The sequence below is a fragment of the Paracoccus sp. R86501 genome (assembly GCF_042466435.1).
In the GTDB taxonomy this organism is placed as follows: domain Bacteria; phylum Pseudomonadota; class Alphaproteobacteria; order Rhodobacterales; family Rhodobacteraceae; genus Paracoccus.
In genome coordinates this window covers 1-52,559 of record NZ_JAXHPZ010000004.1, presented here as the reverse complement: position 1 = coordinate 52,559, position 52,559 = coordinate 1, and the positions used below count along the sequence as shown (strand labels likewise).

Below are 52,559 nucleotides of genomic sequence, written 5' to 3'. Positions count from 1 at the left end.
CCCAAGAGCCATGGCCGCCCACGGGTCGATGATTTGCGGGTTCTCAGCGGCATTATCTTCATCAACCGCAATGGCTTGCGATGGTGCGATGCGCCGAGGGCATATGGGCCAGCGAAGACCCTCTATAATCGCTGGAAGCGCTGGAGCGATAACGGGGTCTTCGCCCGGATCATGATCGACGCCACGTATCTGTAGGCGCACCGCACGGCTTGCAGTCTGCGTGCGAAAAAGGGGGGCGCGGTCGCCAGATCGGTCGAACAAAAGGCGGCATGAACACGAAGCCGCATGCCGTCGCCGATGCGAAAGGCAGGCCTATCCGCTTCTTCATGTCGGCAGGACAGGTCAGCGACTATACCGGCGCGGCAGCTCTTCTGGACGGCCTCCCGCAGGCCGAGTGGTTTCTGGCAGACCGGGGCTATGACGCTAACTGGCTACGAAAAGCGTTTTAAGACAGAGGGATAAGAGCCTGCATCCCCGCTTGGAAATCGCGCAAGAAGACCGTGGAATACGATAAGCGCCGCTACAAGAGGCGCAATCGTATCGAGATCATGTTTGGTCGGTTGAAAGACTGGAGACGGGTCGCCATCCGCTACGACCGGTGTCCGGAGACATACCTCTCAGCTGTCGCTTTGGCCGCAACCGTCATGTTCTGGTTATGATAAAGAACGAGTCCTGAGCCTAGCGCGCCATAACAAAATCGAAGCCCCCGAAGGGAAGCTAACATTAGGCACTTTCGACTATATGAATTTTGCGATAGGCCAACTGCAGGAGGTGCATAGCTTTTATGAAGCTGCGCTCACCTTTCTGGACATCAAAAAGCAGTTCGCCGTAGACAGGCCTAGGGTGGCGTTGCTGGGTTTGGCCGCGACCGTGTCTAATTCTTCATCAGCAAAAAACCATCTAGCCCCATACGCCGATCTATCTAGCTTTTCGGGCCAGCAGTCGCGACGAGATTGCTGCCTTTTACGAGCTAGGCTTGACCTGCGAAGGACAGACAATGGCGCCTGATATTAGCTTGAAATACCATAACAACGATCTCGCCGCTTTCATCCGTGACCCGGCCGGGAGCAATGTGGAGGCACTATTCCAAGGGTAGTCTTTGGATGCTTAAGGTTGTGGCTCACCCATGCGGCTGCAAGGCCACAATGAGCGAACTTCACTAACAATCCATGCCCATTTTGGTATCTAAGCTGACCTTCCCCAACAGAAATGGCGTGTACACTTGATCCTGTAAGCGTAGATTCATGTGGTGCGCAGCAAGGGGCAGCTATCGAGTGTCTATGGGCACCTCAACGCTCGGTGTACGTTGCAGGACCCGATACACGGTCGGCCGGGAGACATCGAATAGCTCTGCCAGATCACTGACCGAGTAATCGCCTGTGTCATACATGCGCCGAAGCTCTGTTTGGCGTCGATCCGACAGCTTTGGCTTTTTACCCTTCAGCTTTCCCTTCGCGCGAGCAACTGCCATACCCTCCTTGGTCCGCATGCGTGTCAGGTCGGCTTCAAACTCGGCAAAGGTAGCAAGGATGTTGAAGAACATCTTTCCCATCGGGTCGGTCGGATCATGGACTGACGCACCCAAAGCAAGCTTTACCCCTCGCTTCGCCAACTCGTCCGCGATGGCACGAGCGTCCGGAACCGATCTCGCCAGCCGGTCGAGTTTCGTGACTACCAGTGTGTCACCGGTTCTGACGGCGGCCAAAGCCTGCGCCAGTCCCGGTCGGTCGCGGTTTTTCCCGGTCAAGCCGTGGTCAGTGTAGATGCGTTCCTCAGCCACGTCGAGATTGCGAAGGGCGACCTTTTGTGCCGCAAGATCCTGCTTGTCGGTTGAGCACCGGGCATAGCCAACGCGGGTTTCTGACATGGGCGCATCCTTCAAACGTGACTTAGCGAAATTGGGGCAGGGCGGCTCTCATGTGTAACGCAAAAGGCCCCGTTAGTGATAATATCATCGTACTATCTAAATGAGAATCAGTTTCGCCTTCAAACACAGGGATTGGCTCGGAGGCGATTGGGCGTCCGTTGAGCGATCCCCTTAAGGACACCCTCTGCCACAAACCTGTCAGAACCTCTCGAGTTTTTGTACAGACTTTTCGCACTGCTGAGTGGTGGACTTGCTGTGGGAAGGAAGTGAAAAAAGACCGATTTTAAGACAATGATTTTGTCAACATGCGATCGAGAGATCTGAACGACTGCCAATAGAATTTTTGTTAAAGCTACGGCCATCAAGGACTTCCTTGGACGCCATTCGCTACATTCCACACGGCTTCCATCCGCCACTCGTAAGACTACAAAACTTTGGCAGCCGGTCCCTGTGTACATGGGCGTATAGAACTAGGTCATTTTGACAAATGGTGGATCCAGAGACGGATCGATGTGACATCTACGAAGGCAAGAAAGCTCTCTGCGGTCTTGTCGTAACGGGTAGCGACCCGTCGGGCGTTTTTCAGCTTGTTGAAGCACCTTTCGACAAGGTTACGCAGTGCATAGAGCGCGTGGTTTACACCGACGCGCATTTTGCGTGATTTGCGCATCGGGATACTGAGTTAGTATGCCTCGCGCCTCCATTTTTTGTGAATACTGTCCGTGAAACCGGAAACTGGGAAGTTGACATGGACCGCTTCCACATCATCATGGAAATTCCGAAAAGCTACCGAGCTAATTTTGCGCAGACTCGTCGATGGGTTATCGACCCCTCGCTGTTAGAACTTGCTGCACACACTAACATCACAGCGGAGGTTGAGCCGATCCGTCGGGGTCGAAAAATCACCCGATTGCGTTTTACCTTCGAGAACGCCAGCCAGATGAACTTGCCACCATGAGTAAAGCTCCGCACACCCCGGTGGACACCCTTCAGCACATGTCCCCTGCACGGGCTGCACAGGTAGCAGACGTGTCACGGTGGACCATCATGAGGGCCATAAAGTCCCATGAACTACTGGCCTCGAGAGATAATCGTAATCAATGGCGGATCACACCAGACGCCCTCGAAGCTTGGAGGGCGCACACTGTGCGCACACCTTTAAATCTGCACACCCCGCACACCCAAGAAATTATCGCTGAGCTTCGAGAAAAGCTGGCCGCAGAAACCGCCCGTGCAGATGTGGCCGAAGCCATCCTCGCTCATGAGCGTAAGGCTCTGGCCACAATTGAAACCGACCGGGACAGTTGGCGAGCAATGGCTGAGAAACTGGCTGATCGTCCGCGCCGCAGCTGGTGGCCATGGTCGCGGTCGTGACCCCTGCGCTCTTATGCTTGCAGCCCCATAAGAGCACTTATCAAACGCTTAAAAACAGCGGGTCTAGGCTGGTTCTGGGACCCTAAAGCGCACCCGGATCAACCCTCGGCAGCGTTCTCGGTGATATAGGGTCTTATGCGGCAGAAAACCCCGGCCCGAAAGGTCGCGCCGGGGTTTTGTCTCAACTACTAGAAAAATGCGATCAATGCAGGGCTTCTACCTTGAGCATTAATTGTTAAGAATTCCGCCGCCGAACTGGCCCAATCCACGATCCTGAGTGCGGCCAAGATCCAAGCTTCGCGCATCGCGCATCTGTGCAGAAAGATCAGTACTGTAACTATTTCTGTCACTAGGATTGCTAAGGTCATATTGATACGAAGACCCTGAGCTACCTTGATAGCCCGAGTTCTCATTAGTGGCTGTTCCAACAAAGGGGCTGTCTATTGTAGCACCGGCGCAGTTTCCGGAAATTACAGCTCCAATGCACCCTGCATTGGCAGGCACCGCCAGCAAACAAGCCGTAGGAATGGCAGCAAAAAATTTAAGCATATCGTTCCTCGTAAATATCCTCGCAACACATATCCAATATTTTTGTGTGAAGTAAATATATTTCTGAGAATTATATTGGCGGTGCAGTCAAGGACTGTGTTTCGAAGGCATCTCGTTCCAAAGGGTTCCGCTCGCCTATAGCAGCCTCGGATCTGGTCGTGTCCCGTCTTGGAAGAAGTGATCCCTAGCCAGCGGGTTGCTTCCTGTGGCGGAAGGTCCGGATAAGGGGCCGCCGGAACTTCATATCCCGACCTATCCCACGCCTTGCAAACGCAGACGTTTCGGTGAGGCCGAAAGTGTAAAAAATATCTCATTTCTTATCAATACACTTCCTTCAGACTCTCTGCTCGGCGATGCCGCGTAACCTAGCCCACTGTCTGTCCGCATCGCTGGAAAAAAAGGGCGCCCGAAGGATGATGTTGCTTCAAGGCCAGATACGTCCAGTTCCAGGCGTTGGCGCGACCCCTATACGTCGGTGGATCCGGGAAGTGCTTGTCTGGAGAGTGACATTGGGCGATCTTCGCCTCAAACGATAAGCCACTCAAAGAATGTCGGATGGAGCCTTGGATGTTAAATATTTACGAAAACTCGTTTTATCATGCGATTTATAATAATAAAAATAGCGATCATTTAATCATAACATTGACATCTCGTACTTCAGTAAAGGAAGACATATTTTTTGGTGAGAATTTTTTCAATAAATTTCCTCATGATACGATATTTATTAGATCAATTGAAAATGACTGGTATGCAGGCAGTGAATTTAAAAAATGCCTGCAAGAAATTGAAAAAATAATTTCAAAAAAAAATTATAAAAACATTATTGCATATGGAACATCTATGGGGGGTTATGGCGCAATATGTATGACCTCTGTTATCAAGGTAACGCATTTAATTTTAGCAGCTCCCATCTGGAACATCCACGCCGACTATGAACGCCGCTGGAAAAGTGATGCCATACGCTTATCTAAACAACTTTCCTTAAGAGATCTCAATGAAACAACTGTTTATGAACCTGACATATTGACACCTAGAATAAACAATATGCCGAAAATTGCCTATCTTATTCATGATCAACATGGAGTTGATAAGCGACAGGTTGCCGAAGTAAAAAAACATATCCCGTGTCTTGAAATTTTTGTTCCATACTCTGGCCACTTTCCATTGTCATCATTAAGCCGTTCTCGTATTTTAAGCAAAACTTTAAAGAAAATAGTTGAAAATTCAATAAAATCCGAAGGGCACGACTCTCTGGAACAAATTAATTGGCTTATTCATAGCGTGAGAAAAGACAACACTAAATATCTCGCTGTTCTTCTAAGGCGACTCAGAAGAAAGCCAAAACTTTTTGATATTGCAATCCAGTATGCTTTAAACAGGCACCCGGGGGACTATTTAATATCTATTGCGCTTATGAGGTCACATTTACAAAGAAAAAGCCCCCAAAAAGCGCTTAAAATATTGAGGGAACTAGAAAAATCCAGACCAAATACAATAAAAAAACCAAAAATAGCAATGCCATTTTTAAACGAATACATTGCACAGACAGGGGGTATATATAATATTGAAGATATTGCACAAGCCATTAAGGATAAGCTTGATAGGACAATGGAAGATAATGCAAATAAAAATTTGCAACAGGTAGAGCTTTACAATTTGCTCGTTCATCATCTGAACCGACATTCCCCAAATGGCCTGCCACGCGACGGCGAGATCACCTGACGGTGCCTGTTGAGCAAGCGTTTTTTCGCCCCGAGCGGCGTCTGCGGTTGCGCATACGTCTGGAACTGGGCGGATCGTTCTGCGAACCCCCATAATCCTAATCTGAGGGCGCCATTTTTCAGCGCGTCGGGCGGACCTGTCCTGCCGCTTTCGTTTGGTTTGGTGTGGGATCGTGGTCATGCGCATGACCGGGTGCGCGCAATCGGCGAATGGCGGCCTAAAGCATCCTAGCTTCCACAACCCCCGGCTGATCCCCATCCCTCCCAAAGAGTTGCCGCATAAAACCAGTTATCACCCGGAGCACAGGCCCAGGGTTGAACAGGCAAAGGTCCGGGATGCGGCGCATCCTGGACCTTTGCCATCTGCCATCTGCCATCTGCCATCTGCCATCTGCCATCTGCCATCTGCCATCTGCCATCTGCCATCTGCCATCTGCCATCTGCCATCTGCCATCTGCCATCTGCCATCTGCCATCTGCCATCTGCCATCTGCCATCTGCCATCTGCCATCTGCCATCTGCCTGCGCCGATCCCAGGGCGCCCGTTCGGTCGGTGTTCCGCCGCGCCCCCATCCCCTGAAAAACAACCTGCGAGCCTTTTGTCACATTTCCGGCCCGTTCCGACGGTTCGCCGCCTGTATTTCCTAGGGTTCAACTGTGTCCGTCGCGGAGTGACAAACACATATTACATTTCCTGCTATCGTCATCATTCCGACCGAGGGCCCGCGCAGATCCGGCCGGATCAGGGTCCTGGCGGAACGGGGCGGATCGCAAAGGTGTCACAGGTTCAGGATCGCCGCAGAGACCTCCAATGACGCGCTGGCTGTCGCCCTCCGAAAGTGTAAAAAATTACACTTCCATTTCTTGCCAAACTTCCTCCGCAGCCGGATTGAAGGGAAAAGCAGAAGTTGTTACATGTAACGGAAATGGAGGCCGCCATGCCCAGCCCAGTTTCCGAACGTGTCCAGAAGCGCCGCGCGGCTCTGCGGGCCGCTGGACTGCGCCCGGTCCAGATCTGGGTGCCTGACACTCGACGCCCCGGCTTTGCCGCTGAGTGCCGCCGTCAGGCCGCTCTGGTGGCCGAAGCTGACCGGACCGATACCGACACACAAGATTTCATGGATGCCGCCCTGGCGGATTTGGACGACTGGAAGTGAAGCGCGGGGATCTGGTGACGATCGCCTTGCAGGGCGATTATGGAAAACCGCGACCGGCGCTTGTGATCCAGTCTGATCAGTTTCCCGGCACCGCCTCCGTTGTGGTCCTGCCGGTCACCTCGACGCTGGTAGATGCGCCCCTACTTCGCATGACGGTCGAACCCGACGCCGGAAACGGCCTACGGGCGCCATCGCAGATCATGCTGGACAAGCCAATGACCGTGAAGGCCGACAAAATCGGTCCTGCCTTTGGTTCGCTTGATGACGTGGCCATGGTTAGCGTTAGCCGCTCTCTGGCCCTGTTTCTCGGACTGGCAGGCTGAGATGCTTTGAGGACGTCGTAGAGGCCCCTTGTCGCCCTTTGCGGCGTGCGCGCGAAAAAGGGGGGCGGGGTCGCCAGATCGGTTGAACAAAAGGCGTGACCTGCCCCCTGCTGGTCCCTCATTCATAACGAGAGTCTGCAGGTTGGATCTGGGTATTCGGTTGCTCTTCCTGGCGCAAGTGCGCCGGGCGCGGAGCCCTCAAAATGCTCAAGCGCACGGCGCGCTTGCTGCGGCGTCTGGTTACCCAAGGACGAGTGCGGCCTGACCGTGTTATAGTCGTAGCGCCACAGGGCCAGCTTGCGCCGCGCGTCATCCAGGCTGTCGAAGATTTCCTCGTTCAGCAGTTCATCCCTGAGGCTACCGTTGAAGCTTTCAACGAAGGCGTTCTGCTGTGGCTTACCCGGATCGATGTAATGCCACGACACCTCGTTCTCGTCGGCCCATTTCAGGATCGCCCGACTGGTGAACTCGGTTCCATTATCGCTGACAATGCAGCCTGGCTTGCCGTAGAGCCGGATCAGGGCACTGAGTTCCCGGACGACCCGTGCGCCGGACAGGCTGGTGTCCGCGACAAGGCACAGGCATTCACGCGTGCAGTCGTCGATCACGGCGAGGATCCGGAACTTCCGCGAGGCACCGAAGCTGTCGGAGACAAAGTCCAACGACCAGCGCGCGTTGACGCCCGCAGCCGATGGCATCGGGATTCTTGTGCCACGCGCTCGCTTGCGACCGCGTCGTTTTTGCACGGACAGCCCTTCCTCGCGGTAGATCCTGTAGAGCTTCTTGTGGTTCATGATCATGCCCTTGCGTTCTAGAAGCACGCCGATCCGGCGATAACCGAACCGACGTCGCTTTCCGGCGATCTCCTGCATCTCCTTGCGGATCTCGACACTGTCCGGCGGGCGTTCTCGCCGGACTGTCTTTGGATCGACACCGACCAGCCTGCAGGCTCGGCGCTGCGAGATATCATGATCCCGTATCACCCGAAGCGCCGCGTCTCGCCGCTTGATCAATGTCGTCAGCTCTTTCCCAGCAGGTCTTTTAGGACGACGTTGTCCAGCATGGTATCGGCCAGCAGGCGCTTGAGTTTGGCGTTCTCGTCTTCGAGCGATTTCAATCTGGCCGCCTCGGACACCTCCATCCCGCCATACTGGGACTTGAACTTGTAGAACGTTGCAGGGCTGAGGCCATGCCTACGGCACACCTCTGCCGTCGGCATGCCGGCTTCCTGTTCCTTGATCATCCCGATGATCTGCGCTTCGGTGAAACGGCTCTTTCTCATGTGTCTGCTCCCTAAGAGTTGGCGCAGACTCTACATTACGGTGAGGGATTTCGCGGGGGGCAGGTCACTGGCTGTGATCAAGAATGAGTCCTGACCCTAGGCTGCCAATTTGCTTCGCATCAACGCCAGCCGGTACTTTAGCCAGAACTTTGCAAGACGCGGCAGGGTGATACTGTCACGCTGCCGTATCTCAGCGAAGAACGGAGTGTGTCGCAAGTGCTTCCAATAGAGCCAAGCATACGGATGCCATTCGTCGGACTTCCAAGGTTTCCAGCGCTCGGTGAAATGCAGAATACCCGGCAGGTGGACACTCCGTGGTTCGTTTGCCCGATAGACCTTACGACCATTTACAAATGCGCGCTGGTAGTTCCACGTGATGTCCATCGGCGTCCAGTTCTGCCATAGTACTTCGTTCAGCGCATCCTGATCGGCGAAGGGATAGGCGTCAGGGTCGGCTTTCAGTCGTTCTAGCGCCTGTCCGAGGTATCCGCTCGCGCGCTCCGCCTGCATGTCGATCAGTAGCATACCGGCGTTAAAATAGCGCCCCTCGCATGGCAGTCCGAACCGCTTTACCAGATCCTTGGCCGAGAGGTTGTGATCCTCTACCGCTGCAAAGGGCCGACCCTGTAGATTGCTCTGCCAGAGCGGCAACAGGCTTTGCGTAACTATCATATCAATATCTAGGTAGAGCACCCGGTTGATCTCTACCGGCAAAAGTTCTGACATGATTAGCCGTAGGTAGGTCGCGCGGCTGATATGCATGATTGGTGGCAGGTCCAGCGCCATATGTCCCGTTACATGGTAATCAAGAATATTTAGCCCCGGTACGGCGCTGCGGACCTGATTTAGAAGGGTGGCATCAACTCCATCAAGAATGGCATGGACCCGGACACGCTCTGCCCCTCTGTTCGCCTCTATGGACTTTAGCAGGACTGCAAAATGTGGCGCATAATTAGCATCCGTCACACAGACCAGCTCTATCATGTCGTCTTGTACCACTATCAAAAAACTCCTGAGAGAACGGGCGGTATTTCAGAAATAGCGCGACTGTGCCTTTGGTTGCCTAAAGTTTGCCATGAAATAAGCTTTCGCGATGCTGAAATGCATCTGCGCCCGCTCGGGTCGGCGGCGCAGAATAGCAAGAATACCTCGCAAAAATCTCGCGACGATCCGATCCGGCATGATCAAGCGCCGATTGACGAAATGACCGATGGCCAGCTCTTCATTAAGAAGCTTTTCCCAGCTCCAGACCGCATCGCCGTGATTGGGGTTGAGGTATTGCATTTCAGGTGTCTCGACGCGCCAGCTGCCTCGCCGGAAAGCCCTATAGTAATAGCGAGACCATTCCTGATCCTCAGCCGAGAAGACTTCTTCGCGGTAGGGCCGATCAAGAATGCGTTGTGTGGGAATCAATGCCGCGCTGTTGGAAACGCCGTTTCGGCCGTTAAAATTGCGACGATCAAGGATGTATTCAACGTCACCCGTTTGCCCCAGCTTAGGCGGAGTCCAAAAGACGATTTCAATCTCGTGAGCCTGCGCATCGCGCCAGCCGCGTTCCACCATCTGCGGCCCCAGCAGAACGTGGCTGGAGATGATCAGCGTCAAGGGCGCAGGATTTGCCGCGACGCCGACATTGATCGCGCGGGAGTAGTTGAACTCTCCCTCTGGGTAGGGAACGACAGTAAGCCCAAGGGCCACGAACTTTGCCGCGGTTTCTGCAGAGCGGGAACTGTTGACAACAAAGATGAACTCGGGTGGAGCAGTTTGTGCACGGAGGGCCGCCACGACCTGTTCCAGCAGCGGTGTGCACTGATAGGCTCGGATGACCGCACCATAGTGCGGGCGGTCCATCGTCAGAGGAGCCGTTCCTAGGAGAGGCTGCACCGTTGGCTGATCAGCCATGAGAACTTCTGTCGTTTGGCGCGGTGCTAGGGGTGAGACAGAAGTCATAAATCAGTCCATCATGGGCCCCGGCGGGCTGTGAAATTCATTCGAGGATTTGCAAAAGCCTCTGCAGCGCAGAGGTACAGTGGTTTAGTCCCTCACTGAACATGCTCTGCCATAATCCTTCGCGCGATGACAGTCAGAGAGATCTCTTTTATGTGTATACTGCGAATGATGCAGCCTGCCCCTCCAGCGTTTTGTTAGGTGAAATTGTTCTGAGGCTCACTTTTGCCAAAAAATGGTTCTCTTGCATAAATCCGCTGATAGATCGGGTTACACCTTTCCCCGGACGGAATCATCTCACGGTCGCAGTGACGGGTATGCCACGCGCGGTGTAGCCGTTCATGGCGGCGAAGCGGACTTGGACTTCCGCGTCCTGACGGTCGAAGTCCCGCGGCATCAGGCATTGGCCTAGCAGTTTCATACAGTGCATCTTCGTTTCGACGTGGCTTCGGCGGTGGTATCCGGTCCAGTTTCGCCAGATAGCGCGACCAAGGTATTTCGACGCGCGAAGCCGTGTCGTTGCGCGCGATTGCGCCTGCTGTTGTGGGGTTCTAGGGCTTTTCCCTCCTGCAAGGTGGGATGACGGCATGCGTACCGCGTTCGGCGATAGCGTCGCGGCACTTGCGCGTGTCATAGGCACCGCCGGCGGTGACGCTGCCGATCTGCTCATCGGCCGAGATCTGGCTGAGCAGATCGGGCAGAACAGGTGCGACGCCGATATCGTTTCCTGTGATTTCAACGGCTCGGACTTCCAGTGCTTGCTCATCAATTCCGAGATGGGATGCCGCAGTGCCGACCCAATCGGCCAGCGTGCTGAGATGTGGTTCGACCCCGGCCCGAGCCATGATCTTGCTCTGACGATACAACGGCAGGCCGTCCGCGTATTTGCTAACGAGGACATATGTGATGGCACCCTCGGTGGGCAGTCCACCTTCGATCAGGTGCGCGGGGGCCGGTGCGTGGGTCACGCCCTTGGCACATCGGCGGCAGGCATACTTCGGGCGCACTGTCACGATGACACGCAGCCGCTCGGTCCGGTCTTCGCCGATGCAATGCATCTTACCACAGTCCCACGGACAAAGCAGGCTGTCCGGCTCGATGACCTGCTCGAAGCGCGGCAGGCTTCCCGAGATGTCCGCGGTTGCGGCGTGCGGCTCTACGCGAATGCGTGCAAGGTCTAGCTGGACTTGCCCGGCTTTTGTGGAGAGCGTTTAGCTCACTTCCGTGGCCTTTCGCTCGAAGGCGATGGGGCTTTCGAAGCCGAGCGATGAATGTCGCCTGACGGGGTTATAGAACCCGTCGATGTATCTGGCGATGGCGTTTTCGGCCTGCTGGCGGGACTGCCATGCGACCGGCCAGATCAGCTCCGACTTGATGGTCTTGAAGAACGTTTCGACCATCGCGTTGTCGTAGCAGTTCCCGCGCCCACTCATCGAGATCAGGATGCCCCTTTTTCGGAGCAGGGCCTGATAGTTGACAGAGCAATATTGCGATCCGCGGTCGGAATGTTGAACCAGTCCCGACGCAGGGTTGCGAGCCACCAGAGCGCGTCGCAGGGCTTCTACAGCGAGATCACGCTTCAGGCGATCACTCGTGGCCCAACCGACGACGCGCCGGGAGAAGAGATCCAGCACGACCGCGAGGTAAAGCCAGCCTTCTGCCGTCCAGATGTAGGAGATGTCCGGCCCCCCACTTCTGGTCCGGGCCGTCCGCCGTGAAGTCCTGCGCGATCAGGTTGGGCGCGACAGGCCAGGAATGTTCGCTGTCTGTTGTCCGTTTGAATCGCCGTTTTTGCCGCGCGATCAACTGGTTCTCGCGCATCAGACGTGCCGTGCGGTGCCGCCCGATCTCGTGCCCTTCATCCGCGAGGTCGCGCTGCATGCGGGGACTGCCATAGGTGCCGTTCGACAGGGCGAAGGCCGTCCGGATATGGGCCAGATAGACCATGTCCTGTTGCTGGCGACGACAAGCCGGACGGTCCTGCCAAGCAAAGAAGCCGCTCTGGCTGACCCCAAAAACACGGCACATCCGGCTGATCGGGAAGCTGGCCTTCTCCGCCTTGATGAAGCCGAAGGTCATCCGTGGCGGGTTCTCTCGAACCGGTGGCGTTCACCCGCCACATCCCTCTTTCGCGAAGAAGGCCGCGGCTTTTTTTAGGATGTCGCGCTCCCGCTTCAGGACCGCATTCTCACGCCGCATCCGCTTCAATTCGGCGTGCAGATCGACAGAAGCCTCGTTCGGTGCATCGACATCACGTTCTTGGCTCAGCCATCGCGTTAAAGTCAACAGGCCAATGCCCAGATCCTCCGCGATCTTTCGTCGCGTCTGACCGCTGGTCAGTGCCAGCCGAACCGCTTCACGCCGAAACTCCGGCGTCGGTCTGTTCCTGTTTCCCATAGAACACCTCCTGGTTCATCAGTTGGTGTTCTCCACATTTTCCAGGCAAGTCCAAACCGGCTCGCCAGTTCCGACACGGTCTCCTCGCCTTTCAGCGCCTCAAGCGCCACCTTCGCCTTGAACTCAGGCGCGTGCTGCTTTCGTTTCGACATCGTCGGTCTCCCTCGTGATGAAGATCAACAGACAACAAAAGCAGAGCTTACGTCAGTGTCCAGTTTTCGGGGGGCACCTCACGCATCTCGCTTGAAATCGTCACTGCAAGTGTTACTGCCCATCATGGCCTCCTTCCTCAAAATTAGCTAAGAAGGAGGCTACAATACACGAGGCTATTCAAACCATTGCGGTTGATGGAGATGATGCCGCTCAGAACCCGCAGGTCATCAACGCACGGTCAGCCATGGTTTTTAGGGAAGTAGAGGCGAAGGCGCTCCATCTGCGTCTCAGTCAGCGAGAAAGGGCGATTAATGATAAGGCCTCCTTACGGCGACCTGATTCACGCAAAAATATGAAATCAATGCCTGAATCCCTTGCGCTGATCCACATAGAAGGACATACAATAAAAATTGTGGTACACTGATGCTTTGGTTTGATTTCGAGATGTGCTGCACCGCTAAAGCGCGTGTGCACAAAGCATTTTGGGCCCACCTAGCTTAACCCGAGAGCAAAAATAATGGCGTGAAGTTTAAAAACACCGCATCGAATTGTTTTAATTATTTAAATAGTTTAACTTGAACTTTTAAATTTTTTTTAATATGTTTACATCGAATATTTAGGCCTTGCACTTGACACCACTTCACTCTTCATGCGCTTTAACTGGCGCCACCAATCTTCCCACGCGGTATATTACTGTAACGCTGGCGCTGTGCGCTGTAGGATTGGCCGGTATCTATCTCGCCACGCACGCAATCGACCTTGAATGTATGACACGCTCCTGCGAGTTCACACAGCAGCTTTTGGACATGAATGGCGAGGGCAACCTGCCAGCCTGGTTTACGGTTGCCTGCTGGTTTTTGGCTGGGATATTAGCATATTTTATTGCACAAGTAGATGAAACCCCGCACCAGCATGCTGCTTGGTACGGGATAATGGTGCTTAGCCTCTTTTTTTCTTTTGATGAAATGACAATGTTTCATGAATCCTTTGGAAGCATACTAGGAAGCAGCATCGGCAAGATCACCGGGGTCGGCGACATTCTATTTTACAAGTGGCTCGTCTACGGCGTGATGTTTGTAGTTGTCGCTGGTCTACTGTTCCTGCCATTTCTCTATCGTTTACCCCGTTCCACGCGCTGGCGGATAATCATGGCGGGCACGATTTTCCTTATTGGTGCGCTCGGCATCGAATCTCTTGGTGCAGCATCGCAAGCTGGAATGATCGACCTAGTTCAGGGAAGGGTCTGGCCGTTCGCAATCGCGCTTGAGGAGACCCTGGAGATGTTGGGCGTGATCCTGCTTATACACGCTTTGCTTCATCATCTATCTTGGGCTACAGACCGAAAGTTACCTCTTTGACAATCATGCCGGTCAATACACGACAGCGTCTTGACTAAGTGGCTCCTCAACCAAATGCTGAATCGTAGATCTGTATTCTCAGCGGAATAAAATATTAGGAAAGCGGAAGGTTGTGCTGCCATGGAGCTATGCTATTCGTGCGGCGATTTGACTGTCAAAGCATGACAGGCAGCTTAGCGGGAGCATTGAGTTGACGCAGAAAATCGTTCGGCTGCATGTCGGGGTCCACAAAACGGCGACTACCTATCTTCAGCAGTATTTGCTACAAAACCGCGCCACGCTCGCCCAGGAAGGTCTGGCATATTGGCCAACGGAAGATATCCGCCCCCGGTTCAAGTTGGCTTGGGAACAGCAAGTGATGGATCAGTATAGCAGACGCGGGCGGCTCGGCACTTTAATTCGTGGTGATCGCGCTTTGGCCCGAATGCGCGAATGGTTTGACCTTGACCGTAACATCCTGTTATCCGAGGAAAACCTGCTTGGGGAAGGCTCAGACTTTTTCAACGGTTCGGTCTATCCCGATGCCGGGGCACGGCTGACCCGACTGGCAGAAGCCCTGCCTAAGAACCGGCCGCTGGAGGTTTGGCTTTGTCTGCGCAGCTATCCTGATTTCCTAGCTTCCATATACGGCGAGGCGGCGCGGTTCTGGAAAGTACCGGCGCCAGAAATTTTCGTCGAGCGTCATGTTAACCCGACAGGGCGCTGGCCAGAGCTTGTTGACCAAATCCGCACAGCCTTACCGCAGGCCCGTCTACATGTCTGGGCCTACGAGGATTTCCGTCGTCTTGAGCCACTCATCGTTCAGAAGATGACAGGCGTGTCGTTGGCCCGTCTGCAGCCATTGCAGCAGTCCGACGTTCGTCCAAGCGCCTCGGATAGGGCAATCCGTGCATGCGCCGCGCTGCCCGACGACATCCAAGGGGCAGAGCGCATGTTCCGGATGTTGGAGTTGGAGGAGCTCTATCCGATGCAGGACAGCTCTGACCGGTTTTCACCGTGGACGGCTGACCAACGCGAACAGATGGAAGCAGCTTGGCAGCGCGATCGAGACTGCATTGCCAAGCGCAACGATGTCATGTTTTTTCAATGATCCCGCGGGGAACGAAGCGCAATGGGTGATATACGCGCTCGCCTTTTAAAGGGAGCACTTTGGGTTGCGCTCGGTCGGTTACTGGCTAGTTCTCTCGGTCTTATCAGCACGCTGGTTCTGGCCCGGCTTCTGATGCCGGAGGATTTCGGCCTAGTGGCAATTTCCGCTGCTTTCATGGCGGTAGTGACATCAATTACAGAAATGCCAGTGTCCGAGGCCTTGGTTCAACATGACGATCCGAAAGATGACCATTTTCACACCGCCTTTTCCATTTCCGTAACCCGCGGTGTAATCATGGCGGTGCTGCTTGCAATGTCTAGCGGAGCGGTGGCGCAGTTCTATGACGATGAGCGTCTGCGCGACATCCTGTATGTAATGGCCATCGGGGTCTTTGCAGTTTCCCTCACTAATCCACGACTCGTCATGTTCCAGAGGGAACTTATTTTCCATCAAGTCTTCATCATGCAGATCAGTGAGAAGCTGATGGGCTTTATCGTTGCCATGACCGCCGCTTTAATCTTTCGCAGCTATTGGGCACTGGTGCTCGGCGCTCTCGCCTCTGAGATAACGCGGGTGCTGCTGTCTTATATCTTCTGCCCAATTCGCCCGCGTCTGACCTTTGTATACTGGCGCGATCTTCTGTCATTTTCCATTTGGCTAACCTTAGGAAGCAGTGTGCAGGCCTTGAACTGGCGAGTGGTTCCCCTGCTTTATGGGGCAATTCTGCCAACAAATATTATGGGACAATACAGTTTCGGCAATCGTCTCACAAACACAATTTTTGAGCAACTGGCGCAACCTATCCAACAAACACTCTATCCCGCTTTTTCGCGCTTCAAGACTCAGAAGGACGCATTGCGCATGGCGTATTTGCGTGCACAGGGGGTTATGTGCCTCTGGATCATACCCTGCGCAATCGGGTTCGCGGCGATTGCGCCCACTCTCGTGACACAGGTGGTTGGCGAAAAATGGCTGCAGGCCGTTCCGGTAATGCAGATCCTGGCAGTCACCGCCGCGCTGCAAGCGTCCGTCGCAGTTCAACCGATTGCGATGGCAACGGGCAACACACAGCGCCTTTTTTATCGTGATATTCGCGCGACACTTGTTCGTTGGCCGCTGATCCTGATAGGAATTTGGCTAGGTTCGCCGCAGGGCCCCTACGCTATGCTGATAGGGTCGATGCTAGGTGCATTCGTGGGCGCCATCGTAAACGTGATCTGGAATATGACCTTAGTGCGCGACGTCGGCGATCTGCGCATCAGGGCACAGTTCCAACTGCTACTGCGACCTGCCCTTGCCTCTATGATCATGACAAGCGTGATCTGGCTGCTAGAGACAATGTTGCCGCCGACGAACGATGCTTGGGGCATATGGATTCGCTTGCTGCAGCTATGTGTGGCAGGGGGACTGAGTTATGTGATCACAATTGCAGTGCTGTGGCGACTAGCTGGGCGCCCCAAGGCGGCCGAGGCCGATGCAATTCAAATGATCGGTGGCGGTGTCAGAAAATTACGCGATCGAATTGGTGCTTGAATGTTTAGATCGCATAGTGGCTTAAGCTTGAAAATTAAAAAATCTTAACGGATTATGTTATTATTTATATAATGATTATGGCAGAGTAATAAAATGAACGACTTGATAGTTCCAAGAATTATTTGGCAGCTTTGGTTGCAGGGCTGGGACAAAGCTCCTCCTGTCGCAAAGGCTAGCCAGCAAAGCTGGATGCGGAACAATCCCAATTGGAAACTTTGTGCGCTTGATCGGGCCGGTTTGCAAGCCGCCCTGCCGCCCGATGTTTGGGCCCGAATCAATGCTAGTACGGCACCTGCCGAAGCCTTCAGCGATATCGTGCGGCTTGAACTTTTGGCCCATCATGGCGGTGTTTGGGCCGATGCAACAACTCTTTGTGCTCGACCACTAGATGACTGGATTGATCGCGCTGCAACGCCTGGATTTTTTGCGCTGGCAAGCCCCGGTGGCGGCAGACCCTTGGCCAGCTGGTTTTTGGCAGCAAAACAAAACGATTACATTATACATAAGTGGCGGCAAGCTATGGAGAAATACTGGCAGGGGCGTAATACGCCTGACGATTATTATTGGGTCCATAATCTTTTTGGTCAGCTTCTGAAATCAAATTCAAAATTTTCCGCACATTGGAACCAGGCTGAGAGAGTATCGGCGCAGCACATTTTCCATTTTGGTAGTGAGGCACAGCTGCTCAAAAACTCAGCCCCCGACGATTTGGCTTGGCAGCTAGCCAATCCGCCAGCGCCGGTCTTGAAGCTAACACATAAATTTCAACGACCCCCAAAGCAGGGATCATTGTTTGAGGCGTTGATCGAATGGGGACTAACAGGCGAAATATCTCAGAAACCTGCGTCTTCCCATTCATGGTCATTGTCGCGATGGTTTAGGAAAAAATGATATCGTATTGATTTTTTAGGCCTGAGAATGGAATCGCCAACAAATGAAAATTTTTTAGAACTCTGTTGCACAAATCGCGTGAGATATTCATCTTGTGAATTCAGTATGGCAGCTAGGCTTAATAAGAAAATCGACACACTCAACCTACAAGGTCAAGAACTAGTTAGGCTCAGGACTCGTTCTTTATCACAACCAGAACATGACGGTTGCGGCCAATGCGACAGCTGAGAGGTATGTCTCCGGACACCTGTCGTAGCGGGTGGCGACACGCCTCCAGTCTTTCAACCGACCAAACATGATCTCGATGCGATTGCGCCTCTTGTAGCGGCGCTTATCGTATTCCACGGTCTTCTTGCGCGATTTCCGGCCAGAAATGCAGGCTTTTACCCCTCTGTCTTGCAACGCTTTTCGCAGCCAGTCAGCATCATGGCCCCGCTCCGCCAGGAACCTGTCGGCTTTCGGAAGTCTGCCCAGAGGAGCTGCCGCGCCGGTATAGTCGCTGACCTGTCCTGCCGACATGAAAAGGTGAATGGATCGGCCTTTCGCATCAGTGACGGCATGCAGCTTCGTGTTCATACCGCCTTTCGTCCGTCCGATCTGGCGATCACGCCCCCCCTTTTTTCGCACGCAGGCTGCAAGCCGTGCGATGCGCCTTCAGATACGTGGCGTCGATCATGATCGTCTTCGGATCAGCACCCTCGGCAGCCAGGCCGACCATGATCCGCGCGAAGACCCCGTTATCGCTCCAACGCTTCCATGTATTGACCCACTGAAAATCTGCTCATGCTACAAAGGAGAAGGTAGCAATGAGTATGACGATGGACGACAGCATCAAACGTTGGACTGCCAAGCGTAAGACAGCCCTTGTGATCGAGATCATTCAGGGCAAGACAACGGTGGCGGAAGCGAGCCGATCCTTCGATCTGGCACCCTCGGAAATCGAGGGTTGGGTCGAGGATGCCAAGCGTGGCATGGAGAATTCCCTGCAGGCCAATCCACTCGACATTCATGCCCAATACGACAAGCTGGACTTGCCTGGAAAATGTGGAGAACACCAACTGATGAACCAGGAGGTGTTCTATGGGAAACAGGAACAGACCGACGCCGGAGTTTCGGCGTGAAGCGGTTCGGCTGGCACTGACCAGCGGTCAGACGCGACGAAAGATCGCGGAGGATCTGGGCATTGGCCTGTCGACTTTAACGCGATGGCTGAGCCAAGAACGTGATGTCGATGCACCGAACGAGGCTTCTGTCGATCTGCACGCCGAATTGAAGCGGATGCGGCGTGAGAATGCGGTCCTGAAGCGGGAGCGCGACATCCTAAAAAAAGCCGCGGCCTTCTTCGCGAAAGAGGGATGTGGCGGGTGAACGCCACCGGTTCGAGAGAACCCGCCACGGATGACCTTCGGCTTCATCAAGGCGGAGAAGGCCAGCTTCCCGATCAGCCGGATGTGCCGTGTTTTTGGGGTCAGCCAGAGCGGCTTCTTTGCTTGGCAGGACCGTCCGGCTTGTCGTCGCCAGCAACAGGACATGGTCTATCTGGCCCATATCCGGACGGCCTTCGCCCTGTCGAACGGCACCTATGGCAGTCCCCGCATGCAGCGCGACCTCGCGGATGAAGGGCACGAGATCGGGCGGCACCGCACGGCACGTCTGATGCGCGAGAACCAGTTGATCGCGCGGCAAAAACGGCGATTCAAACGGACAACAGACAGCGAACATTCCTGGCCTGTCGCGCCCAACCTGATCGCGCAGGACTTCACGGCGGACGGCCCGGACCAGAAGTGGGGGGCCGGACATCTCCTACATCTGGACGGCAGAAGGCTGGCTTTACCTCGCGGTCGTGCTGGATCTCTTCTCCCGGCGCGTCGTCGGTTGGGCCACGAGTGATCGCCTGAAGCGTGATCTCGCTGTAGAAGCCCTGCGACGCGCTCTGGTGGCTCGCAACCCTGCGTCGGGACTGGTTCAACATTCCGACCGCGGATCGCAATATTGCTCTGTCAACTATCAGGCCCTGCTCCGAAAAAGGGGCATCCTGATCTCGATGAGTGGGCGCGGGAACTGCTACGACAACGCGATGGTCGAAACGTTCTTCAAGACCATCAAGTCGGAGCTGATCTGGCCGGTCGCATGGCAGTCCCGCCAGCAGGCCGAAAACGCCATCGCCAGATACATCGACGGGTTCTATAACCCCGTCAGGCGACATTCATCGCTCGGCTTCGAAAGCCCCATCGCCTTCGAGCGAAAGGCCACGGAAGTGAGCTAAACGCTCTCCACAAAAGCCGGGCAAGTCCAGATCCTGTCCAAGGAAGGGGGAGCACCTCAGTCCTCGAGAGCCGTAGGATCGGCATCCACTAGCTTCTGCATTAGATGGACGGGCGCCTTTATGACCATGCCGGAGTTGAGGCTCACTCCTAGCTAGTTCTAAGGGGCGTCGTATTCTGCACTGACTGCGTATCCACTTTGGCGCAAGTCCTCCCCGCGCTGGATTGCAGCTTGAAATTCCTGTTCAGAAACGTCCATGAATGTCGCTCCATGCTAGGCAAAGGGTTGCAAGATGGGCGGCTAGGTCCTTTTGCACGCGCGTCACGGCGCGCAGCGAGAACCGTAAATTTCCCAAAGAGGTTCCAGCCTTATTATAGCCCGCCAAGGATCAACCGGAGGAAGACGCAGTGCACAAAAATAACGTGAGTATTAACAAGTACTTATACAAAAAATGATTGCCAATTTATGCGAGGACAGGGACAGGTGGCGACGGCAGGCAACAAGCCTGCTAATGGACTCGCAAAACCGAATTTTTTTAGAGTTGGCCCTGAGACTTTGGCAGGCTCAAATGTACTTATCGGGCAGTTACGTAGAGCAGCAAAGGATTCATTAACAGATGACCTTGGAGAACCGCCTTGATTACCTTGATTTCGCTAAAGGGATATCCATTGCCTTGGTCGTTGTGTTTCACACGACTATGGCAATGGACCGCCAGAATATGGCAGATGCGCATTACTGGCTGCTCAATAACTTCATGTCGCCGATCCGGATGCCAATGTTCTTCTTTATCTCGGGATTCTTGATGAAGAAATTAGCCCGAAGCGCAAGTTCTGACGCTTTCTATAGGAAAGTAGCGGGGCTTATTTACCTATTCGTGCTGTGGTCCGTCATTCACCTGCTGTGGGAAACTGTGTCGCCGCTAACGTCGGTACCGGCAGTCAGCAAGTGGGTCGTATTCCTTTACAAACCCAGTAGCGTTCTATGGTTCATCTGGGCGCTCGCGATCTATTTTTGCATCGCCCGCGCCGGAGAGACGGTGCGCAGGGACGCAATTTTCGTTGTGGCGCTGATGCTATCACTAGCAACATATATGGGGCTAATCGAGTTCGCCAATTATGCCCACAACAACTTTCTAAAGTTCCTGCCCATGTTCCTGTTCGGTGCATGGTATGCAAAACCGCTGATCAACTCTGACACCCTGCGCTCCCCGGCGACGTTCCCGCTGTCATTGCTGGCCTTCAGCATGGCCTTCGCAGTCATCTACAAAGGCAGCTTTGCCCCGCCAGTGGTGGGGACGATGGCCTTCTTGATGGCATTTCTGGGCATTATCGTCGGACTGGCAATGTCAATTTTCTTGTGCAGCTTTGACCTTACCCGACGCGTTCCTGTGTATCTGGGGCGGAACACATTTGGCATCTATGTTGCTCACTCGCCAATCGTAGCCGTGCTTGCTGCACTTCTGGCAAATGCTACCCAGGGAGAAATGGCTATCTCAATGCTGGGCGTGCCTCTTATAACTGTCGCCGCCATCTTGCTGTCTTTAGGGTTGAAGATCGTCGTCGAAAGGGTGGGCGGGTGGTGGCTCTACCACTTCCCACTTGCCTTCACTAGGAACCGCGCCCTTTCCGCATCGTGATTTTGCGAATGGCAACGCCCCGCCAGCCAGCGCCGCTGACCTAGGTCGGTGCCTTCGCTTGCAACGAACGCTCTCTATGATCCGCTCGGCTTTAACTTAGACGGAGGAGGGATAAGATCCAATAAGTCTTACTGCGTGTGAGATTTCAGAGCCATTTTTTGGTTATTTGAACCCATCGGCTATGTTGGGGGATTATTGGCGGCAAGATAGCAAAGAACTCTTTTTTACGCCCATCCTTCCGCCCTGCAATCTCTTGGATGATCTCCGCCCGGCCGCGTGCGCACGCTCGCGAAGTTGTCCCCTCGCCGCGCGTCACAGTCCCTTCATAAAGGCATTCGCAGGTCATTTGCCAAAAGTCGGGAAACCGCACAAGGTCATTATAACCACGGTCGCCCGGCAACTAGTCAACTTGGCTAACGCCCTGTGTAAAGGCCGTTAGAAATGGACGCCTTCGATCACATAAGGGATACAGTTGCTAATCTCTCTTGGCGTTTACATTTGTATGGTCTTAAGATAGTGAGCCGCAAAATTTAAAGGTAATGTGTCGATGAGAATTGTAGGCGTGGATGCCGCGCGCAGTTTTGCGATCACTATGGCGATGGCTTCACATGTCTGGGCTGAAACTGGCCTTGGTGGATACCCCTCACAAGATCTGTCGCTGGTTTTGAGCTTAGTGTTCCAAATCGCGACGCCCACTTTCATCCTGCTTTTCGGCACGATGCTAGAGTTCGTCTATCGCCCGCGATGGGCCGATCCCGCATCACGTCCGGGAGTTGCCACAAGGCTGGTATCGCGGGCTCTGCAGTGTTGGATTCTGTACGCAATCAGCATTTTTGCGCTGTTTTTGATCGATGACGGCTACTCGCTGCCATTTTCCATCGGCACCGTGCTCTTCATGGGCAACTCGCCCTATACCGAGATCTTGAAATTCTACGCAGTCGTTTTGGCAATGGCGCCATTATTGTTGTGGGCCCGCAATAGATGGGGACTGTTGCCCTTGGTTGCGGCATCGTTGCTGTGGCAGGTGGCGTGGCTTTGGTTAAGCACGCTACCGGACGCACAGAATGATCTGGGTCTGCCGCTGCATGCCGCTCGCGTTGTCAAATTCGTCACCGGGTTTGGCGACTTACCGCTGGCAGGACCGTCGATCATGCACGGTTTGACCTTGGTTGTAATGGGACTGTGTTTGGGCGCTTTCCTGACCGGCGGCGGCGCACGCAAGGACCTGGGACGATGTGTGTCTGGCTTGCTAGCCGCATCGACGCTTGTGGCTGGGCTCGGTTTCCTGGTCATGCCGCAGGATATTTTTACCGCGATGGGAAACATGAGCCTCAGAATGGTCAGCCACCCATTCTATTTTGCCATAGGCGCAGTGATGGCGGTTTGGCTGACAGCGTTCTGCATCTGGCTGGGCGACATCCTGAAAGTGGGCAGCAAGGCAGGCTGGGATCGCATGACTTTCTTCGGACGCACAAGCATGTTCACCTTCGCATGGGGCAATATACTGCTTTATATGGTCAAACCCGAGCCGCAGACTTTAGGCTCGACTATGCTCTGGGCTATACTGCTTCTAGCCACCATTTGTGCCATGAGCTTCTTCTTCGACCGTGCCGTGCGCAGGTCTGAAGTCGTTGGTTCTGGAATGAAGAAGGTTAAGCGTATCACCGACAGAATGGCACAATGGCTGGTGCAAAGCCTAGACCGCCGGATGGCATCGTAGAATACGCAATGTTATCTCACTTGGGTGAGATACGTACAGAGGTGGTCGCAGGAATTCGGACCGGTCGCTAAGCTCTGGCGATTGACGAAGGACTGATCTGCATGACGAAACGGAAGCGCTATTCGGCGGATTTCAAGGCAAAGGTGGCTCTTGAAGCCATTCGCGAGGAGCTGACGACAGCTGAACTGGCCAAGAAGTATGACATTCACCCCACCATGATCACGGGCTGGAAGAGAACCGCAATCGAGAACATGGGCTTGGCCTTTGGCAGTGGTGCGCCCGCCGCGCTGCAGATTTCTGCGGGTGAGGTCGAAAAGCTGCATGCCAAGATCGGCCAGTTGATTGTGGAACGCGATTTTTTGTCCGCAGCCTCCAGTCTCATTCTCGGCACTGGAGGCAAAAAGCGGTGAAGCAGGATCACCCCCGATCTCAGCGTCCGGCGGCAGTGCAGCCTGTTGTCACTGGCGCGCTCTGGTCTTTATTACCAGCCGCGCGGTGAAAGCGCTGAGAACCTGAATTTCATGACCATCATCGACCGGCAGTTCCTCGAGACGCCGTGATATGGCTCGCGGCAAATGGCTCGCCACATGCACCGGGAGGGGCATCGGTGCGGGCGCCATCGGGTTCGTCGGCTGATGAAACTCATGCGACTTGTGCCGATTGACCTGCCCCCCGCGAAATCCCTCACCGTAATGTAGAGTCTGCGCCAACTCTTAGGGAGCAGACACATGAGAAAGAGCCGTTTCACCGAGGCGCAGATCATCGGGATGATCAAGGAACAGGAAGCCGGCATGCCGACGGCAGAGGTGTGCCGTAGGCATGGCCTCAGCCCTGCAACGTTCTACAAGTTCAAGTCCCAGTATGGCGGGATGGAGGTGTCCGAGGCGGCCAGATTGAAATCGCTCGAAGACGAGAACGCCAAACTCAAGCGCCTGCTGGCCGATACCATGCTGGACAACGTCGTCCTAAAAGACCTGCTGGGAAAGAGCTGACGACATTGATCAAGCGGCGAGACGCGGCGCTTCGGGTGATACGGGATCATGATATCTCGCAGCGCCGAGCCTGCAGGCTGGTCGGTGTCGATCCAAAGACAGTCCGGCGAGAACGCCCGCCGGACAGTGTCGAGATCCGCAAGGAGATGCAGGAGATCGCCGGAAAGCGACGTCGGTTCGGTTATCGCCGGATCGGCGTGCTTCTAGAACGCAAGGGCATGATCATGAACCACAAGAAGCTCTACAGGATCTACCGCGAGGAAGGGCTGTCCGTGCAAAAACGACGCGGTCGCAAGCGAGCGCGTGGCACAAGAATCCCGATGCCATCGGCTGCGGGCGTCAACGCGCGCTGGTCGTTGGACTTTGTCTCCGACAGCTTCGGTGCCTCGCGGAAGTTCCGGATCCTCGCCGTGATCGACGACTGCACGCGTGAATGCCTGTGCCTTGTCGCGGACACCAGCCTGTCCGGCGCACGGGTCGTCCGGGAACTCAGTGCCCTGATCCGGCTCTACGGCAAGCCAGGCTGCATTGTCAGCGATAATGGAACCGAGTTCACCAGTCGGGCGATCCTGAAATGGGCCGACGAGAACGAGGTGTCGTGGCATTACATCGATCCGGGTAAGCCACAGCAGAACGCCTTCGTTGAAAGCTTCAACGGTAGCCTCAGGGATGAACTGCTGAACGAGGAAATCTTCGACAGCCTGGATGACGCGCGGCGCAAGCTGGCCCTGTGGCGCTACGACTATAACACGGTCAGGCCGCACTCGTCCTTGGGTAACCAGACGCCGCAGCAAGCGCGCCGTGCGCTTGAGCATTTTGAGGGCTCCGCGCCCGGCGCACTTGCGCCAGGAAGAGCAACCGAATACCCAGATCCAACCTGCAGACTCTCGTTATGAATGAGGGACCAGCAGGGGGCAGGTCACGATCTATCAGGAGTCGAAGACCTGTATTGACCCATCTGAATCTGCTCAGGTTAAGCGGCTAATCTGAATGCCTCGGCCGGCGTGCGCATGGCAAGAGCCTGATGAGGGCAGCGGTTGTTGTAGAAGCTAATCCAATCACCGATGATGCGGGTCGGCGCTTTGCGCTACGCGCGCGCGAACCCCCTAAACTGTTTGTTTCGGCCCGTAGTCCAGTCCAATCACTTCGGCCAAAAGCACGATATGCAAATTCTGCAGTGCCTCTACTTGCCGCTGCCAAACAAGGCTGGGCTTTTACGACAAACGCTGTCCAACACATTCATTGTCTGGAACTGTTGACCCTCGCAGAACGGTTCAGCCATGGAGCCTATCAACCAAACCTTGTTTACGCCTCCCAGCACCGCCAGCGCTTAAGGCCTGCCCCTTTTAGGACGTTTGCGTGGCGTTCCATGGCTGACTTCGCGGGTTCAGGGTAGCCAGACCGAACAGCAGGTCGGTGATCAAAAGCATGCCCTGCCGGACGCAGCTGATCGTCCGGAACGACCAAAGATTTGGTCGCACCGTGGTGGGAATGTGCAGAACCGATCGGGCTGATAGGGTGCTGTGCTATCTTGAGCGGCAGCTATGTTTCGACGGGACTGTGATCAATGTGTTCAGGAGTGGCATCCCAATTGCGCCATTATCCAAGTACAGCTGGAAAATATTTTATATGTGCATACATTTAAAAATAAAAATTAGCACCAACGAATGTAACCGTTTGACATCTTACTTAATAATTCGGCAGATACGTGGTTAATGCGGGTTGGTACCATGCATGGTTTATTGTAAATACATTATACATAACAAACCAGAATTAAGCGCCCCTGCATATCGAAGCTCGATGGTGATTTGGGGGTATCCCCCTATCGCGCCACGCTTATGCTAACCGCCTGACAAGGCTAGGGGATCTTTTAATGGTAACTGTCAATACAAGCCAAGTTTATGCTTTTAACGGCGATCTTGCGAACCTTCTGGGACTAAGCGTTGCCCCCAACTTTACAAGGGCGAACGCAGTCATCTAGGACAGCAACGGCGTATTGAATACGGGTGATACGACGACGATCTCGATCAATGGCGGAGCGACACAAAGTTTCAACTTTGTCTCGGCAGGTACTGTTTCTTCGGTTCTCGGCCTGGCTGGCACTGAAAACATCGCGGTCTTCACCGTTCCTTCAAATCCTGGAGTAACCTATCTCTTTGCCCCGAACGGCCTTCCAACATTTTTGGGAGCGACCGTGGCCTACAGCTATAACCTGAACCAGACCTCGTTCGCACTTCCAGCGTCCACCGCCGGCGTCGTGGATGGTACGGCTGGCAACGATACGATCGTGGTCGGAGGTTATATCGATCCCGAGGGTGACCGGGCGACCACTGGTGCCGACATCATTGATGGAAAAGCGGGAGACGATTTCATCAATGGCGGCGCTGGCAATGACAGCATCATCGGGGGAACCGGCAACGATACCCTGCTTGGGGGAGCCGGCAACGACACGCTTCTGGGCGGCGATGGCAACGACTCGCTGGATGGTGGCGATGGCGATGACACCCTCCAGGGCGGGGCTGGCAACGACACGCTGTTCGGCGGTGCGGGGACTAACACAGTCTTCGGCGGCGAAGGCGACGATTTCTGGCTCGGCGGTAGCGGCACCGCAGGGACCGCAGGCGTTGACAATGTTCAACTGGAAGGCGGCAACGACACTGCCGAGCTTGGGTACTTTCCATCTGGTGGACCTATCGACACCATCGACGGTGGTACCGGCATTGACACGATTGCGTTCGATTCGGCCGCATTGAATAATTTCAACATTGGTATCACACTCAACGACACCGGCGCTGCGACGCCTATCGGCGGCTGGCAGACAAACTTCCTCAACTTCGAGAACGTCCGCGGCAACGCCGGCACCAACGCCATCACCGGCAACTCTCAGGCCAACCTTCTGCAAGGTCTGGGCGGCAACGACACCATTTCGGGCGGTGCAGGCAACGATACCATTGAAGGTGGCACCGGTGCCGACGTGCTGAACGGTGGGGCAGACATCGACACGCTGTCCTATGCGGGATCGGCCGCAGGCGTGACCGTCAACCTTGGAACCAACTTTGCATCCGGCGGTGACGCCCAAGGCGACACGATCAGCAACTTCGAAAACCTGACCGGCTCGGCCCAGGCCGACACCCTGACCGGCAGCGCAGGTGCCAACGTCATCTCGGGTGGCGCGGGCAACGATACGATCAATGGCGGTGCGGGTGCGGATACGCTGGACGGCGGTGCGGGCACGGATACGCTGTCCTATGCGGAATTGGCCACAGGCGTGACTGTCAATCTTGGAACCAACACTGCATCTGGCGGTGATGCCCAAGGCGACACCATCAGCAACTTCGAAAACCTGACCGGCTCGGCCCAGGCCGACACCCTGACCGGCAGCGCAGGTGCCAACGTCATCTCGGGTGGCGCGGGCGACGATACGATCAATGGCGGTGCGGGTGCGGACACGCTGGATGGCGGCGTGGGCACGGATACGCTGTCCTATGCCGGATCCACCGCAGGCGTGACTGTCAATATTGGAACCAACACTGCATCTGGCGGTGATGCCCAAGGCGACACGATCAGCAATTTCGAGAACCTGACCGGTTCGGCGCAGAACGACGCGCTGACCGGCAACGCAGGCGCCAACGTCATCTCGGGTGGCGCCGGCAACGACACCCTTGACGGTGGCGCCGGGACCGACAGCCTTATAGGCGGTATCGGCGACGACCTGATCACTGGCGGGACCGGAGCGGATCGCTTCGTCTACTCGGTGGGGGATGGCCTCGATACCATCACGGATTTCAACCAGAATGGTGAAACCCTGGGCGACGGCAATAACGCCGACAACGACTTCCTTGATATGTCCCAGTATTACGACACTCTGGGCCAGATGCGTGCCGACATTCTGGACGACGGGATCCTGAACCAGTCGAACAGCACGGTTAATGGCGGAAGTGTCGATTACAGCGACAACCTGACATTCGGGGCCGATGCCGGCATCGCGCTGAACGGTATAGATGCCAGCAACGTCAATTTGCTGCTGTCCGCCGAAACCACCGGCGTGGTCTGCTTTGCACGCGGGTCGCTGATCGACACGCCCTCGGGTCAGGTTGCCATCGAAGACCTGCAGGCGGGCGATCTGGTCAGGACCATGGACCGCGGCTTCCAGGAACTGCGTTGGATCGGCAGCCGCCAGCTGGACGCGATCGACCTGCGGCAGCACCCCAGGCTGCTTCCCATCCGCATCAAGGCAGGCGCCTTGGGCGAAGGTCTGCCGGAGAAGGACCTGATCGTCTCGCCGCAGCACCGCATGCTGGTCCGGTCGGCCATCGCCAAACGGATGTTCGGCACACATGAGGTCCTGATCCCAGCCAACAAGCTGCTGATCCTTGATGGCATCGATATCGATGAAGCAGCAACTTCGGTCGAATACTTCCACATGCTTTTCGACCAGCATGAAATCGTCTTCGCAAACGGTTCGGCGGCCGAAAGCCTGTTCACCGGTGCCGAAGCGATCCGTTCGCTGACCGAGGAGGCCAAGCGTGAGGTCTTCACCCTGTTCCCGGAACTGCAGGACCCCGAGTTCGTCGCGGAACCCGCACGTCTGATCCCGCAAAAGGGCAAGGTGATGAAGAAGCTTGCACAGCGGCACCAGCAGAACGGCGCCCCCATCTTCGGGTAGCGCAGCAATCGCACGCGGGCTATCGTCACGATGGCCCGCGTGCGACATTGCCTGAAGGCCTGACCGACAGCGCTGCTTTGCGAGAGTGAAATGACCAGCACAAATCCCCATACGCAGTTGCCCCGCACGGCCTATTGACGAACATCCGTCGTCCGTGCGGCCGGCTTGGGCGGAATGATCGATGGGATCTGGACGGACAAGCTCGACATTGACCCGCAGGACGCGGTCCTGACCGCGGGGTCCTGTTTTGCCCAGCATATCAGCGCGGCGCTGGATCGCGCCGGGTTTAACTGGCTCAAGTCCGAGCGGAGGCCTTTTGGGCTGGATGACGAAACGGCGCGCGCGTTCGGCTATGACATCTTTTCGTTCCGGACAGGCAACATCTATACCACGCAGATGCTGAAACAATGGCTGCAATGGGCATTGGAAGGCGCCGTTCCGAACGATGAGATCTGGCACACCGACGGGACCATCATCGACCCTGTGCGACCCGCAATCCAGCCTGACGGCTTTGACGACAAGGGTGAATTCGACGACAGCCGACAGGCGACACTGAACGCGATCCGTAATGGCGTAGAGGAAGCATCGGTCTTCGTCTTCACCCTCGGCCTGACCGAGATGTGGTTCAACAAAGAGACCGGACTTTGCTATGCGTCCTGCCCGGGCACGCTTGGGGGTGACTTCGACCCGGACGTGCACGGTTTCCACGATCTTGATCACATTACGGACCCTGACGATACCGTCCACGCCAATGAACTTTGGGGATCGAAGGTGCTGGACCGGATTGCCGAGCATATCGGTTCAGAGAAGCTGTCGATGGTTCAGCCGGACTAAGCTTTCAAGCATGTCTGCATCGTTCTGTAGCCGACAATCGGAGGCCTTCCGATGTTCAAGCTGCATGTCGATGATGGCTTCGGGTGACTAAGCTGCCGTCGTGTCGTCAGTATGGCGACCAGCCTGTGTTCCGGAAGTATGGCCCCTGTCCTTGGCCCGATGTCCATAGCAGATAGCTGCGATGATGATCCCCGTCGCGATGCTGAACTGGTAAAAATATACCACCTCGATCCACATCAGCATGCACAACCGCACCATGAACAGGGCAAAGAAGACTGATGCCGCCGAGGGGCTGCGAATTGCCCAGCCAAGACATGCCCCTGCTGCCCCGAAGAAAATGAGCGTCTGCATTACGGTCATAGGAACGCCGATCTCGACGGCATTTGAGATGACGGTGTTGTGGAAGTGGAAACCTTGACGGGTCTTGATACCAAAATCAGCCCATAGTTGCTCAGCCAAAGGCTGTCCATGAACCCAGAATGCTTGAAAACCGACCCCAAAGAACGGCCTTTCGGCAATCTGTCCGAGGCCTACGGCCCAAAGATCGGTTCGTCCCGTTAGCGTGATGTCCTTGCCGGTGAGATCCAGGAACATTGCTGCGAGTTGATCCGACATGGACGACAGCAGCACTGCAATTCCTGCAAAAAGAACAATGCTTAATCCGATCACCACTAGTCGCATATGGGGTGTCATGCGTTGCAGCAGGATGATGGCGCCAAAGACCATGATGACGGCAAGGGTACTGACCAATGCCCCGCTAGATTGCCCCATGATCAGCAGCATTGTTCCCATCAGCAGCGATGCCAGCGCGGGAAGTCGCCAGCGCACCGAGAGGCGTCGGTCGACCAGTACCGCCAAGGCCACGATGATCAGCACGGAACTGGCGTCCGCCAAGGCATTCTTGCTGGCGTGAATGCCTAGATATCCCATCCCATCGCCTCGGTTGCGCCCGATCAAAAGACTGGCGAGCCCTGACATCGTGCTGGTGAGGAAAACGACTTTGACGAAGGCCAGCGGGGCCAGGCGATAACCGACGGCCACGGAAATCATCACGGTCAGGCCCAACTGGATACCATATCGCATCGTCAGCGAAGCGTAATCCGACCAGGCGAAGGACATCACGCACCAGAGCGCCACCAGCACGATCATCCATTCGCGTCGCAGGGCAGCCAGTGCCTGACCCGCGTTGGTGGCCACAAGTGCCATGCCGGCCATCAGGAACAACAACGCCCCCTTGGAGCCCAGAAGGGGAATGAAGGTCATGCCGAAGACGGCAAGGAAGGCCGCGATGGTGTCGGGGGAATAGCTGAGCGTCGGAGACTGCCCCCGGCGTGCCGCACGGCGTGTTGCTATCGACGACCGGGAATATGCGGCCCCTGCCATCAGTCTGCCTCGCAGGTGACCGAGCCTTCGAATAGGCAGGACGCGTCCAATGGCGTATAGGCCACCCAATCGACCTGATATGCCAGCGGACCGTCCTGCGGCGCCGGGCGGCCCATCCAGTCGGTCAGTGTCGCGGTGCTCCAGAACGACATGTACAGCTTTTGCGGATGATTAGGCAGGGTGCTGTCAGGGTCCGTGCGGTGAACCTCTTGCCCGTCCAGATACCAGGTGATGCCCTCGGGGGCCCACCGGAAGCCGACGGTGCGGAAAGCATCCTCGAAGGACGGATCGGCCGCCACCTTGCCGCCATTATGGGGCTTGCCCGCGACATAGGTGTTCATGGTCATCGTGCCGGGATCGCGGGTCAGGATCTCGATGTCGATCTCATCATGCGGAGAACCATGGACGGGTCCCGCATAGGTAAAGACCGAGGCGTTCATTCCGGATTGCCGGGGCGTACGGATGCGTGCCTCGAAGGTGCCGTATTGCATGAAGGCCTTGGTCTGCACCTCGCCGCACAGCGCCGGGGCGGCGCGGTCCGCAGGGGCGGGAATGTGGAACAGGCTAAGCATGCCGCCACGCACCTGCACCGCCCTGCCGGACCATTCGCAATCCTGCCAGTCGCCGTTCGACCACCCGTCCGAGACGTACCAGCGGTCCTTGTCCAGTCCTTGCGAAAAATCCTCGTAAAAGCCCTTGGCATCGGGATGGGGTTCTGCAGCCGAAGCGGCTGGAACCTGCGCCGCGCAAGCGACGGCAACTGCAAGGATCAGAAGGGGTGACTGGCGCATGTACAAAGCCTCATGGCCGCGCCGGTTGCCGCGCGGGCGTGCCCGGCTTATGGAAGCCGCAAGCATATGGGTCAAGGGAAAGGCAGTCACATGTCGGGCACTCCGTCGGGTCAGAACGTCTTGACCCCCAGCCTGTCACCCCCGGTGGTTTCGGTGGTGATGGCCAATTTCCGTGGCGCGGAACATCTAGCCGCCGCGATGGCCAGCGTTCTGGCCCAAAGCGAGCGGCGGTTGGAGCTGATCCTGGCCGATGATGCCTCGGGCGACGACAGCGTGGCCATCGCCCGCCGGATCGCCGCGACCGATGATCGGGTGCGGGTCATCGCCTCGTCGCGGAACGCAGGACCGGCGGCAACGCGCAACCTGGCGCTGGATGCGGCACGCGGCGACTGGATCGCGGTCGTGGACAGCGACGACCTGATCCACCCCGAACGGCTGGAGCGTCTGATTGCAGCCGCCCAAGCGGCAGATGCCGATCTGGTCGCCGATGATCTGGTCTATTTCGGCGCAGTGGCAGAACCACAGGGCCGGACCCTGCTGCAATCGCTGGCGCTGGCCGCGCCGATGATGCTGGGTGCGGCATCCTATCTGCGCAGCAATGACGGCAATTCATCCTTGCCCTCTTACGGATATCTCAAACCGGTGATCCGCCGCAGCGTCCTTGCCGATCTGCGGTATGACGTCGGACTGCGGATCGGCGAGGATCACGACCTGGTCCTGCGCATGCTGATCGGCGGGGCGCGCCTTCTGGTGCTGCCCGACCCGCTTTACGCCTATCGCCGGCATGAGGGGTCGATCTCGCACCGCCTGTCCATCGCCACGGTCGAGGCGATGCTGGAGGCGCATCGCGCCCTGCCCCCGATGACCGACCCCGACATGCAGGCCGCCGCCAAGGCCGTGGATCGTCATCTGCGTCTGGCGCTGCGCTATGAACGGCTGGTGGCCGATATCAAGGCGGGCCACTGGAAGGGCGCCCTGCCCCGCCTGGTCGATCCGGCCATGATTGCGCGTCTGGTCGAAAGCCTGCGCGACCGTCGGCGTCGCACTGCCGAAACGCCTGCTGCATCCGCGACCCCGGCCGACCCGCTGCCGCACATGCCACAGGCAGGCGAAAGCTGGTCGCGGCCTCCGGCGACGGGGGCCGCAAGGGTCGCGGCCATGGCCACGCGGGGGGACGACCTGCCCGAGGGCGCCCCGTCATGGGCCGAATGGCTGTTCAAGGCGACGCGCGGGGTTTCTTCAGCCTGAGGCCTTGTCCGACTGTCGTTCCAACGTCGCCCTGACCTTCAACGACAGCGCGGCGCGCAAGGCCTCGATGGCAAGGACATGGGGGCGGCCACGCGCCAGCATCCGTAGCATCTGCCGTCGCCGGGGGGCCTCGACCTCGCGCTGCCAGGGCTGGAACACCAGATCGCGCAGGATGGCCGGGTCTGTCGGCAGGCCGGGCAGCAAAGGTGTTGACCAGTCGGCAAGAGCGTTGCCCGGATTGCAGGCCCGTGCCAGCGCGATGCCAAGCGACAGGGTCTGCCCCTGCCCGCTTCGGGCGGCCACCTTTGCCAGTTGCGCCCGATCCGCAGGGCCAAGACGCGCCAGCCAATGCGTCAGATCGGCGGCGGCCCACCCACAAGGTTCATGCGCCAGCAATGCCTTGGCCAGCGTCACCGTCATCAGCAGGCAGCCGTCCACGGGCGACAGGACAGGGATCGCCGCCCCGTCATGGGTCACGGTGGCTGCGCGGTCCAGAACATCCTCGGCGCCGCGCCAATCGGGCAGTCCCGCTTGTTGCAGGCGGTGGTGCAAGTCGATTACCGCGCCGTCGGCTTCGCGCCTGAAATGCTGTTCCCCCAGGAACGAGACCCACCACAGCATCTGATCCTGCTCCATGGGTGCGAACCCCAGCTGCTGCAGGACGGCCCCTGCAGCCTTGCGATCGCGCGGCGCCACATAGAGATCGATGTCCCCTGACGGCCTGCGGAACGGATCGTCATGGACGACCATCTGCTGGAACGGACCTTTCAGCACGACATGGCGCAGCCCGGCCTGCGTCAGGGCCGCCGTCACCTCGACCGTGACATCGATCGCCTGGCGGTTCATCCGGGCCGTGTGCATGCGCACCTGCAGCAGCCGTGGTGACAGCTCTTTGCAGTCGGGCGGCAGCAGGGTCGGAGCAATGGGCAGCCAGCCCAGCATCTTGTTCAGACGGGCGATGTCGAACAGACGGTCGGGATCGGGCGCGCGGTCAGCCTGTCCATCAGTCGTAGGCCCAGGCAGGCTGGCGGCGATCAGCACGCCGATCTCGGGCCCCGAGTCCCCGCGGACCCCTGCGATCATCTCAGGGCTGAACCCCATATTGCCCCCTTCTGCGCTCCGGCCTGTTACCCCTGCGCGATGCCTGTCCCCTCAGGGGGCGCCGCGTTTCTCGTACCATGTCCTACAGAAGCGGACGAAATGGCGCGAGGGGTGCTTGGGTTCGATCTCTTCGTTGGTGCACCAGCGGCGCCATTCGATCTCCAGATAGCGCACGTCCCAGCCCGGTGCGGCGGCGCGGGCTTCCTCATGGGCATCAGCGTCCAGAAAAGCTTCGAAAACCTCGGGGATGGGGGCCGATCCGCGGTTGCGGAACACCACCTTGGTGTCGTCGGGCGAAAAGCGGATCGAATAATCGGGCATATGGGCATGGGCCTCATCCTCGCGGATGACATTGGCCACAAGGCGCCTGAATTCGAAATTGGTCGAGGATGACCCGCATTTCTTCTGTAACAGGTCCAGCCCGATCGCCCATTCGCGCTGGTTGCCGCAATGCTTGCGCGCCAGTTCGTAAAGACGCCGCTCCAGCGGTCGGCGCAGGCGGAAATAATCGCGGCTGATCGTCAGCACCTCATGGGCGCGGATAGCGTTGAAGACCCAGTCCGAAAGCTTGATCTCGATTTCCTGCATCCGGCCTTCGCGGGTCTGGCGCACGATGCGGGCGCTTTCGATCAGCCCGAAGGTCTCGAAAACCTCCTTGCCGCCGGTGTTGATGTTGGTCGAGATCCGCGTGCCCGCCAGCCGCTCCATCGCAGCCTTCAACAGGTCGTACCCCCGGCCGGTCGTCATGCGGTTGGTGGCACGCAGCAGATCGGAAGCCTGAAAACGCACCATCTGACTGACCTCGCGTCCGTCGTTCAGGGCGCGGATCAGCTGGCTGATGCAGAAGATCAGGATGTCACGGTCGTGGACCGTGGCGATCCCGTCGCTGGAGGGCTTGATGTTAACCGTCAGCCCGTTGTGTTCGTAATGTCGTGGTCGCAGGTCCGGCTTGGTCGAGAGCGAGAAGATCGGGTGTTCCATCGACCCGACGTCCGCTTTGGGTGCCGCGTTGATGATATCGCAGACGAAGAAGTCGCGTTGCGGATGACGATCGGGAAGAAGCGGACTGCTCATCGAATCTCACGATGTTAACGACACTTCACCCATAACGACATTTCACCCATAAAACAAGGTTAACGACACTTCACCCATAAACCGCCCAGAAACGACACTTCACCCATAACGAATCACCACTTCACCCATGAAGAAACGACACTTCACCCATAAGGTGTCGAGGCAAGTATCTGTTATAAAATAGAAAAAAGGGCATATTTTTGCCCTTAACACCTATTTAACACCTATTTAACACCCATGCTCTGTGGATAACTCGAAGCGATCCGGCATGACCGGGCCTAGAGAAAGCTCCAAAAACATGCTGAGGAAAAGATAGGTGTAGGTCTGAAACGTCAGTTCTGCTCGATCAGCAGGCGCCCGATACGGGAGGCAGGTGCGGGCATTCGGGCAGCCAACTTGTCGGCCAGGATGCCCCGCGCAATCGGCAGAAGGGTTGCAGGACGACGTGAGGCGGAAACAAGCGCCCCTGCCCTGCCGATCTGCGTCTTGCGATCCAGAAAATCGCGCAACAGAAAGCGTTGACGCAATTCGGCTGCATGATGCGCCAGAGCTGCCTCAGCGTGGCTGTCCAAGCCCTTGATGGCAAGATGGGATCGCGCCGCACCGTGAAGGGCCTTCAGATCGGCGGTGCTGTGACGCGAACTGAGAGATTCCAAACGCCAACGTGCCGCATATCCCACCTGCGTCGAGACCCGGAAACGCGCGCCCTTCTGCAACATTCGGACGTAGAGGTCGTAATCCTCGCCCAAACGCAGTGCCTCGTCATAGTGCAGCGCGTTATTCTGCAGGAATGCGCGACGCATGACAGGCTTGAGGAACCCCCACTCCTGTCGGCTGCTGCCCCGGACGGAGTGATTGGCCCGCACAAAGCCGGCCAGATCGATGTCGATGACAGCAGGTACGATCCGCGGTGCCGTTGGCAGATCCTCCGGCGATCCGCTTTCAGCGATGAACAGGATATTGTCGGCCATCATGTCGGCATCCGGAATTGCCAGCAGGCGCGAAAAACGTCCGGGCAGCAGGAAATCATCCGCATCCAGAACCGCAACGAAATCGCCTTTGGCGACTTCAAGTGCACGGTTTCGGGCTGCAGCGGGGCCGCCGTTGACGGCGCAGGTGATGATGATCAGCCTGCCGTCCCCTCTGCCTGCAGCCTTCGCCACTGCCATGGTCTGGTCATGCGAGGCATCATCAACCACGATCACTTCCGCGGTCTCAGGCTCGGCCAAGGCCGTCCTGATCGCGTCCGCAATGGTAGCAGCTGCGTTATGGGCGGTGATGATCACCGAAACGGAGGGAGAAATGCCTGTGCTCATGGAGGTTCACGTGGCAAGCCCCCGTGAGAAAGTCCAGCCTGCTGTTTCGACATAGGCGCATTTCGGGCGTGTTTTGCTGGTTTTCGGGCAGAGTTCTTGCCAGAGAACGTGAAATATCTTGCGGATAACCGGATTAAATATAATATCCGGTTAGTTTAATTATCTGGTGAATCATGCCGACAATCGTTGTTGCCTCGCCCAAAGGGGGGGCTGGAAAATCCACTGCCGCGACCATTCTGGGAACGGAATTGGCCCACGCAGGGGCCACGGTCACCATGCTGGACTGCGACCCCAACAAATCATTGTCGCTCTGGGCCGAGCGGGCGCCTCTGCCTCCCCGGATCAAGGTCCTGTCGGATGTGGGCGAAGGAGAACTGGTTCGCACGATCAAGCGCCACGACCTTGATGGAGAGCTTGTCATCGTCGATCTGGAAGGCATCGCATCGCGGCTGGTCAGTCGGGCCATCTCTCAGGCCGACCTCGTCATCACGCCGATGCGGGCCACGACGCTTGATGCGACGGTGGGCGTGCGGGCCCTTCAGCTGATACAAGAAGAAGAAGAGGCATTGGACCGCAGGATCCCGCATGCCGTGGTCTTCACGATGACACGAGCGATCAGGTCGCGGCAACACAGCGGCATCGAAACATCGCTCCGGGACCAGGGAGTTGACTTGATCGAACCGTCGCTGATGGAGCGGACGGCGTTCTCGGCATTGTTCGAATTCGGGGGAAACCTGCGAACCATGCCTGCGCAGGGCAACATGAATGCCGCCATCGACAATGCCGAAGGGTTCGCCCGCGCGGTCTATGCCCGGCTTACAACCGAGGGCGCATGATGATGAACGACAAACCTTTCAGCATCGATCTTGGCCGTCTGCGGTCGCGTGAAAAGGATCGCAGCCCTGCCGCGGTCGAACGTGCAGATCGCGTCGGGGAAGAACTGGGCTTCATTGATCGTGAGCCTGCGAAGAAACGGGGACGCAAGCCGAGCCCCCGTACGGGGCAGGTCCACGCCAAGGTGCTGCCCCCCGTCGCCGAGGAAATCGCGAATGAGGCAAGGCGTCGTGGTGTCCAGCAAGGCGTGATCATCGAAGAAGCTTGGGATCTATACAAAAACCGGATTAAGTAGAAAATCCGGTAATTATAAAAACCCGGTGCAGTTAAGCACCGGGTTTATTGGGTAACCTGAAACTATTTCATAACGCCACTGGTGGTTTATGCCTGTGCGTTGGGTCAGACGGTCTTCGGCGACATGATGAAGCCACTCGGATAATAGGCGATGTCGCGGATCAGCATGTCACCGGAATGCCCGCGGCCGTCATCGCTGTTGTACTGCTCGGACGTATAGCTGCCGGGCGCCCTCACGGCGACGTTTGCGATGGGGTAGAGCCTCGAGCCGGGTTTTCATATCCTGATGGCGTGCATGAAGGACATGGCAGCCGACTTCGATATCATCGAAGAAGAAGGTAACCTCGGATTTCAGTGGATCCTTGTCATCGTAGACGATCGCGCAGGCCCAACTATGATAGCTCTCGTTCAACGCACCGGTTCCGGGCAGCCATTGGTTTACTTCTGCTTCACCACCGAAAGAACCTGCTCGGCTGTTGGAACCCGCATCGCCATAATGCTGGGCGAAGGTCGTCGTATGCGGCGTGTCTGCGGCCCCCCAGGAATAATTGAACTTTTCCAAAATATCGATTTCCGGGGGCCATTGGGTCTGACCGCCAGCACTGCCTTTGGTTCCGCGACCCAAAAGCCAGAAAGCCGGCCAGGAATAGCGACGGATAGGAATCTTGGCTTCCATCCGCCAGACACCCTCGACACCACAGACGTCATCCATCGTCTGGCCCTGAATGACCGATGCCTGATGACGGAACAGACGACTGTCGAATTCGGCGCGGGCATCTGTGGGGAAGGCCAGCGTGTGCAGGCGTAGTGCTCTTTCGGCACTGTCATAGGTGATCGGAGATTGTGCCTTGCCGGGGAATTTCTCCTCGCTCATGTAAAGGCCGGTTTCCTGGTTTCCATCCTGTGTGTAACCATGCGAGAGGCGTGACCGCCACGTCGGACGACCTTGAGCGTCGAACCCGGAATCCGAGAATTTGCCAGCGGCAGCATCGAATTGGTTCTTGCGCTGCGCGCCATCCAGTTTCAGCTCGCGAAGCGGGCGGTGGAACTGCGGAGGCATATCAGGGTGCTGGGCATCGTCGGCAAAGGTGATATCCACGCTGCTAAACTTCTGAGAGTCGCCCAAGCCCTTTACGCGGACCTCGACACGAAAACTGCGTCCGGCTGGATAAGTTGACTTAGTTACGATTTTGAGATAATGCGCCAGATCATCGCCCGGCGACCAGCGATACACCACATCAAGACCTTCGAAATTTCTGGTCTGATCGGTCGAATTGCCAACGTTGATGCCACCGCCTGATACGTTCACCAAGCGATTGACATAACAATAAAAACTCTCCCTGTCGGTGTGATCCGCATTAATGGGTATATAGATTTCGCGCTGACCTGCCGGGACCTGAATCTGTCGGGGAATGGTGATCGTGCTGCGATTCAGGGTTTTCCAGACCGGATCGATCACGGCCGGGGGCTGGGGTTGCTCGGGTGCGGAACCAGCACCGCCGTCCAGCTTGTCCAGCCGCGCAATGATGCCGGCAAGCTGCGTGTTGAAGCCTTCGAAGATGGGATCCAGATCGGGATCATAGGCCATATATCGTGTCTCCTGTTGCGAACCTCTGGACGGCTTCGGGTCTGAAATCGACCGTTCGGCATGACCGAGGCAAAAATGGGACGTCAGCGGCAAGACAGGTGATGCCAAGAAAGCTTGATCGTGCTGATCAAGCTTGAATGACGGTTTCAAAGGATGAGTCCGGGCTTCACGCTGTTCCTGTCCTGCGCGCCGGCAGCGATCGTCCGACATGCAAAAAATATGAAGGATTGGTTAACGCGATCTAACGGGCCGAACGTTGCCCGCAGGACGTAAATGCAACAGAAAATGCAACCGAAAGCGGAGAGCATCCGCCAATAATGCCTTACGGTTCAGCGGTTCACGCTTCCTTGTCGTCACTTTGGAAAACTGGAGCCATTCCGCGGTTTTCGCCTGCAATAAATTTGTCTATTCAAGGGCCAGGATTTCTCGGGTCGTCGCTTGCCTTTTGCAAGAACTGTTTCGAAGTCTGCCGTTGTGATTTTTTGTTGGAGATGTGTTTTTGCGTGTGACCTATCTTGCCCATGACCTTGATGATCCCTCGATCTGGCGACGGGTCAGCATGCTGCGTCAGGGCGGCGCCGAGGTTCGGGTCGCAGGCTTTCGGCGGGGGCAGGGGCCATTGCCCGAAGAAGCAACCGTCCTTGGTCATACCGCCAATGGCCGCATGATCCAGCGGGTCCGCGCCATCGCGGCCGCCTGGCCCCGTATTGCACGTATGATCCCTGTGCAGCACGGCCCCGAAGTGATCCTGGCCCGCAACCTGGAAATGCTTGCATTGGGCGCCCGCCTGGCGCGTATCAGGGGCGCTCGTCTGGTTTATGAACTGCTGGATATCCACGCCATGATGCTGGGGCAGGGGACTGCTGCCCGTGTGTTGCGCCGTGTCGAGGCAAAGCTGATGCATCGTACCAGTCTGGTAGTGCTGTCATCGCCTGCCTTCGACACCAGCTATCTGCGCCATTTCAACCAGCCTGATGTCCCAACCCTGATGGTCGAAAACAAGCCTTTTGCGCGGCCTGACATTACGCAGCAGAGGGGCGCTGCGGCTGATGGCGCTGAAAACGGCGGTCCGCTGATCATCGGCTGGTTCGGAATGCTGCGGTGCCGTTGGTCGCTTGGCGTTCTGGATCAGGTGACCCGCGCGCATCCGGGGCAATATCGGGTGATCCTGCGTGGACGTCCGGCGCTGGATGTCATGGAAGATTTCCATGACGTCGTGGATGCCAATCCTGACCTGTCCTTTATGGGCCCTTATGATTGGCCGGACGATCTGCCCGCGATTTATGGTCAGATCGATGTCGCTTGGCTGATCGACCGCTATCAGGCCGGGCAGAATTCCGACTGGCTGCTGCCGAACCGTCTGTATGAAGGCTGCCTGAATGGTGCCGTCCCCGTGGTGCTGGACGGAACCGAGGTCGCACGGCGGGTGTCGGCATGGGATTGCGGCGTCCTTGTTGCGACCCCCGGCGCCGATGCAGTTGCGGCAACCTTGTCCACGCTAAGCCCCGCCTCACTTGCCACCCGCCGCGAGGCGGTGGCCGACCTTCCCCGCGCCGTGCTCGAGATGGACAAGGCCGAATGCCGCCATCTGACGTCAGCCATCTGCGGGACAGATCCCGTGGCCGCGACATGAGGTCCGACATGCCCACGCCCCGTGTTCTGATCGTCATTCCAGCCCTGAACGAGGCGCGTCACATCGACGGCGTCCTGTCCTTCGCCTCGGCCTTCGCCGCCCGTGCCGACGGGCTGGTCGTCGTGGCCGATGGTGGATCGAAAGATGAAACTTGTGACATCGTCCGCCGCCGTGCGGTCGATGATCCGCGCATCCGGCTGATCGACAACCCCGATCGACTGCAATCGGCTGGCGTGAATCTGGCGGTGACACAGTTCGGTGATGGGGCCGAATGGCTGCTACGGCTGGATGCGCACAGTGATTACCCCGACGATTACGGCGACGTGTTGCTGGCCGAGGCGGAACGACATGACGCCGACAGCGTCGTCGTCGCCATGCATGCCGAAGGGCAGGGGATGCTGCAGCAGATCATCGCCGATGCGCAGAATTCGCGATTGGGCAATGGCGGCTCGGCGCATCGTCTGGCTGGCGGAGGGCTTTGGGTGGATCACGGCCACCACGCGCTGATGCGGCTTGAAGCATTTCGTGCAGTCGGTGGTTATGACGGTCAGTTCAGCCACAACGAAGACGCCGAGCTTGACCACCGGCTGAAGGGCGCGGGCTATCGCATCTGGCTGACGGGCCTGACAGGCCTGACCTATTTCCCCCGGTCACGCCTTGGTCCGCTTGTCCGGCAGTATTACAATTTTGGCCGTGGCCGGGCCCGAAACCTGCTGAAGAACAAGACCCGCCCCGCGGCTCGTCAGGCGGTCGTGGCCATGTTGGCCCCTGCGGCGGCGCTGGTCATCCTGACCCCGCTAAGTGCAATCTTTGCTTTACCGCTGATCCTGTGGCTGCTGGCCTGTCTGGCGGGCGGCGTCATGATCGCGATCCAGACGGGTCGGCCACGCGGCCTGTTTGCCGGACTGGCTGCAGGAACCATGCATATGGCCTGGTCGGCAGGGTTCTGGCGGCAATGGCTGGCCCCAAGGCCCGCCACCCCTGCGCGAGGTGCCGCATGACCGCCCTCGCCTTTCACGACAGCGTACTAATCGGCATCTGCACTTTCCGCCGTCCGGAACTGGCCGCCACGCTAGCCTCGCTTGAGGAGCTGACGCCTTGTGGTCTGCCAGTCGCCGTAGCCATCGCCGACAATGACGATCAGCCCTCGGCACGGGATATGGTCCAGACGATCGCAGCCGGTCATTCTCTGCCCGTTACCTATATTCATGCCCCCAAGGCCAACATCTCGATCGCGCGCAATGCGCTGTTGGATCATGCGCGCGCCACGGGCGCGCTGCTGCTGGTCTATCTGGATGATGATGAAACCGTCGAACCCGACTGGCTGAAGCACCTTGTGCAGGCCCGCCAGAATACAGGTGCGGGCGCGATCCTGGGGCCGGTGCGTGCGCATTACCTGCCTGATGCGCCGATCTGGATGGACCGCGCAAGGGCGCATGACACGCTGCCGGTTCTGGGCAAGGACGGCGTGATCACCAGCGGCTATACCTGCAATGTCCTTGTCAACCTGTCGGGATCCGGCGGCAGCCAACCTGCGGTTCGACCCGGTCCGGGGCCGCTCGGGTGGGGAAGACAGTGCCTTTTTTGCCGATTTTTTGACTGCGGGGGGGCAGATTGCCTTTGCGCCCGACGCATTGGTGCATGAAACGGTGCCTTCGGATCGGGCGCGCCTTGCGTGGTTGCTGCGCCGTCGCTATCGGATGGGTCAAACCCATGCCAGTCTGATTGCCCGGGGGCGTTCGCGTGCCGGGCGCATCAAGGCAGCCGGGATCGCGATGGCCAAGGCCGTAACCTGTGGCGGGCTGGCGATGATCGGGGTGGCGAACCCTGCGTGGCGCAACCGTCAACTGATGCGCGGAGCCCTCCATCTTGGAGCGGTGTCCCATCTTGGCGGTGCCCGCCAGATCGAAATTTATGGAACCGCGCCGGATGGGTCAGACACTGATCCCCGCTCGGGACGCAAGGAAAACTGATGGTACGCGAACTCAAGCCCTATGAAGGTGGCAAGGCCTATTCCGAGGCCCCGATCGCGCCTGCCCAGACCATCGATCTGCGTCGGTTGCTGGTCGCGCTGCGTCGCCAGCGGATGACCATGGTGCTGCCCGCCGCGCGCTGATGGGTGTGCTGGGCCTGACCTATGCCATGGCCAAGCCCGAGACCTTTGGCACCTATTCCAGCCTGCTGCTGGACAGCAACGTCAACCGGTCGGTCCAGCAGGCCGGCGGTATCGGAACCGTCGCCCTGCCCGCCGAACGGATCGAGAATGCACGTGTCATTCTGGAATCCGACAAGCTGGCCGGTGACGTGCTGGACCGCACCGGATTGCAGGACAACACCTCGTTCATGAACCCACCGCGGTCAGCCTTCACTTCGGCAATTGGTCAGGTCATTTCCGTCGTGTTCCGCCCGCTGGTCTGGGTTCGCAACCAGATCGAGGTTCTGACGACCCCGGCCGATGTCACCGACCCGTCCCAGGTTTCGGGCACTGGGGCACCGACCGACACGTCGATCGATCAGCTTGATCCGGTACGGCGCTTGGCGATGTACCGTCTGCGCGCCGGCGTGCGGGTGGACCGGATCGGACAAAGTTCGGCCGTGGCAATCAGCTATTCCTCGCATGATCCGGCCATCGCGGCTCAGGTCGCCAATGCCTATGCCGATCTTTACGTTCAGGACATCCTGACGGCCAACGCGGATTCCATCGGCGGCCAGACTAATGGCTGGATGCGCGGTCGTCTGGAAGAATTGCAGGCTCAGGCCCAGGCTGCGGGTGATGCCGCCGAACGGTTCGCCGCGGAAAACAACCTTGTCGAATTTTCCTCGGGCGGTCTGCTGACCGAACAGGCCCTGAACGAACTGAACTCGAGCCTGACGAATGTCCTGACCGAGGCTGCGCGCGCCCGCGCAGTTCTGGACACCTACGACCGTGCGGTCGCAGGCGGGGTCGAAGGACTGACCGATACGAACAGTTCGCTGGCGATTGGTGGCGATATTTCGGACGAACTGCGGTCGCGGCTGGATTCCTATAACAACACCCAAGCCCGTTTGCAGCGATTGTTGGCGAATTCGGGACCGAACCACCCACAGGTGCCGGGTCTTCAGCAGACGTTGAACACGACCGCCGAACGTCTGTTCGTCGAACTGCAATCCAAGCGCGCCGAAGCTCAAAGCACGCTGGACGTCGCCAATGCTCGCGTCGAGGCCTTGCAGCAAAGCGTGCAGACGGCATCTGAACGCAACAGCGCTCAGGCCGCGAATTTCGTGCGTCTGCAGGCCTTGCAGGAAGAGGCCGCGACCCTGTCTCGCAGATCTATCAGCAGACCCTGACCCGCTCGCAGGAAATCGAACAGCAGCAGTCCTTCCCCGTGTCGAACGTGCGGATCCTGTCCTATGCGCAGGTTCCGTCCAGGCCGACGGGGCCCGCCGTGTTGCGTACGGCACTGGCCGCGACCCTGCTGGGGCTGTTCATGGGCATGGCCGTCGCCGCTCTGCGTGAATGGCGCGAACGTTCGCTGCGTACGGCCGCTGATGTGACCGAATATTCCGGGCTGCGCTTCCTTGGCCACCTGCCGGTTCTGCCCGCGGTCCGCCGTGCGCGCACGCCAAGCGTCGCCCCCACGGCACCCGCCCCGGTCACGACCGGCCCCACCGGAGGGCAGACGCTGCCTGTGCCATCCAAGGCGCGTCCCCCCGTCATCAATGTTCCCGTGCCCGTGCTGCATTACCCGGACTCGGTCTATGCCGAGACACTGCGCCACGTTCGTTTGGCCAGCGATGCTGCCGGACGGAACCTGCCGGTGACGGGCGTGACCTCGTTCCATCCCCTCGAGGGGCGGTCGTCGGTTGCCTTCAACCTGGCGGGCCAATTGGGTATCGGGATGCAATCGGTGCTGCTGATAGACGCCGACAGCCGTGGCCGGACTCTCAGCCGGATGTTGGGGCTGGATCGCAAGCCCGGCTTGACGGATGCCGTCGCAGGGCGGGGTGATTGGCAGGATATGCTGGTGGCCATTGCGGACACCAATCTTGTGGTTCTGCCATGCGGTCAGGATCGCGGCGGCCCTTCGGACGACCTGCTGACGGGTCGGCTGCTGTCGCAGATCACGGCAGAGGCACGCGACAATGATTTCAGCCGCATCATCGTGGATGTTCCGCCACTTTACCCTGTCGCGCAGGGCCGTGCGATTTTGCACGAACTGGCGCAATTCGTCATCGTGGGCGAATGGGGTCAGACCTCGCGGGCGATGGCCGAAACGGCCTTGATCGATGATCATCTGCTGGAAGCGCGCTGCTTGGGCGTGGTCTATGACGGCGTCAACATGCGCAAGTTGAAGTCGTTCCTGCTGCCCGGAGAGATGGAAAATTACCTTGGTGGACCCAAGTCATACATGTCACTGAAACGTCGCATGTCCAGAAAGTAACTTTTTTTTAACCATTGTCGCTCATTTTTCTATCGGCCATGCTATAAAAGGTCGATCTGAAGAAAGATGCGGTATGTTTGTCGTCCGTTACCTGATGGCTGCTTTGGCGACGATCGTGGGTGCCCTTGTCTGGGGCATCACGACGGGGTTTTCGCTTTGGCAAAGTCTGGGCATGGCATTTCTGGCCGTGATTTTCCTGCAGATGCTGATTGTTGCCTATGTCGTCATCTCCGTCGGCCGGGCCACCCGCCCGACGCGGAATGCCCCGGCAAAGCGGATGCACAGGCTGCGGAATCAGCTTTTCATTCTGCCCAAGTAATCCTCGACCTGCAGGCCCTTGCCGTTGGTCCCTTCTGATGGGACCACGCGGCCCGCGTCCATCACATAGACCCTGTCGGCGACGCGGCTGATGGCGGGCCGGTGGGTGATGGCCAGAACCGTGACGCGACCGCGCAGACCTTCGATGGCGCGGATCAGACTTTCCTCGTTTTCCCAATCCAGCGCGCTTGTCGCCTCGTCCAGCACAAGGATGTCGGGGTCGCGCAGCAGCGCGCGGGCCACCGCGATCCGCTGACGTTCACCACCCGACAAAAGGCCGCCACGGTCGCCGATCATGGTGTCCAGACCCGCGGGCAGGTTGCGCACGAAGCCCGCCGCTGACAGATCCAGCACCTGCAGGATGCGTTCGTCGTCGATACCTTCGCCCGCAGCCAGCGCCAAGTTGTCGCGAATGCTGCCGTTGATCATGAACGGCTCTTGCGCGACATAGCCGGTCCGGTCGCGCCAGCTGCGCAACTGGCCGTGGTGCAGCGGCACTCCGTCCACCAGCACGGCGCCCTGCTGGGGTTCCAGCAAGCCCATCACGATATCGGCGATGGTGCTTTTCCCCGCACCCGAAGGGCCGACCAGCACCGTCAGCTGACCCGCCGCCAAGCTTAGCGTGCAGTCGCTGACCGCCTCGCGCGTTTCATCAGGAAAGCGCCAGCTGACGTTCTGCAACCGGATTTCCCGCGTCGGGGCAGGGGCTGGGGCCGCGCCGTCCATGGCCGGGTCCTGCTGGTCGCGCAATTCGGTCTGCAATCGGTTGATGGCGCCCCAAGCGGGCAGATCGACCATCAACTGCTGCAACGAACTTTGCATTCCCATGAAGCGCGGCGCGGTACGCATGAACAGCAGCAGCAGGATCACGATCCGCGCGACATCCAGCTGCGCCCAGTTCAGCGCCACCCAAATGAACATCGCGGCGCCGCTGACCACGGCGAACTGGAACAGCCCCGATCCGATGGTTGACTGCCGGATGAATTCACGCGCATCCGACTTGGTCTGCCCCAGGATCGAGGAGAACAGCTGAAGATAGCGCCCTTCCAGGTTCATGCTGCGGGCCATCTTCAGACTGCCCACGAACTCTGACACCGCCGACATCTGCCGTTCACGCCGCGACTGCAGACGGTCACCGTAATGGCGCGCCAACCGCCGGAAAGGCCGCATCAAGGCCAAGGCAACGACGCCGAAACCATAGGACAGCAGCGTCATCGGCACTGAAATCGCCAGGCTGAGGATGAAATACAGCCCCAATCCCACAAGGTTCTGCACGATGGACAGGATCAGGAAGGCAGCAAGGTACAGCCGCTCGATCTCCCCCGTCAGAGCGTGTTCGATGCGGGTTCGGGGAATGCGGGCGACATGCGCCCAACGGGCCTGCGCCACGCTGCGAAACAGGGTGATCCGGAAATGGTTGGCGAAATCATGGATCAGGTCGGACAGATAGACCGCCTTGCTGCGGTTGAAGATCGTCTGCAGCGCCGTCAGCGCGACGATCAGCACCAGCAGCGCGGCAAGGGGGATCATGGCGGGCAGCAGGCCCACGCCGGGAAAATCCATACCCGACAGATCGATGGTCGTGCCTTGCGATCCGACCAGCTGCAGGACGGGCAGGAAGGTGATGATGGCCGCCCCTTCGCTGAGGGTCCCCAGCACCAGCAGCCCCAGCCCGATCCATAACCGCCGCCCCTCCAGATGGCGCAAAGCGCGCCATAGGGAAGACAGCTGTCCCCCCGATCCCAGCAGCTTACCGGCCGTTGCGGGCTGTTGGGCAGCGGCGGTCGGGTCTTGGGGCATTTCAGTCATCTGCAAGATCGCGTTCGATGGCGGCGCGGATGTCATCGGCCTGATCCAGCCCGTCGGCCAGCAGCAGCCGCCGGGGCGGGCATTTCTGCGTCACCTGCGCCGCGCCGCGGAAATGTTCCGCGGCCGCCGCGCCGTTCAGCAGACCTTGTCCGAAACGGACCCCATAGGAAAAGCGCAGCACCGCCGACAGGGCTTCGGACGGGGGGATGGCAACAACGCTGGTCGGCTGTCCCGCGGGTGCACGCTCCAGAAGATACAACCGCGATGCCGGGACCGGGGCCGAGGCCAGCCGGTCGTGGTCCAGCATGGCGCGGGATTTGTCGATGCCCTCATGGACATGGCCGCGCAGGGTCAACCCTTGCGGCAGCAGTGCGGCTGCCTCGGAAGACAGTTTGACCTGGGCGAAACCGGGCAGCATCAGTCCGGCGTCGTTCAATGCGACCAGATCGTCGGCCAGAAGCTGCGCCCCGTTGCGCAGCAGATTGGTCGCGGTCGTCGATTTGCCGACGCCCTTGTCCGCCAGAAAGGCGATCCCGTGCCCCTTGTGAACGACGGCACTGGCATGCAGCACGAACAGCCCGTTGCGGCGCAAAGCCTCGAATAGCACCGGTCCCAGCAGCGGAAAGGCCAGAAGGTCGTCCGAAACATCCGCATTGCGTTCGATGCCGATCTGGCGCCCGTCAGCGGACACCGAAAACGCACCGACCGCCGGCCACCAGAAGCTGCTTCCCTCGGGGGTGAAATGGCATTCTGGATGTGGGCCGCGCTGGATTTCGGGCTGGGGGGCTTCGATGATGTGCAGATCGACCGTGCCGCCCGAAGTGCGTGGACTTAGCTCGGGCAGGATGACGTCCGAGGCCACCGCAAGACCATAGGCGGAATAGCAATGGGCGGTCGTGGGGCGCAGGGCCGGGTCAGCAGCAGTCATCAAACACTCGCAAACAAAAGGGGAAGATCGTCAAACGGTCGAATTCGGAACAGCCCGGCGGCCAAGCCATGCAGCCAGACACAGAGCCCGCCACAGCCGGAAAGCCGTCTGAGGTTCGGGCTCGGATGACATTTTCAGGCATTCAAGGTCTGCGTGCAAGGTCGCAGGATCGACCCAGCCCTGCAAGGGACCGCCGTCCGCGCCAAGGTCCGCAATGCGACCATGAGGATCGCGGCGCAGGCCGGACCAGAAGCCCGGCATGAAATCGGCCTTGTCGCGCCGCAGCCGGATCGATTCAGGCAACAGACCCCGCGTCGCGTCCCGCAGCAGCGCGCGCGGACGGCCATGGGCCACCTTCGCGGCGGCGGGCTGCCATACGCACAGCTCGGCCACGCGGTGGTCATAGAAGGGATAGCGCGTCTCGACACCCTCGGCGCGCGCGACGCCGCGCAGAACCTCGAAGGCGGTGGCGGACATCGGGCCGGCCATGACCGCCGTATGCAGTCGCAGGCTTTGCGGCAGATGACGGTCGCGGGGATCGGGCGTGTTCATGTCGCGCAGGCGTTCGGTCATTCGGGTGTCGCGGACCAGATCCGGATGGACCAGACTGGACCAATCGCTGGCGGCCGAGGTGTCGCTGTTCATCAGGCCCAGAATACCGCGGCCCAAACGCCCAAAGCCGCGCCGCCCTCTGGCCGCCAGCAGCGATGCAACGGCCTCGGTCATGGGGAAGTCGGTAAATCGGGCGTGCTGCGTGGCAAGGCGCAGCGCCTGCGGCCATTGCCGTCCCTGCGCCAGCAGCGCGATGTCGCGGAACGTGCCGCCGATGACCTCGTCGCCGCCATGCCCGTCCAGAACTGCGCTGCAGCCCAATTCATATGCCGCGCGATGCAGTCTGTGATTGCGGTCCAGTCCCGGCGCGAAAACCGGCTGGTCGTGCCGGGCGAACATTCCGTCGAAGTCGAACAGGTCGTCGTCGGCTGTCTCTCCGGTCAGGAAGACCGGTGAAAGGCGGTCGCCCGCAGCCTGCAGCACGTCGTCGATATAGCGGCCTTCATCCATGGCCGGGTCCTGATAGCGCAGCGACAGCGATGGGCGCGCATCAGCTGAGCCCTGATGTTCGACCGACATCAGCGACAGAGTGCTGGAATCCAGCCCGCCGCTGAGCATGGTTGCCGTCGGACCATCGGCGCAGGCTTGGCGGGTGGCATGTGCCAGCGCGTCACGCAGCGCGGGTCCGGCGTCCTTGACCTCAGGAGGGGCCGAGGATTGCAGTCGATACCAAGCGCGCAAGGTGGGGGTGTTGTCCGGCTGGACGACCATCAGATGACCCGGCGGCAGGCGCAGGATGTCCGTCCAGGCCGTCGCCCGCATATCGCTTGGCTGACCCGACAGGAAATCCGACACCCAGACAGGATTGATGTCGGGCGTGTTTTCCAGACCGGCGCGTACGGATGACAGCTCGCTTGCCAGAACCATGCCGGTCGGAGTCAGGGCATAGGCCAGCGGGTGAACGCCAAAACGGTCGCGCACTGCAGTCAGGCATCTGGAGCGGCGATCCCACAGGGCGAAAGCAAAGGCTCCGTTCAGGTAATCCGGCGCGTCTTCGCTCCACCGCAGCCAAGCTGCCAGCACCAGATCAGCGCTGTCGGCATCTGGTCCCGCACCCAAGGAACTGCGCAAATCGGCCAGATCGGTCAGCGCAAAATCCCCGACCAAAGTCAGCGGACCAGAGGATCGGACATCCGAACCTCCGGTTTGCCACAAGCGGATGCCGTGGTCGTCATGACTGATGGGGCGGCTGTGGCTGCGGTGGGCCAGATCGGCTTCGATACGTCCGGCAACAGGCACCGCATCCTGGCGCTGATCCAGCAGAACGGCAAAGCGGCTCATGTCGTAGGGGTGTCTGCGGAAAGGGTGCCGGGCAGGGTAAAGTCATGTAACGGGCGATGCCGGGCATAATCGGCGACCGTTCCGCCCAGCACGATCGTCTGACCGGAAATCAGCCAGGCATGGGGTGCCAAGGTGCCGGGTTTTTCGGAATTGCCGGGAACAGAGAGCCGTATCGTCGAGACATGACCGCGCCGCGCCAGCAGCCACTGGCCCGCACTGGCCTGCGTCAGGCAGGTCGCACCCGGAACCAGTCGGGCGGCATTCCGCACGGACCAAGCGATTTCGGCCAGATCGGCACGGGGGGCTTCGTTCGGCGCGTTTTCGGGCAGCGGATGCGCCTCGATCATGCGGCGCAGGGCGTGATGCGTACCGCGCACCAGATGCAGGCGCACCCGAAGGATCGCGCCAAGAGCCTGCGCCAGCAAGGCAACCTCGCGTTTGCTGGGCCGCCTGATGCCTGACAGGCGTTTCATGTCATACCACCTGAATCAGGCCGTTTTTCAACATGTCATCCAGAAGATCCTTGATGTCGCCCCGGCATTCTTCGGGGGCAACATCGTATTCCGACGCCACGGCGTTGGTCAGGTCGTCCAAGGATGCAGGGTTGACCATACGGTCCCAAATGGACGTTCCAACTTCATCAAGACTGAAATAAGTATTTGATTTAAGGTCAAGAATAGCGACGCCATCTTCGACTGCACAGGAAACGCAATCAGGCGAAACAAGATACGTCATACACAAATCCACTCAATCACCGGCGTGCCATGTGATCTTAAAAAAACCCAACGGAGCACCTGCGGCAAGACAATTTGCAGAAACTGGTTATCGCCGGGTGAACACTAGGGTGAGGCCTGCGGCAGTTTCCTGCCGCATGACCCTTAGTTCTTAGGAGAAGGTCAGGTCGCCGAAGGGCGTTCCGGTCGGGAACGAGTTGTCCAGACGGCTGCCGGTGCTGCTGCCCTGGGTCATTGCTTCCAGCTTGCCTTGGACCTGAAGAGTCGGACGAACGTACGCTTTGTTCATGTTGATCACCTTGTAAAAATTTACGCAGAACTTCCTGCAGAGCGTATTCTCTTATGTGCGTGCTTTTTCGCAACCTACCAAAAAAGACAGTCTTGGCCGAGGCTTGCCTGAAAAAGCTGCAATGACAGCAGGTTAAGTGCACACAATACATGCACATTTTCTTGTGCAGCGTATTAACCATATTTTAACGATTGCTAAAATTTTAACGAGATGTTGTACAACCCTCTTCGGTGCGATTGCGACGACCATCGCCGTTTTGTGTCGTCATTACATTTCTTTTATTATTACCAAAGGGTTAGCGGTATGATCAGAACGCTTCGTGCGCAGAGGTACTTCGTCTCGGGCTGCCAGCCTTCGATGGCATCAGGTACATCTCTTGCAGGTCTTGGAGCCGATTCGGCCCCCCGGACGGACACTCCCGTCGGTGGCATGGTCAAACGTAGCTTGGACATTCTGCTGGCCGGCGTTGGGATCCTGCTGCTGTTGCCGCTGATCCTGGGGTTGGTCATCGTTCTGAAGATGAAGGACTCCGGACCCCTACTGTATGGTCATCGCCGCATTGGTTTTGGCGGTCGCGAATTCCGTTGCTGGAAGTTCCGCACCATGGTTGTGAATGGCGATGAGGTTCTTGAGCAGCATCTGCGTGAAAATCCCGACCAGGCTGAAATGTGGAACGAGCAGCGCAAGCTGGTTAACGATCCGCGCGTCACCCCCATCGGCGCGATCATGCGCAAGCTGAGCCTTGATGAGCTGCCGCAGTTGCTGAACGTTCTGTCAGGTGAGATGAGCTTGGTTGGCCCGCGCCCGGTGGTTCAGGAAGAACTGGACCACTATGCCAGCTCGACCCGCCATTACCTGTCCGCACGTCCCGGCCTGTCCGGCCTGTGGCAGATCAGCGGCCGCAGCAACACGACGTATCTGGAGCGTGTCCAAATGGATCGCTTCTACGTCATGAACTGGAATCCGTGGATGGACCTGCGTATTGTCTTCATGACGATCCCTGCGGTTGCGATGTCCCGCGGAGCGCACTAGGCTCCAGACCCATTGATTTCATTTGTTTGGCGTGATTCAGGCTCTGCAAGGAGACCTGATCGATGAGCTGCCTGTTCTGGCTGACGGAGGCGCAGATGGCCCGCCTCCGTCCATTCTTT

44 protein-coding genes and 8 pseudogenes are annotated in these 52,559 nt (G+C 58.0%); 30 read left to right on the top strand and 22 right to left on the bottom strand.

The genetic code is table 11. The annotated features are described in order from the left end of the window. Positions 1-659 (top strand): annotated as a pseudogene (locus SJY40_RS16025) (IS5 family transposase); the annotation flags it as partial. Positions 660-1,267: 608 nt separating this feature from the next. Here the strand turns inward: SJY40_RS16025 and SJY40_RS16020 are convergent. Together SJY40_RS16020 and SJY40_RS16015 are read right to left on the bottom strand one after the other, a co-directional pair. Next, entirely contained in the window at positions 1,268-1,867 is a 600-nt protein-coding gene (locus SJY40_RS16020) for a recombinase family protein (RefSeq protein WP_378949053.1), read from the bottom strand. A 475-nt stretch (positions 1,868-2,342) separates the two neighbouring features. Next, positions 2,343-2,543 (bottom strand): annotated as a pseudogene (locus tag SJY40_RS16015) (IS5/IS1182 family transposase); the annotation flags it as partial. A 72-nt stretch (positions 2,544-2,615) separates the two neighbouring features. Here SJY40_RS16015 and SJY40_RS16010 point away from each other — a divergent pair. Continuing rightward, complete coding sequence (locus SJY40_RS16010; RefSeq protein WP_378949050.1) at positions 2,616-2,825, top strand: replication initiation protein; 210 nt, start codon at positions 2,616-2,618, stop codon at positions 2,823-2,825. Continuing rightward, positions 2,822-3,241: a helix-turn-helix domain-containing protein gene (locus SJY40_RS16005; protein ID WP_378949047.1), complete on the top strand. Its 420-nt coding sequence runs from the start codon at positions 2,822-2,824 to the stop codon at positions 3,239-3,241. The genes SJY40_RS16010 and SJY40_RS16005 overlap by 4 nt, the downstream gene beginning before the upstream one ends. Positions 3,242-3,469: 228 nt before the next feature. On the opposite strand, the gene SJY40_RS16000 is transcribed toward SJY40_RS16005, so the two are convergent. Next, the gene (locus tag SJY40_RS16000) at positions 3,470-3,790 is read right to left on the bottom strand and encodes a hypothetical protein (protein WP_378949044.1); all 321 of its coding nucleotides are present in this window, start codon (positions 3,788-3,790) and stop codon (positions 3,470-3,472) included. Positions 3,791-4,357: 567 nt separating this feature from the next. On the opposite strand from SJY40_RS16000, the gene SJY40_RS15995 reads away from it, so the two are divergent. The 3 genes from SJY40_RS15995 (at position 4,358) to SJY40_RS15985 (ending at position 6,990) form a co-directional block, all read left to right on the top strand. Continuing rightward, positions 4,358-5,512, top strand: coding sequence for a hypothetical protein (locus tag SJY40_RS15995; protein WP_378949041.1), 1,155 nt, complete (start codon positions 4,358-4,360; stop codon positions 5,510-5,512). A 936-nt stretch (positions 5,513-6,448) separates the two neighbouring features. Next, positions 6,449-6,667 carry an antitoxin MazE family protein gene (locus SJY40_RS15990; protein WP_378949038.1) on the top strand — a complete coding sequence of 73 codons (219 nt, stop codon included), beginning with the start codon at positions 6,449-6,451 and terminating at the stop codon, positions 6,665-6,667. After that, a complete protein-coding gene (locus SJY40_RS15985) occupies positions 6,664-6,990 on the top strand; it encodes a type II toxin-antitoxin system PemK/MazF family toxin (RefSeq protein WP_378949035.1) in 327 nt (108 codons plus the stop codon). The genes SJY40_RS15990 and SJY40_RS15985 overlap by 4 nt, the downstream gene beginning before the upstream one ends. Before the next feature lie 122 nt (positions 6,991-7,112). Here SJY40_RS15985 and SJY40_RS15980 read toward each other — a convergent pair. The 6 genes and pseudogenes from SJY40_RS15980 to SJY40_RS15955 form a co-directional block, all read right to left on the bottom strand. Continuing rightward, a protein-coding gene (locus tag SJY40_RS15980; protein WP_378949004.1) for an IS3 family transposase occupies positions 7,113-8,272 on the bottom strand; the annotation gives its coding sequence in 2 pieces (ribosomal slippage) (positions 7,113-8,023 and positions 8,023-8,272; 1,161 coding nt in all). A 96-nt stretch (positions 8,273-8,368) separates the two neighbouring features. Continuing rightward, on the bottom strand, positions 8,369-9,271 hold the full coding sequence (locus tag SJY40_RS15975) for a glycosyltransferase family 8 protein (protein ID WP_378949032.1): 903 nt from the start codon (positions 9,269-9,271) through the stop codon (positions 8,369-8,371). 33 nt (positions 9,272-9,304) lie between these two features. After that, positions 9,305-10,174 (bottom strand): glycosyltransferase family A protein, encoded by an 870-nt coding sequence (locus SJY40_RS15970; protein WP_378949030.1) that lies wholly within the window; start codon positions 10,172-10,174, stop codon positions 9,305-9,307. A gap of 337 nt (positions 10,175-10,511) precedes the next feature. After that, a pseudogene (locus tag SJY40_RS15965) lies at positions 10,512-10,998 on the bottom strand (transposase); the annotation flags it as partial. A gap of 33 nt (positions 10,999-11,031) precedes the next feature. Then, a pseudogene (locus SJY40_RS15960) lies at positions 11,032-11,277 on the bottom strand (transposase); the annotation flags it as partial. A gap of 153 nt (positions 11,278-11,430) precedes the next feature. Next, positions 11,431-12,616, bottom strand: a pseudogene (locus SJY40_RS15955) (IS3 family transposase). A 782-nt stretch (positions 12,617-13,398) separates the two neighbouring features. Here SJY40_RS15955 and SJY40_RS15950 point away from each other — a divergent pair. From SJY40_RS15950 to SJY40_RS15935, 4 genes are all read left to right on the top strand, one after another. Then, the gene (locus SJY40_RS15950) at positions 13,399-14,127 is read left to right on the top strand and encodes a hypothetical protein (RefSeq protein WP_378949027.1); all 729 of its coding nucleotides are present in this window, start codon (positions 13,399-13,401) and stop codon (positions 14,125-14,127) included. A 190-nt stretch (positions 14,128-14,317) separates the two neighbouring features. Beyond that, positions 14,318-15,217 (top strand): hypothetical protein, encoded by a 900-nt coding sequence (locus SJY40_RS15945; RefSeq protein ID WP_378949024.1) that lies wholly within the window; start codon positions 14,318-14,320, stop codon positions 15,215-15,217. A gap of 21 nt (positions 15,218-15,238) precedes the next feature. After that, on the top strand, positions 15,239-16,750 hold the full coding sequence (locus tag SJY40_RS15940; protein WP_378949021.1) for a lipopolysaccharide biosynthesis protein: 1,512 nt from the start codon (positions 15,239-15,241) through the stop codon (positions 16,748-16,750). Between the two features lie 93 nt (positions 16,751-16,843). After that, positions 16,844-17,641, top strand: a complete 798-nt coding sequence (locus SJY40_RS15935) for a capsular polysaccharide synthesis protein (RefSeq protein ID WP_378949019.1) — start codon at positions 16,844-16,846, stop codon at positions 17,639-17,641. A 186-nt stretch (positions 17,642-17,827) separates the two neighbouring features. Here the strand turns inward: SJY40_RS15935 and SJY40_RS15930 are convergent. Next, positions 17,828-18,404, bottom strand: a pseudogene (locus SJY40_RS15930) (IS5 family transposase); the annotation flags it as partial. Positions 18,405-18,459: 55 nt separating this feature from the next. On the opposite strand from SJY40_RS15930, the gene SJY40_RS15925 reads away from it, so the two are divergent. The 9 genes and pseudogenes from SJY40_RS15925 (at position 18,460) to SJY40_RS15885 (ending at position 29,754) form a co-directional block, all read left to right on the top strand. Further along, the gene (locus tag SJY40_RS15925; RefSeq protein WP_378949016.1) at positions 18,460-18,762 is read left to right on the top strand and encodes a transposase; all 303 of its coding nucleotides are present in this window, start codon (positions 18,460-18,462) and stop codon (positions 18,760-18,762) included. Further along, a pseudogene (locus tag SJY40_RS15920) lies at positions 18,722-19,907 on the top strand (IS3 family transposase). The gene SJY40_RS15925 and the pseudogene SJY40_RS15920 overlap by 41 nt, the downstream one beginning before the upstream one ends. 615 nt (positions 19,908-20,522) lie before the next feature. Next, entirely contained in the window at positions 20,523-21,542 is a 1,020-nt protein-coding gene (locus SJY40_RS15915) for an acyltransferase family protein (RefSeq protein WP_378949013.1), read from the top strand. A 547-nt stretch (positions 21,543-22,089) separates the two neighbouring features. Further along, positions 22,090-23,262 carry an OpgC domain-containing protein gene (gene opgC, locus SJY40_RS15910; protein ID WP_378949010.1) on the top strand — a complete coding sequence of 391 codons (1,173 nt, stop codon included), beginning with the start codon at positions 22,090-22,092 and terminating at the stop codon, positions 23,260-23,262. A 101-nt stretch (positions 23,263-23,363) separates the two neighbouring features. Beyond that, the gene (locus tag SJY40_RS15905; protein ID WP_378949007.1) at positions 23,364-23,672 is read left to right on the top strand and encodes a transposase; all 309 of its coding nucleotides are present in this window, start codon (positions 23,364-23,366) and stop codon (positions 23,670-23,672) included. Positions 23,673-23,834: 162 nt separating this feature from the next. Further along, a pseudogene (locus tag SJY40_RS15900) lies at positions 23,835-23,960 on the top strand (hypothetical protein); the annotation flags it as partial. Between the two features lie 30 nt (positions 23,961-23,990). Continuing rightward, a protein-coding gene (locus SJY40_RS15895) for an IS3 family transposase (protein ID WP_378949004.1) occupies positions 23,991-25,150 on the top strand; the annotation gives its coding sequence in 2 pieces (ribosomal slippage) (positions 23,991-24,240 and positions 24,240-25,150; 1,161 coding nt in all). A gap of 1,298 nt (positions 25,151-26,448) precedes the next feature. Next, positions 26,449-28,920: a Hint domain-containing protein gene (locus tag SJY40_RS15890; RefSeq protein WP_378949001.1), complete on the top strand. Its 2,472-nt coding sequence runs from the start codon at positions 26,449-26,451 to the stop codon at positions 28,918-28,920. 174 nt (positions 28,921-29,094) lie between these two features. Further along, entirely contained in the window at positions 29,095-29,754 is a 660-nt protein-coding gene (locus SJY40_RS15885; RefSeq protein WP_378948998.1) for a GSCFA domain-containing protein, read from the top strand. Between the two features lie 87 nt (positions 29,755-29,841). On the opposite strand, the gene SJY40_RS15880 is transcribed toward SJY40_RS15885, so the two are convergent. Together SJY40_RS15880 and SJY40_RS15875 are read right to left on the bottom strand one after the other, a co-directional pair. Beyond that, positions 29,842-31,137 (bottom strand): O-antigen ligase family protein, encoded by a 1,296-nt coding sequence (locus SJY40_RS15880; RefSeq protein WP_378948996.1) that lies wholly within the window; start codon positions 31,135-31,137, stop codon positions 29,842-29,844. Further along, positions 31,137-31,928, bottom strand: a complete 792-nt coding sequence (locus SJY40_RS15875; RefSeq protein ID WP_378948993.1) for a family 16 glycosylhydrolase — start codon at positions 31,926-31,928, stop codon at positions 31,137-31,139. Before SJY40_RS15875 ends, SJY40_RS15880 begins: the two co-directional genes overlap by 1 nt. 90 nt (positions 31,929-32,018) lie before the next feature. Here SJY40_RS15875 and SJY40_RS15870 point away from each other — a divergent pair, with 90 nt between their 5' ends. Beyond that, positions 32,019-33,176, top strand: coding sequence for a glycosyltransferase family 2 protein (locus SJY40_RS15870; RefSeq protein WP_378948990.1), 1,158 nt, complete (start codon positions 32,019-32,021; stop codon positions 33,174-33,176). Here SJY40_RS15870 and SJY40_RS15865 read toward each other — a convergent pair. The 3 genes from SJY40_RS15865 to SJY40_RS15855 form a co-directional block, all read right to left on the bottom strand. Beyond that, the gene (locus SJY40_RS15865) at positions 33,168-34,277 is read right to left on the bottom strand and encodes a nucleotidyltransferase family protein (protein WP_378948987.1); all 1,110 of its coding nucleotides are present in this window, start codon (positions 34,275-34,277) and stop codon (positions 33,168-33,170) included. The two genes, SJY40_RS15870 and SJY40_RS15865, sit on opposite strands and share 9 nt — an antisense overlap. 51 nt (positions 34,278-34,328) lie before the next feature. Continuing rightward, entirely contained in the window at positions 34,329-35,351 is a 1,023-nt protein-coding gene (locus SJY40_RS15860; protein ID WP_378948984.1) for a replication initiator protein A, read from the bottom strand. A gap of 332 nt (positions 35,352-35,683) precedes the next feature. Further along, positions 35,684-36,667: a glycosyltransferase family 2 protein gene (locus SJY40_RS15855; protein WP_378948981.1), complete on the bottom strand. Its 984-nt coding sequence runs from the start codon at positions 36,665-36,667 to the stop codon at positions 35,684-35,686. Positions 36,668-36,840: 173 nt separating this feature from the next. Here SJY40_RS15855 and SJY40_RS15850 point away from each other — a divergent pair, with 173 nt between their 5' ends. Beyond that, positions 36,841-37,503: a ParA family protein gene (locus tag SJY40_RS15850; protein ID WP_378948978.1), complete on the top strand. Its 663-nt coding sequence runs from the start codon at positions 36,841-36,843 to the stop codon at positions 37,501-37,503. After that, complete coding sequence (locus SJY40_RS15845) at positions 37,500-37,796, top strand: chromosome partitioning protein ParB (RefSeq protein WP_378948975.1); 297 nt, start codon at positions 37,500-37,502, stop codon at positions 37,794-37,796. Before SJY40_RS15850 ends, SJY40_RS15845 begins: the two co-directional genes overlap by 4 nt. 189 nt (positions 37,797-37,985) lie before the next feature. Here the strand turns inward: SJY40_RS15845 and SJY40_RS15840 are convergent, their stop codons facing one another. Further along, positions 37,986-39,593 (bottom strand): hypothetical protein, encoded by a 1,608-nt coding sequence (locus tag SJY40_RS15840; RefSeq protein ID WP_378948972.1) that lies wholly within the window; start codon positions 39,591-39,593, stop codon positions 37,986-37,988. A 295-nt stretch (positions 39,594-39,888) separates the two neighbouring features. Here SJY40_RS15840 and SJY40_RS15835 point away from each other — a divergent pair, with 295 nt between their 5' ends. The 7 genes from SJY40_RS15835 to SJY40_RS15805 all read left to right on the top strand — a co-directional run bounded on the left by SJY40_RS15835 (position 39,889) and on the right by SJY40_RS15805 (position 45,756). After that, on the top strand, positions 39,889-41,016 hold the full coding sequence (locus tag SJY40_RS15835) for a glycosyl transferase (RefSeq protein ID WP_378948969.1): 1,128 nt from the start codon (positions 39,889-39,891) through the stop codon (positions 41,014-41,016). 8 nt (positions 41,017-41,024) lie between these two features. Beyond that, complete coding sequence (locus SJY40_RS15830; RefSeq protein WP_378948966.1) at positions 41,025-42,017, top strand: glycosyltransferase family 2 protein; 993 nt, start codon at positions 41,025-41,027, stop codon at positions 42,015-42,017. After that, entirely contained in the window at positions 42,014-42,661 is a 648-nt protein-coding gene (locus SJY40_RS15825; RefSeq protein ID WP_378948963.1) for a glycosyltransferase family 2 protein, read from the top strand. Before SJY40_RS15830 ends, SJY40_RS15825 begins: the two co-directional genes overlap by 4 nt. A gap of 327 nt (positions 42,662-42,988) precedes the next feature. Next, positions 42,989-43,132 (top strand): hypothetical protein, encoded by a 144-nt coding sequence (locus SJY40_RS15820; RefSeq protein WP_378948960.1) that lies wholly within the window; start codon positions 42,989-42,991, stop codon positions 43,130-43,132. Next, positions 43,132-44,343 carry a GumC family protein gene (locus SJY40_RS15815; RefSeq protein ID WP_378948957.1) on the top strand — a complete coding sequence of 404 codons (1,212 nt, stop codon included), beginning with the start codon at positions 43,132-43,134 and terminating at the stop codon, positions 44,341-44,343. Before SJY40_RS15820 ends, SJY40_RS15815 begins: the two co-directional genes overlap by 1 nt. Beyond that, positions 44,325-45,437 (top strand): GNVR domain-containing protein, encoded by a 1,113-nt coding sequence (locus SJY40_RS15810; RefSeq protein WP_378949056.1) that lies wholly within the window; start codon positions 44,325-44,327, stop codon positions 45,435-45,437. Before SJY40_RS15815 ends, SJY40_RS15810 begins: the two co-directional genes overlap by 19 nt. Positions 45,438-45,609: 172 nt before the next feature. After that, a complete protein-coding gene (locus SJY40_RS15805; RefSeq protein WP_378948954.1) occupies positions 45,610-45,756 on the top strand; it encodes a hypothetical protein in 147 nt (48 codons plus the stop codon). On the opposite strand, the gene SJY40_RS15800 is transcribed toward SJY40_RS15805, so the two are convergent. The 6 genes from SJY40_RS15800 to SJY40_RS15775 form a co-directional block, all read right to left on the bottom strand. After that, positions 45,732-47,555 carry an ABC transporter ATP-binding protein gene (locus tag SJY40_RS15800; protein ID WP_378948951.1) on the bottom strand — a complete coding sequence of 608 codons (1,824 nt, stop codon included), beginning with the start codon at positions 47,553-47,555 and terminating at the stop codon, positions 45,732-45,734. The genes SJY40_RS15805 and SJY40_RS15800 overlap by 25 nt on opposite strands. A 1-nt stretch (position 47,556) precedes the next feature. Then, the gene (locus SJY40_RS15795) at positions 47,557-48,492 is read right to left on the bottom strand and encodes a serine kinase (protein WP_378948948.1); all 936 of its coding nucleotides are present in this window, start codon (positions 48,490-48,492) and stop codon (positions 47,557-47,559) included. 30 nt (positions 48,493-48,522) lie between these two features. Further along, positions 48,523-50,385 carry an asparagine synthetase B family protein gene (locus SJY40_RS15790; protein ID WP_378948945.1) on the bottom strand — a complete coding sequence of 621 codons (1,863 nt, stop codon included), beginning with the start codon at positions 50,383-50,385 and terminating at the stop codon, positions 48,523-48,525. Beyond that, complete coding sequence (locus tag SJY40_RS15785; protein WP_378948942.1) at positions 50,382-50,858, bottom strand: lasso peptide biosynthesis B2 protein; 477 nt, start codon at positions 50,856-50,858, stop codon at positions 50,382-50,384. Before SJY40_RS15785 ends, SJY40_RS15790 begins: the two co-directional genes overlap by 4 nt. 1 nt (position 50,859) lies before the next feature. Then, entirely contained in the window at positions 50,860-51,120 is a 261-nt protein-coding gene (locus tag SJY40_RS15780; RefSeq protein ID WP_378948939.1) for a PqqD family protein, read from the bottom strand. Between the two features lie 150 nt (positions 51,121-51,270). Continuing rightward, positions 51,271-51,408 (bottom strand): hypothetical protein, encoded by a 138-nt coding sequence (locus tag SJY40_RS15775; protein ID WP_378948936.1) that lies wholly within the window; start codon positions 51,406-51,408, stop codon positions 51,271-51,273. Between the two features lie 444 nt (positions 51,409-51,852). On the opposite strand from SJY40_RS15775, the gene SJY40_RS15770 reads away from it, so the two are divergent. After that, positions 51,853-52,440, top strand: a complete 588-nt coding sequence (locus SJY40_RS15770; RefSeq protein ID WP_378948934.1) for a sugar transferase — start codon at positions 51,853-51,855, stop codon at positions 52,438-52,440. Positions 52,441-52,559: the final 119 nt, after the last annotated feature.

Coding starts and splice junctions, on each gene's coding strand:
- opgC (WP_378949010.1), top strand. CDS start 22,090: ATGAGAATTGTAGGCGTGGATGCCGCGCGCAGTTTTGCGATCACTATG.
- SJY40_RS16020 (WP_378949053.1), bottom strand. CDS start 1,867: ATGTCAGAAACCCGCGTTGGCTATGCCCGGTGCTCAACCGACAAGCAG.
- SJY40_RS16000 (WP_378949044.1), bottom strand. CDS start 3,790: ATGCTTAAATTTTTTGCTGCCATTCCTACGGCTTGTTTGCTGGCGGTG.
- SJY40_RS15775 (WP_378948936.1), bottom strand. CDS start 51,408: ATGAACAAAGCGTACGTTCGTCCGACTCTTCAGGTCCAAGGCAAGCTG.
- SJY40_RS15865 (WP_378948987.1), bottom strand. CDS start 34,277: ATGGGGTTCAGCCCTGAGATGATCGCAGGGGTCCGCGGGGACTCGGGG.
- SJY40_RS16010 (WP_378949050.1), top strand. CDS start 2,616: ATGGACCGCTTCCACATCATCATGGAAATTCCGAAAAGCTACCGAGCT.
- SJY40_RS15780 (WP_378948939.1), bottom strand. CDS start 51,120: ATGACGTATCTTGTTTCGCCTGATTGCGTTTCCTGTGCAGTCGAAGAT.
- SJY40_RS15935 (WP_378949019.1), top strand. CDS start 16,844: ATGAACGACTTGATAGTTCCAAGAATTATTTGGCAGCTTTGGTTGCAG.
- SJY40_RS15925 (WP_378949016.1), top strand. CDS start 18,460: ATGGACGACAGCATCAAACGTTGGACTGCCAAGCGTAAGACAGCCCTT.
- SJY40_RS15830 (WP_378948966.1), top strand. CDS start 41,025: ATGCCCACGCCCCGTGTTCTGATCGTCATTCCAGCCCTGAACGAGGCG.
- SJY40_RS15805 (WP_378948954.1), top strand. CDS start 45,610: ATGGCATTTCTGGCCGTGATTTTCCTGCAGATGCTGATTGTTGCCTAT.
- SJY40_RS15995 (WP_378949041.1), top strand. CDS start 4,358: ATGTTAAATATTTACGAAAACTCGTTTTATCATGCGATTTATAATAAT.
- SJY40_RS15850 (WP_378948978.1), top strand. CDS start 36,841: ATGCCGACAATCGTTGTTGCCTCGCCCAAAGGGGGGGCTGGAAAATCC.
- SJY40_RS15815 (WP_378948957.1), top strand. CDS start 43,132: ATGGGTGTGCTGGGCCTGACCTATGCCATGGCCAAGCCCGAGACCTTT.
- SJY40_RS15905 (WP_378949007.1), top strand. CDS start 23,364: ATGACGAAACGGAAGCGCTATTCGGCGGATTTCAAGGCAAAGGTGGCT.
- SJY40_RS15840 (WP_378948972.1), bottom strand. CDS start 39,593: ATGTCGGACGATCGCTGCCGGCGCGCAGGACAGGAACAGCGTGAAGCC.
- SJY40_RS15990 (WP_378949038.1), top strand. CDS start 6,449: ATGCCCAGCCCAGTTTCCGAACGTGTCCAGAAGCGCCGCGCGGCTCTG.
- SJY40_RS15875 (WP_378948993.1), bottom strand. CDS start 31,928: ATGCGCCAGTCACCCCTTCTGATCCTTGCAGTTGCCGTCGCTTGCGCG.
- SJY40_RS15785 (WP_378948942.1), bottom strand. CDS start 50,858: ATGAAACGCCTGTCAGGCATCAGGCGGCCCAGCAAACGCGAGGTTGCC.
- SJY40_RS15870 (WP_378948990.1), top strand. CDS start 32,019: ATGTCGGGCACTCCGTCGGGTCAGAACGTCTTGACCCCCAGCCTGTCA.
- SJY40_RS15940 (WP_378949021.1), top strand. CDS start 15,239: ATGGGTGATATACGCGCTCGCCTTTTAAAGGGAGCACTTTGGGTTGCG.
- SJY40_RS15845 (WP_378948975.1), top strand. CDS start 37,500: ATGATGATGAACGACAAACCTTTCAGCATCGATCTTGGCCGTCTGCGG.
- SJY40_RS16005 (WP_378949047.1), top strand. CDS start 2,822: ATGAGTAAAGCTCCGCACACCCCGGTGGACACCCTTCAGCACATGTCC.
- SJY40_RS15915 (WP_378949013.1), top strand. CDS start 20,523: ATGACCTTGGAGAACCGCCTTGATTACCTTGATTTCGCTAAAGGGATA.
- SJY40_RS15795 (WP_378948948.1), bottom strand. CDS start 48,492: ATGACTGCTGCTGACCCGGCCCTGCGCCCCACGACCGCCCATTGCTAT.
- SJY40_RS15800 (WP_378948951.1), bottom strand. CDS start 47,555: ATGCCCCAAGACCCGACCGCCGCTGCCCAACAGCCCGCAACGGCCGGT.
- SJY40_RS15820 (WP_378948960.1), top strand. CDS start 42,989: ATGGTACGCGAACTCAAGCCCTATGAAGGTGGCAAGGCCTATTCCGAG.
- SJY40_RS15885 (WP_378948998.1), top strand. CDS start 29,095: ATGATCGATGGGATCTGGACGGACAAGCTCGACATTGACCCGCAGGAC.
- SJY40_RS15825 (WP_378948963.1), top strand. CDS start 42,014: ATGACCGCCCTCGCCTTTCACGACAGCGTACTAATCGGCATCTGCACT.
- SJY40_RS15880 (WP_378948996.1), bottom strand. CDS start 31,137: ATGGCAGGGGCCGCATATTCCCGGTCGTCGATAGCAACACGCCGTGCG.
- SJY40_RS15790 (WP_378948945.1), bottom strand. CDS start 50,385: ATGAGCCGCTTTGCCGTTCTGCTGGATCAGCGCCAGGATGCGGTGCCT.
- SJY40_RS15855 (WP_378948981.1), bottom strand. CDS start 36,667: ATGAGCACAGGCATTTCTCCCTCCGTTTCGGTGATCATCACCGCCCAT.
- SJY40_RS15860 (WP_378948984.1), bottom strand. CDS start 35,351: ATGAGCAGTCCGCTTCTTCCCGATCGTCATCCGCAACGCGACTTCTTC.
- SJY40_RS15970 (WP_378949030.1), bottom strand. CDS start 10,174: ATGGCTGATCAGCCAACGGTGCAGCCTCTCCTAGGAACGGCTCCTCTG.